The sequence below is a fragment of the Parashewanella curva genome, from assembly GCF_003675895.1.
Lineage (GTDB): Bacteria > Pseudomonadota > Gammaproteobacteria > Enterobacterales > Shewanellaceae > Parashewanella > Parashewanella curva.
In genome coordinates this window covers 1-40,509 of sequence record NZ_ML014789.1, presented here as the reverse complement: position 1 = coordinate 40,509, position 40,509 = coordinate 1, and the positions used below count along the sequence as shown (strand labels likewise).

Annotated in this window: 30 protein-coding genes and 1 pseudogene; 13 read left to right on the top strand and 18 right to left on the bottom strand. The window is 40.6% G+C overall.

Annotation, left to right across the window (positions count from 1 at the left end; all coding sequences use genetic code 11):
• Positions 1-575: 575 nt before the first annotated feature.
• Positions 576-2,948, bottom strand: a complete 2,373-nt coding sequence (locus D5018_RS13265; RefSeq protein WP_121839482.1) for a PilZ domain-containing protein — start codon at positions 2,946-2,948, stop codon at positions 576-578.
• Positions 2,949-3,169: 221 nt separating this feature from the next.
• On the opposite strand from D5018_RS13265, the gene radA reads away from it, so the two are divergent.
• Together radA and D5018_RS13255 are read left to right on the top strand one after the other, a co-directional pair.
• On the top strand, positions 3,170-4,534 hold the full coding sequence (radA, locus tag D5018_RS13260) for a DNA repair protein RadA (RefSeq protein WP_121839481.1): 1,365 nt from the start codon (positions 3,170-3,172) through the stop codon (positions 4,532-4,534).
• 88 nt (positions 4,535-4,622) lie between these two features.
• Positions 4,623-5,060 (top strand): hypothetical protein, encoded by a 438-nt coding sequence (locus D5018_RS13255; RefSeq protein WP_121839480.1) that lies wholly within the window; start codon positions 4,623-4,625, stop codon positions 5,058-5,060.
• Positions 5,061-5,332: 272 nt separating this feature from the next.
• Here D5018_RS13255 and D5018_RS13250 read toward each other — a convergent pair whose 3' ends face one another.
• Positions 5,333-6,211, bottom strand: coding sequence for an AraC family transcriptional regulator (locus tag D5018_RS13250; RefSeq protein WP_121839479.1), 879 nt, complete (start codon positions 6,209-6,211; stop codon positions 5,333-5,335).
• Between the two features lie 112 nt (positions 6,212-6,323).
• Here D5018_RS13250 and D5018_RS13245 point away from each other — a divergent pair, with 112 nt between their 5' ends.
• From D5018_RS13245 to cydC, 3 genes are all read left to right on the top strand, one after another.
• Positions 6,324-6,710: a hypothetical protein gene (locus tag D5018_RS13245; protein WP_121839478.1), complete on the top strand. Its 387-nt coding sequence runs from the start codon at positions 6,324-6,326 to the stop codon at positions 6,708-6,710.
• 174 nt (positions 6,711-6,884) lie between these two features.
• The gene (gene cydD / locus D5018_RS13240) at positions 6,885-8,675 is read left to right on the top strand and encodes a heme ABC transporter permease/ATP-binding protein CydD (RefSeq protein ID WP_121839477.1); all 1,791 of its coding nucleotides are present in this window, start codon (positions 6,885-6,887) and stop codon (positions 8,673-8,675) included.
• Positions 8,672-10,342 carry a thiol reductant ABC exporter subunit CydC gene (gene cydC, locus D5018_RS13235; RefSeq protein WP_121839476.1) on the top strand — a complete coding sequence of 557 codons (1,671 nt, stop codon included), beginning with the start codon at positions 8,672-8,674 and terminating at the stop codon, positions 10,340-10,342. The genes cydD and cydC overlap by 4 nt, the downstream gene beginning before the upstream one ends.
• Before the next feature lie 18 nt (positions 10,343-10,360).
• Here cydC and D5018_RS13230 read toward each other — a convergent pair whose 3' ends face one another.
• The 9 genes from D5018_RS13230 to arcA all read right to left on the bottom strand — a co-directional run bounded on the left by D5018_RS13230 (position 10,361) and on the right by arcA (position 20,106).
• Positions 10,361-11,893 (bottom strand): ankyrin repeat domain-containing protein, encoded by a 1,533-nt coding sequence (locus D5018_RS13230; RefSeq protein WP_121839475.1) that lies wholly within the window; start codon positions 11,891-11,893, stop codon positions 10,361-10,363.
• Positions 11,894-12,175: 282 nt separating this feature from the next.
• Positions 12,176-12,604, bottom strand: a complete 429-nt coding sequence (locus tag D5018_RS13225; protein WP_121839474.1) for a copper chaperone PCu(A)C — start codon at positions 12,602-12,604, stop codon at positions 12,176-12,178.
• A gap of 96 nt (positions 12,605-12,700) precedes the next feature.
• Entirely contained in the window at positions 12,701-14,593 is a 1,893-nt protein-coding gene (locus D5018_RS13220; protein WP_121839473.1) for a hypothetical protein, read from the bottom strand.
• A 415-nt stretch (positions 14,594-15,008) separates the two neighbouring features.
• Complete coding sequence (locus D5018_RS13215; RefSeq protein WP_121839472.1) at positions 15,009-15,266, bottom strand: hypothetical protein; 258 nt, start codon at positions 15,264-15,266, stop codon at positions 15,009-15,011.
• Between the two features lie 35 nt (positions 15,267-15,301).
• Positions 15,302-15,997 carry a hypothetical protein gene (locus D5018_RS13210; RefSeq protein ID WP_121839471.1) on the bottom strand — a complete coding sequence of 232 codons (696 nt, stop codon included), beginning with the start codon at positions 15,995-15,997 and terminating at the stop codon, positions 15,302-15,304.
• A gap of 325 nt (positions 15,998-16,322) precedes the next feature.
• Entirely contained in the window at positions 16,323-16,763 is a 441-nt protein-coding gene (locus D5018_RS13205; RefSeq protein ID WP_121839470.1) for a SufE family protein, read from the bottom strand.
• Positions 16,760-17,995 (bottom strand): aminotransferase class V-fold PLP-dependent enzyme, encoded by a 1,236-nt coding sequence (locus tag D5018_RS13200; RefSeq protein ID WP_121839469.1) that lies wholly within the window; start codon positions 17,993-17,995, stop codon positions 16,760-16,762. Before D5018_RS13200 ends, D5018_RS13205 begins: the two co-directional genes overlap by 4 nt.
• Before the next feature lie 140 nt (positions 17,996-18,135).
• Positions 18,136-19,185 (bottom strand): 3-deoxy-7-phosphoheptulonate synthase AroG, encoded by a 1,050-nt coding sequence (aroG, locus tag D5018_RS13195; protein ID WP_121839468.1) that lies wholly within the window; start codon positions 19,183-19,185, stop codon positions 18,136-18,138.
• A gap of 204 nt (positions 19,186-19,389) precedes the next feature.
• Entirely contained in the window at positions 19,390-20,106 is a 717-nt protein-coding gene (gene arcA / locus D5018_RS13190; RefSeq protein ID WP_121839467.1) for a two-component system response regulator ArcA, read from the bottom strand.
• A 717-nt stretch (positions 20,107-20,823) separates the two neighbouring features.
• On the opposite strand from arcA, the gene D5018_RS13185 reads away from it, so the two are divergent.
• Together D5018_RS13185 and lysC are read left to right on the top strand one after the other, a co-directional pair.
• A complete protein-coding gene (locus D5018_RS13185) occupies positions 20,824-21,270 on the top strand; it encodes a DUF3293 domain-containing protein (RefSeq protein WP_121839466.1) in 447 nt (148 codons plus the stop codon).
• On the top strand, positions 21,270-22,628 hold the full coding sequence (gene lysC / locus D5018_RS13180; RefSeq protein WP_121839465.1) for a lysine-sensitive aspartokinase 3: 1,359 nt from the start codon (positions 21,270-21,272) through the stop codon (positions 22,626-22,628). Before D5018_RS13185 ends, lysC begins: the two co-directional genes overlap by 1 nt.
• 66 nt (positions 22,629-22,694) lie before the next feature.
• On the opposite strand, the gene D5018_RS13175 is transcribed toward lysC, so the two are convergent.
• Complete coding sequence (locus D5018_RS13175) at positions 22,695-25,340, bottom strand: TonB-dependent receptor plug domain-containing protein (protein ID WP_121839464.1); 2,646 nt, start codon at positions 25,338-25,340, stop codon at positions 22,695-22,697.
• 321 nt (positions 25,341-25,661) lie between these two features.
• Between D5018_RS13175 and D5018_RS13170 the strand changes: the two genes are divergently transcribed.
• The gene (locus tag D5018_RS13170; protein ID WP_121839463.1) at positions 25,662-26,693 is read left to right on the top strand and encodes an FAD-dependent oxidoreductase; all 1,032 of its coding nucleotides are present in this window, start codon (positions 25,662-25,664) and stop codon (positions 26,691-26,693) included.
• Here the strand turns inward: D5018_RS13170 and D5018_RS13165 are convergent.
• The 6 genes from D5018_RS13165 to pepB all read right to left on the bottom strand — a co-directional run bounded on the left by D5018_RS13165 (position 26,674) and on the right by pepB (position 36,586).
• The gene (locus D5018_RS13165) at positions 26,674-27,582 is read right to left on the bottom strand and encodes a VirK/YbjX family protein (protein ID WP_121839462.1); all 909 of its coding nucleotides are present in this window, start codon (positions 27,580-27,582) and stop codon (positions 26,674-26,676) included. The two genes, D5018_RS13170 and D5018_RS13165, sit on opposite strands and share 20 nt — an antisense overlap.
• A 157-nt stretch (positions 27,583-27,739) precedes the next feature.
• A complete protein-coding gene (locus D5018_RS13160; protein WP_121839461.1) occupies positions 27,740-29,188 on the bottom strand; it encodes a beta-propeller fold lactonase family protein in 1,449 nt (482 codons plus the stop codon).
• A gap of 291 nt (positions 29,189-29,479) precedes the next feature.
• Complete coding sequence (gene mrcB, locus D5018_RS13155) at positions 29,480-31,789, bottom strand: penicillin-binding protein 1B (RefSeq protein WP_121839460.1); 2,310 nt, start codon at positions 31,787-31,789, stop codon at positions 29,480-29,482.
• A gap of 2 nt (positions 31,790-31,791) precedes the next feature.
• Positions 31,792-34,254, bottom strand: coding sequence for an ATP-dependent helicase HrpB (hrpB, locus tag D5018_RS13150; RefSeq protein WP_121839483.1), 2,463 nt, complete (start codon positions 34,252-34,254; stop codon positions 31,792-31,794).
• A 79-nt stretch (positions 34,255-34,333) separates the two neighbouring features.
• Positions 34,334-35,119: a hypothetical protein gene (locus D5018_RS13145; RefSeq protein ID WP_121839459.1), complete on the bottom strand. Its 786-nt coding sequence runs from the start codon at positions 35,117-35,119 to the stop codon at positions 34,334-34,336.
• A 174-nt stretch (positions 35,120-35,293) separates the two neighbouring features.
• A complete protein-coding gene (gene pepB / locus D5018_RS13140) occupies positions 35,294-36,586 on the bottom strand; it encodes an aminopeptidase PepB (protein WP_416351544.1) in 1,293 nt (430 codons plus the stop codon).
• A gap of 86 nt (positions 36,587-36,672) precedes the next feature.
• On the opposite strand from pepB, the gene sfsA reads away from it, so the two are divergent.
• The 5 genes and pseudogenes from sfsA to D5018_RS13115 all read left to right on the top strand — a co-directional run.
• Positions 36,673-37,380 (top strand): DNA/RNA nuclease SfsA, encoded by a 708-nt coding sequence (sfsA, locus tag D5018_RS13135; RefSeq protein WP_121839457.1) that lies wholly within the window; start codon positions 36,673-36,675, stop codon positions 37,378-37,380.
• A gap of 288 nt (positions 37,381-37,668) precedes the next feature.
• On the top strand, positions 37,669-38,112 hold the full coding sequence (gene dksA / locus D5018_RS13130; protein ID WP_121839456.1) for an RNA polymerase-binding protein DksA: 444 nt from the start codon (positions 37,669-37,671) through the stop codon (positions 38,110-38,112).
• Between the two features lie 69 nt (positions 38,113-38,181).
• Entirely contained in the window at positions 38,182-39,042 is an 861-nt protein-coding gene (gene gluQRS / locus D5018_RS13125) for a tRNA glutamyl-Q(34) synthetase GluQRS (RefSeq protein WP_121839455.1), read from the top strand.
• A 288-nt stretch (positions 39,043-39,330) separates the two neighbouring features.
• Positions 39,331-40,305, top strand: coding sequence for a hypothetical protein (locus D5018_RS13120; RefSeq protein WP_133309291.1), 975 nt, complete (start codon positions 39,331-39,333; stop codon positions 40,303-40,305).
• A 127-nt stretch (positions 40,306-40,432) separates the two neighbouring features.
• Positions 40,433-40,509 (top strand): annotated as a pseudogene (locus tag D5018_RS13115) (IS200/IS605 family transposase); the annotation flags it as partial.

The window sequence follows — 40,509 nt, the reverse complement described above, 5'->3', positions numbered from 1 at the left end:
TTCAAGTTATGAGCGCTGTTCACGTCGTTACAATTAGAGAACAAGGTTCAGCGATATCGGGTATTACTCCAGAAAAGAGAAAAATTTTAACCCTGTTTGGTAGTGAGGTGAGTCGTATTTACAACATAGCATAATGTTAAGGCAAGAAAAGTTTCGCTTCACGACAGAAGCCTTTTGGCATGCTTAAAATTTGGTAAACCGTATGAGAACACTACAAGATCTATGTTGTTTTTTTGTTAATGGTTGAAAATGTACGGATACTTAAATCACCATGCGAAATGTAGGTATACGATGAAAATATATTGTTGCTGTGAAATGTGATTATTTATAAATATCGGCAGAAATAAATCAAATGATAAGAGTGATTATGAGGGTATTTGCGGTTTCAATGATCCACATCACATTCTGTTGTGATGGTACTGGTCACTTCTATTTAAATTATCAATAGCTTGTGTGGGAATCTCGCTGTAAAAAAGCATAAAAGGTTAACGGGAACTAGAATCCCGTACACGCAGAGTTAGGTTGTGTATGTACGGGACACGGTCTAAGTCTTTTTCAATTTCTGGGTGATTACGTTAGCTTATATTAGTACCCAGATCACGATGCAATACTTCAGCTGTAATATCCATAATTTCACCTACTCCAATGGTGTACCAGAGCTTCTCTTCCAGTTGTTTGGCTTTATGTGCAGCGTGTTGTGATATGTACTTTCGTTCTTGCTGGATATATTTCAAGTCTGGTTTGCCAGTAACTCCTACAAACATTCTTAAAGCAACAAATCGCCCTACTTGCTGTCCTGTTTTAATAAAATCGATTTGTTCACTTTGACTGGTAAGGGAGTCTTTTGTGACACACTTTAAGCCGAAAGTCCCGCGTGAGCGGCGGATCAAGTGCAGATAAAAATCCACATGCATCATTTCTTGATGAGAACGGGTACGACGGATAAAGTCAATAATGTGCTTTTTAAAGAAGCCATTTTCGAATAGTGGGGTTAAATCATAAGTTAACGATTCTTTAGAATTAGCAGCAAAGAGTTCGGCAACAGGATCTCTTTCAGAACTTATTGCAATGGCTGAGATTTTTGCTGATTTTTGGGTTTTTTCGATAAAAAACGGCGTGGCTGGCAGCTTACGCATCACCAAATTTTTTAATCCATCAGATAATTCACTCGTGCGTTCGCCTGATTCAGATAATTGTTTCAATTTTTCTTCATTATGGATAATGAGGCGATTCATGAAAGTCACGCCAGTGTGAGCCTCTTTAGACTGAGCTGCCACTAAATGCAACTGTTGACCATTGTTGCGCTGCATGACCAGCTTGTAAGGCAAGTTGTGTAATTGAGTTTTGCCTGCCAGTGATTGCAATTTAGGAAATCCAAGCCAAACGAGTTTTTCACCATTAAAACTCGATGGTGATGGCATGATGACTTGGAAACCTTTGGTGGAAATATCTTGAGAATGACCGACGATAGATTGGCCATCTTGCTGAATACTTATTTCTGTTTTAAAACTGTATCTAGGTTCTTGGCGTCGCTCTGCAAATGCAAGTGTCGCAAATTTTATATGGCTGATGCTGGCTTTTTTTTGTGCGAACACTTTAAGTAAGTTTGGAGTAGCTTGGGATTGAACATTTTGATAGCGAACTCTACCTTCCTCTGTCGTGAGATCAGATAAATATATTACGTGCTCGTATAAGGCCAACTGTTGCTCAACCAAAGGAGAGTAATGACTGTCATCACCCGGTATTATGGCTGCTTTATAACCTCGTAATTTATCAATTACGATACTAGAGAGTTTAAATACTCTCCAGCTATTTTTCTTTGCTCCAAATTTAAAAAATAGGTTTTTCAAGCTGTGGTTATTGAGCTCATATAATGTGGCTGAATAAAAATAAGTCGTATGTTTAACTTGATGGGTGAAACAATAAAGTAAGTGATGTTGTGGAGCATTGGGCTCTGCCAGATGTCGCTCTAATCGAGCTTCAGTAAGAGTATGACTCAGTTGACAGACATCATTTTCATCAGTGAAGTAACTTTTTATGGCTTGGTTTTCTGGACTCAGTAGTGCATGAGTTAATTGATTATTGGTGCCATTTAAAAATAACGGTAAATGACGTAAATGTGGCAGCAAATGACTTTCATAACCCAACCCTAAGGTGTTGGAAAATACTTCGTTCACATCGACTTTATATCGATATTTATAATCTCTTATCAATTTAGCCAGCAACTTTGACAGAGGTTCACTGATGGTATTACGTTTCAGTCTAAGAATATGAGCATCGTTGTCTTCTTCTATATCGATAATTTGATATTCAATGCCTTGTTGTAAATCCTCATAATAGTATTCGTCACTCAGCTCAGTTAATTTGATAAGCAGCGGCTTACGTGTGTCTAATCCATGTTTTGCAGAAAGCCGAATGCGGGCGCCATTAACGGAAAGATCTAAGGTTGAGCCTTCAACATCAATTTTTCCTATTTGGGAAACCGTTATATGAACGCTGTAATTCATGCGTTCTTCACTACGGTTATAATAGGTTCCTAATACGATCCCTGGGATAATGAATTCATCTTTGACGCTTTCTTTAATACCTTCAACCTGGACGGTTTGTAAGCGGCGTTTGTGTTCGGCCATGACCTCTTCATAAGCACCTAAGGTATATAGGTTTTTATAACGGCTTACAGCGGCTTTAAAGCTGGCTATCGCAGGCTCGTCTAAAAAGTGAGTTTGCTTATCAAAGACAAATGTCGAGCAGGGAAGGTTCGATTTATCCCTTAGGTCAATCACACGATTACATTTTGTGCTTAAGCGATTCAATTCCATTTTTAATAAAAAGCGATCAGTGCTGTTTTCGTCAGCGGTTAACTGTTCAAACAGATCTTCAAAATCGTCTTCCATTAAAAATGGCTTTAATTGCTCAATTAGATGGGCTTTTACTTGGTCAAAACTCATTGTCGATTCTTTGTCGTGCTAATTTACTGCGAGCCTGTTAGGCTTACTCCTTGTGATCATTAGCAAATGATCCCTTTACGTCGAAAACGGTTGAAAGCTGATTTCAATATGAAAACGCTGACTGGTAACTTTAGCAAAAGCAGTGCCAGAGTTACTTTGACGGTGCTCAAGTTTACCTTGTTTCCGGTAAACTTGTTAATATTTTATGGTTTAAAAATTCAATGGCAAAGAATAAAACAGCATTTGTTTGTAATGAATGTGGGCAAGATTTTCCCCGTTGGCAGGGGCAATGTTCCGCGTGTAAAGAGTGGAACACTATTACTGAAGTTCGTTTAGGTTCAGTAAAAGCGGCTCGGAATTCTCAATTTAGTGGCTATGCAGGCGAGGGTGCAAGTGAAGTACAAACCTTAAATGAAATTGATTTGAATGAATTGCCACGCATTCCAAGCTCTTTTACAGAGTTTGATCGAGTGTTAGGCGGCGGAATTGTGCCGGGATCGGCAATTTTGATCGGTGGTCATCCAGGAGCTGGTAAAAGTACCTTGCTGCTGCAAACCTTATGTCAATTGGCTGAAAGTATGCCTGCCTTGTATGTTACAGGAGAAGAGTCATTACAACAGGTGGCGATGCGTGCTAACCGACTCGGTTTGCCAACCGATAAACTACGAATGCTATCGGAAACCAGTGTAGAGCGCATTTGTGATATTGCCGTAAAAGAAAAGCCAAAACTCATAGTAGTGGATTCGATTCAAGTGATGCACATGGCAGATGTGACCTCATCGCCCGGTAGTGTGTCTCAGGTGAGAGAATCAGCGTCTTACCTTACTCGTTTTGCCAAACAGCAGGGCATTGCAGTGATCATGGTCGGTCACGTCACTAAAGATGGCAGTTTGGCTGGGCCAAAAGTGTTAGAGCATTGTATTGACTGTTCTGTAATGTTCGAAGGTGACAGTGACAGTCGATATCGCACCTTACGTTCTCATAAAAACCGCTTTGGTGCTATTAATGAGCTTGGTGTGTTTGCGATGACGGAGCGTGGCTTAAAAGAAGTGGCAAATCCTTCCGCTATATTTTTGTCGCGCGGTGAGGGTGAAGCCTCAGGTTCACTAGTGATGGTGGTGTGGGAAGGAACGCGTCCTTTGCTGGTGGAGTTACAAGTGCTAGTGGATAATTCTTCTATGTCACACCCGAGACGAGTTGCTGTCGGTATGGACGCCAATCGTTTAGCCATGTTATTAGCGGTGATGCATCGACATGGTGGATTGCAAATGTCGGATCAAGATGTATTTGTTAACGTGGTGGGCGGTGTTAAGGTTACAGAAACCAGTGCCGATTTAACATTATTGATGGCGATGGTATCTAGCTTTAGAAGTAATGTTCTACCTAATGATCTTGTGGTGTTTGGTGAGGTGGGGTTATCGGGAGAAATTCGCCCGGTGCCTAATGGACAAGAGCGTCTAGTTGAGGCGGCTAAACACGGCTTTAAACGTGCGATTGTCCCCAAAGCGAATGCCCCTAAAAGGCCGCCTGAAGGGATGGAAGTGATTGGTGTTAATAAACTGAGTGAAGCGTTAGCTTCTTTATAAAGTTATGAAATTCAATGTGTAGAGGCCGTTACTAGTTAAAGACTTATATCTAATTGGGAACGGCCTCTAGTCACTATTGGTCGATTATATGTCTACTCTACAAATGCGTTTAGGGTCTAATTCAGGTTTGATAAACGCAGAATCAATATCGGTACTTGAATCTACTGAGATAGGTTTTATCCATTTTGATTCTAGAGTGTTTAAAATTTGGGTTACCAATGAGACAACAGTATCAGAAGCAATAGAGATTTTTGTCAAGCAACATCCAACACATTGCACTTTGAATGAAAAGACTGATGATAAAAAGCTGCTTCTTGCTTTTGAAGGTCAAAGAGGCTTGAGGGGGACGATTGCTGCGGACAGGTTCGACATTAAAAATCTAAAGGTTTTGTCTGTTATTCCTGATACGCATTCTATTTACAAACAAGAAGTAGAAAAAGCCTTTTACTTTACCTATGGCACCGATATTACTGATTCACTGCAGAGACAAGCTAAACTATCTAAAAGAGTATGCGTTATCGCATAATTGGTCTTATACCAATTACAGTAATTAATCTCTCACTCAGCAAGAGCTAAAGGTTTTCAGTACAAGGCGCATGTTCGAAGTACTAACGGGTTAATTCGAGAACATGCAACACAGTAATGGAAGCCTTTAGCCTTGCCCTTCGGGAGCTTGTATGCGCAAAAATTACGGCACAAAATTGTCTCAACGTAGAACAACTATGTTTTCACCAATTTCGTTTGTACTTTGAGCGCATACATAGCTCTGAGTTGAGCATTTAATTACTATAATTGGTATTAGCTCCCTCTCGGCTTTTCACGACTTCTTCCTGGTCCTACACCAAAGTGATTTTTGTAGGCTTTAGCAAATGAAGCATCGTTTTGATAACCAACGTTTAAGGCCACTTCCCATACAGATTTACCTTGTCTGAGCTGTTTTTGCGCCAGAGACATACGAAGTTGAATCACATAGTCCATCACGGAGCGATTGAAAAACTGTTTGAATTGTTTGGCTAAATTCGCACGAGAATAGCCACCGATAGAGGCTAGCTGTTCTAAGCTCCACGGTTTTGACAAATCACTTTCAATGGCCGTCATTACCTTATTCATTTTTGGATCGAGAGTGGCTTTGACATAGCCTAAATCCTGATTATTCAATAGCTCTTGGCGTAACAGGAGTAAGAAAAAGCTTTCCGACAGTTTTTCTACGATAAGTTTTTGTCCGGCTAATCCATGCTCAGCTTCAGTGATGAGAGATTGTAATAAGAACTTTAAACTCCCATTAGTATCCTGCTGTCGAATAAGTAGCATTGTTGGCAATTGCTGAATTAGTGGATGGCGAGCATCTTCAGCTAAATCAAAGTAACCACATACTAACCCAGTTCCATCCTGAGAACTCGTAATCGGGTGTTGAGAAAGAGGAGTCGTGTCAGGTGTGGTTGGGGAATCTTTTAATTGATGCTTTGCATCATGAGGAAAAATGACGATATCGCCTTCATTAAGGTGGATGCCTTCGTGTTCTTCCATCGCAACATAAGCCTGACCACTCGAAATAAAATGAAAACTGGCTTTTCCACTGCCAGAAGTATCGGTACTCCAATGATGACAAGCTTTCGCTAAATGAAATACGGTCGAATTTAAGTGAAATCCTTTTAATACCTGTTCAAGTAGTTGCATCAATAGTCCTTAGACGATACGACATAAAGTTAAGATGATAGAACATATCCTAAAAACAAAGAGTTACCTAGTATGTACATGTCTCAGTAACAATTGAATTTAAGGAAACATTATGTCTCGTTCATTAATAAATATTGCTCGCTCTATGCTCGTGATTTTAGCAGCTGTATTTTCTATTTCTGTAATGGCTGGTACGCCACAACAGAATAAAGATGGAGTAACAGTAATTTATTTAGATCAACATGGTGGTCACTTTACCGCTAAAGATACGTTAGCGGGTTTAAAAGAAGGTAAATACCAGTTTGTTATCACTAATAAAGCCGACAAATTAGTGGGCTTCCAGCTACAGCATCATAAGTCTCATCAGCTGTTAGATATGTTCCCACTTGAGCCGGGTGAAACTAAACGCAGTGACGTGGTTACCGTTACCGAAGCAGGTGTTCGCTTTCGTTGCCCAATCAACCCAACCCCTTGGTACGATCTTGATGTTATTAACTAACCTCAACTCTGTATAATGAAATTAATAACTTTTTGATTTATGCAGAGCTGAAGTTAACTAAGACAGATTAATTTAGATTTTTGTTTCATCCTTCCTCTCCGTTAGTGAATTTGCCTATGGTTCTCCATAGGCTTTTTTTCGAAAACTTTTGAACTTTGCATATTCTTTGAACGTATGTATAGTGTCTACAGCATTGTTTTTACTTTTATTTTTATGGTCGATAATACCGAGAAACAGCTTTTATCTTGGCTAAAAGCTCAAGCAAAATCGTCTACATTTCCCTTATCTATAACAGTGCTTTTAGGCGCTCTCCTAGGAGTTATTCTGATTGCTCAGGCGTACATTGTTGCCACCACGCTTGAACAAGTGATTATTAAGCAATCATCGGCTGACATAAATACAGCTCTCTATTGGTTGCTTGTTTTAACTTTGCTAAGAGCCATGATTAGTTACGGAAAAGAACTCTACAGTTATCAAATTGGGCAGAATGTTCGTCAACGATTACGACAAGGAATATTGCATAAGCTTCACCAATTAGGGCCTATGTACGCTCAAACTAAACCCGCGGGTGAATGGAGTAGTATGCTGGTGGAGCAAGTGGAGCAACTACAAGAATTTTATAGCCGCTATTTGCCGCAAATGGCAATGGTTGTGTGTATTCCATTAATGCTGTTGGTGGTGGTATTTCCCCAAAGTTGGGTAGCAGGATTAATTTTATTGCTTACCGCACCTTTAATTCCATTATTTATGATTTTAGTCGGTATGGGAGCAGCTAAAGCGAGTCAACAACATACCTTATCCTTACAACGATTAAGCGCCTATTTTGCTGACCGTATTTCTGGATTGGCGACCTTAAAATTATTTTATCGATATCAGTCTGAGCTTTCAGAAATTAAGAAGGTGTCTGAAGACTATCGAAGTCGCACTATGTCAGTGCTTAAGTTAGCTTTTTTAAGTTCAGCAGTACTAGAATTTTTTGCTGCGGTGTCGATTGCGTTGTTGGCGGTTTATCTGGGCTTTAGTTTTCTAGAGTATTTGGACATCGGCTTTTATGGAGTGAAAGTATCTTTATTCAGTGCGTTATTTATCTTGCTACTGGCTCCTGAGTTCTATCAACCGTTAAGAGAGCTAGGTGCTTATTACCATGCCAAATCGCAAGCCGTAGCCGCTAGCGAAGCGATAGTTGAACTAGTGAATAAACCAGAACCTGATTTTGAAATGATGAGCGAATTATCAGATGAGCAGCCTTTGAGCATTGAAGCTAAGGACTGGGTGGTGCGTGACCATCAAGGAAAAGCCTTAATTGGCCCATTAAACTTTCATTGGCAGCAAGGTAAAAAAGTGGCGATTGTTGGTAAAAGTGGCAGTGGTAAAACCGTGCTTCTTAATGGCTTGTTAGGATTCTATCCCTATCAAGGTAGCTTAACCGTCAATGGTATCGAATTATCGCAACTGAAAAACGCCTCTTGGTATCAACGCCTTGCTTGGTTACCACAACAACCTCGATTACCTTTTGGCACAATAAAAGAAAGCTTTGGGCTGTTGAAACCTGAAATCTCAAAGGCTGGAATTTGGCTGCAACTCGAAAAAGTCGGATTAGCAGACAGTGTGAAGCAATACCCGCTTCAGCTAGATCTAATGGTTACTGAAAAAAATACAGGTTTATCAGTAGGGCAAGGGCAAAGGTTAGCCATGGCTATCCTCTTGCTTCAGTCAAAACCTTTATTAATTGCCGATGAACCTACAGCTTCTTTGGATGAACTTAATCAAGATAAGATTTGGTCGGTGTTGTTAGAAAAATCCATTGACTCAGGTTGCATCATTAGCACTCATCAGTATTCGAAGCTTAATGATATGGATGAAGTTTGGGTGATGAAACAAGGGAAAATCGTTGAACAAGGAGCAGTTAGTGTTTTAGCAAAAGTTGGTTCTGAATTTATGAAGCTTGGGGCGAATCAAAAATGAAGCATTCTACCAAGTGGGTAAGTTATCATGCCATAAAACCTTACTTGACTTTATGGCGTCAACATTGGCAGGGAATGGGACTCGGTGTTCTGCTTGGTGTTATCACGTTAATCGCCAGTATCGGGTTACTGATTGTTTCTGGTTGGTTTTTAACGGCGACAGCGCTCGCTGGCTTTAGTGCCCTCATGATTAAAAACTTCAATTTTTATACTCCTGCGGCTTCGGTGCGATTTCTTGCCGTCGCTAGAACCGCTGGTCGCTATTTTGAGCGCATTGTAACCCATCAAGTGACCTTGACCATCTTAACTCAGATCCGAATTAAGATATGGCAAAGATTACAAGGTATTGCCACTTACCAATTACGAACGCTCAGAAAGGGCGATGTGCTCAATCGGTTATTGACTGATATCGATACTTTAGATCAGTTGTATTTAAGAGGGCTTACACCGGTTGCCCATTATTTGATTTTAAGTTGTATCGCCGTTTTAGTGTTGGCTTGGTGGTCTTGGACAATAGCGTTGGTTTTACTATTGGGGTTAGGGGCTGTTGGTATTAGCCTTCCATGGCTAGGTTATCAACTATTTTATTCATCAAGGAAGCTAGAGCAACAAGCCGTAGTCGCCTATCGTGAACAAGTATTTGAGTTGCTTTCTACTCAAACTGAATTGACAGTTGCTCAAGCTTGGAAGCGAAAGTATCAGCATTTAGCGGAGTTTGAAGCATCACTGTATCAAGCCCAAATTCGCATAGTGCAAAGGCAAGGTGTGTTACAAGCATTAATGATCGTGCTTCATGGTTTGGTGGTTATTGCTGCAATAACTGGATTGGCCAATTTTGTATTAACTGAACAGATTACAGGCCCAATATATGCCGCTATTGTCATCGGCAGTATGGCATTGATGGAGTGGTTATTGCCGTTAATGCAGTCAGGGGGGCACATTGCCGCTAGCGTGTTAGCAGCTAAAAGGATCAATGAACTGGAAGATAAAAGCCTAGCATTATCTTACCCTGATAATACGGCAGTGGTAAAAAAAGGCGAAATCGAGTTTTGTAACGTTGAGTTTGGCTATCACAAAGACGCTTGCTTGCTGGATGACTTTTGCTTGTTTATAGAGGCAAAAGGCAAATACTTGATACGAGGAGAGTCAGGCCGAGGCAAAACAACATTATTGAACCTGATTGCCAGAATATACGATGCTCATTCAGGGAAAGTGTTGCTAGATGGCCTTGATATCAAAGATTATTCTGAAGCAAGCCTTTGCCAAGCGATTACCTATATTGAACAGCAAGCACAGATTTTCTCTGCCAGCTTGAAAGACAACCTAACCTTAGCTTTGGCTGATGGTGGGCAAGTCGAAGATGAAATATTATGGCAAGCACTCAAACAAGTAGGATTAAGTTACTTAGCAGATGAAAATGGTTTGTCTTTGTGGATTGGAGAAGGAGGAAGAGCGCTCTCTGGAGGTGAAAAGCAAAGACTCAGTTTGGCTCGAGCCTTACTGCGAGATAGTCCTATTGTTTTGCTAGATGAACCCACGGAAAGTTTTGACTCCGAAACGGAACAACATATCTTGAATTTAATTGCCGAAATTTTTAGTGAAAAAACCGTTTTATTGGTGACTCATCGAGAGCTTGAATTATCTGATTACTCAGTGGTTAGAGTATAAATTTTCTAAATTTAAGCGTTAAGTTCGCCAATAAGGCTGAGGTGCTCTCTGACTTGGGGTCTGCCCCGCTGTATTTTTTATGCTGGAGTTGGCGCCCATGTTTTCAAGTACTTCAATGATATCTTGTCTACATACCGCATAAGCAAAATGTAATGGGGTTTCACCAGCTTTATCACGTTGGTTAACCATTAGTGTTAAACGTTCTTCCTGTGCCGATTTTTCTGCTTGATGGCCTATAAGCTTGATAAGCTTAATTTGCTGGTATTCAACCAGAGTATGAAGTGTATTTCGTTGAGATTCAGCGTCTATGGAGAGCGTTTCACAGAAAGGCATGCATGGAGTAAGCACTTCAGCAATCTGGAAGTTTTCCTGTGCTAGAGCAATATATAGTGGAGTGAAGCCTTGTTCATCTTTAACATCCCAGCTAATTACACCTGAATCTGATAAGTGTTTCGTGACCGATAACCACCCTAGGTCTACCTTAGAGGTGTCAACTTTTTTAGCTTTAACTCTTTTTGTGTTTTGTTTAGCTTCATCTTCGCTTGAGTCCGTATCACTTATATCATAATGTCTCGTGGAGGTCTCTGCATCGAGCCAGCCTTGCTCTATATTTTTTAAAAAGTTAATTGAAACTAAGCAGTTATCTTTTACAAGTTTATGCAATAAGGAGTTTTGAGGATCATTGCAAGCTAGGACTAATTTGTGTAGTGTCTCTACGTATCTTGGTTGGAATTCGTTTTTACGGGTAAGTGATTCTTTCCAGAAGTTCCTCGTCGAATGAGAAGAAGCTGTCATTGGGCTGTCAAATTGTTTCTCTTGTAAGTATTTTGCAATTAACTTTAATGTTGGCTCACCTCTTTTTCCTTTTTTTATTGCTGCTTCAAGTAGCTCACACAAAAATGCATCGTCTTCAAAAGCTTCATGATAACTAATTTTGTCACTTTGACTGGTATGAGAAACTTCTATGTCTGAAGCTAAGGAGTTCATCAGAAGCTTCTGGTAACTTGTCCATTGGTGAGTTGGGGAGGTATCGCTATGTTCCCCATTAACAGGCGTAATATCCTTATGAGATTCTATAGATGATTTTATCTGTTGAGCGAGAATGGCAATGTCTGTTTCTTCTAATTGGGATTTTAAATTATTAAATGTTTTATCTAGGAGCTGTATTTTAGTGTCAATTTCTAGTGGGAATTGACTTTTGTCAAACAGCTTTATTAGCAATTGTAAGGGAGCTAGCAATTCTGTTCTTATTGCCTTTTGAATAGGGCGATAATAATCATTTGGGGCTTCCATGCTGGCAACAAAGATAAGGTAAGTTAAGTTAGCTCGACAGGTTTCATGTTTGTCTGATACAAATGCTTTTTTTTCAACATCTGTTACAGGAACTTTGGGAGCAGTAGGAAGGATACCGATGAGCTGCTCACACGATTGCTTTATAGTTGCTAATGCTTTTTTGGGATCTTGTTGGGGGTCAGCTGTTACCTCCTCTGGGATGACAGAAGAATTGGGTAGTAAAGGAGGTGTTGATGTTGAAAAGTCGGCACTAGCCATAATTATTACCTGTATATTGTTAATGATATAAAGATAGCGTATCAATGGCTAATGCATTGTTTTCAAATGATTAAACTTGGTTAACCTCAGCTCTGCAAAAGCCAACCTCTACAGCACTGCTACTTATGCGTATTTCTGTGTTTGAACAGCCCGTAATGGGCAGGTTATTACGAACTGGTCTGCCTTGAACTACACAAAATGAGCTGCACTGTAGATACAATTTTAAGGTCTGCAATGTAAACCAGAGTGTTATTGATTTCGTTATTCAGAGTTGAGGTTAACTTAGATCTTTTGAACATGGGCAACAACGTTTTGAGTATCGCCATTTGTGAAAGTGAGCGTTAAAGGAATATCTTGGCCGAATTTAGGAACGCCAGAAGTAAAATTCATTAGCATGCCGTGGAAACCACCTGGAGCGAGTTTAGTTACACTTTTAGCTTTAATTAGGATTTGCTTTACAGGTAGCATTTTCATCATGCCATCATTCATTACCATTTTGTGCAGCTCTACTTTACCAGCACTGGTTGCTATGGCTTTTAACGCGATAGACTTATTTGCATTATTTTGCATCGTTAAGTAAATAGGGACGACCTTAGATGAGGAGGGCATGGCTCTTATCCATGCTTGTTTAACAACTATATCTCCAGCTATTGCCATTTGGCTTAAAAAAAGTGAGGCAATAAGGCATAAAATATTTGTAGTTTTTTTCATTGGGTCATTCCTGTTAGGTTAAACAATGAAGCCATCCTAACAAACGCTTCTTGAACCCTAGCTTATTGAGTTAGCATTAGTTTTATACCGTCCAAATCACTCTGTATTAGTTTTTCCAATATTGACTTCATCTAATAAGCGCTTTTCCTCAACTTGAGATATTGTTGTTTCCCAAGGAGGGAAAAATGGGGCTATCGGATCGGAAGGGCTTGGTTTAGGCTCTTCTATTACAGGTCGAACTTTTTGTTGTTCTGTAGATACATTAGCTGGAGTTATTGAAAATAGCATTAAATCCGTAATCGATGGCTTTAATGAAGTTGCATTAGCTAATTGTGACGTTGAAGTGGACACTTGCTGATTTTGAGGGGGCTTTGGCGCTAGGATTTCTTTAAGTAACTCAGCTGGGATTTGAAAGGGAATAGGCTCATTATGCTCATTGACAAAATTGATTGTTGGAGTGCCGTTACCTTTATATTTCAATAATTCAAACCTAGTTTTTAGCTCTTTAGTTATTTCGTTATCATCTGTATCAATTCGAACTGTTATTGCATCTGGAGTATCAGTAACCCTTGGTGTAGTTATCGAAGTGTCAGGTTGTAAAAAAGCTTCTACTTTTTGAACTGGGCCGGAATCAGCTTCTCTTGTGGCCGTGCCACTTGCTGGATAAGAATAAGACTGAGGTAATACGGGCTGTTCAGGTTCAGATGTTGGGCTACGGTCATCGCGCAATTGTTTTAATCTCTCTTCCAATTCATCTACTGTTAGCTCAGCTTGATTTGATTTAGGGCTAAACGCAGGGGGAGGAGAAACTGGTTGCTTTTTTGTTCGAATATTTGCTTGTTTAAGTTCTCTTAGCGTCAAGTCTCCCACCCTAGTGCTTTGTTTTATTTTGGCTTTAGAACTGATGGGGGCTGCGATTGGTATTGAACTGGGGATTGCTTCAAGAGCACTCAGCAGTTGCTGCACTTCTTGGTCTTCTTGTGCTTGCTGGCTTGCAATTTTTCGGTTAAATATATCGTTTTGATCTTTTAGCCAATCTAGTGTTTTTGACATGCAACACTCAGGCTCTTTTGGAACTGTTTTGTCTAGAAGATAGCCAATCCTAAGCTCCCTTTGTTCAAAGGGCTCGACGTCTGAAAACTTAAATTGCAATAATTCTTTTAGCAACGCTTTTTGTTTTGGGGAAAAAGGGCTCTCAGCCAGCATTTTTGATGATTTTGAAGTCATGCAAACAGTACCTGTTTTATCTATCTCCCTTAAGTATTGTGTATGAAAAATTAGTTGCTTATAGAGTTCAGTTAGTTCTTTCCTTTTAGTTGTAAGCTCTTGATATAAGCCTTGTGATTGTCGATTCAAGTAAGTCGTTAGAAGATTGGTATATTGCTGTCGTTTAGTGGATATTTGTAGCTGAATATTAATAAGGTCTAACATATGGCAATACAGCTGATGGTTTCTGATCGTAGTTTGTTTTGCAGCCAAAATGGCAGCAATAAAGACTTGCTTTACCTCTTCATTGATGCCCGAAGTGGTTTTAATTTTGGCAGTGATAGATTGGCTATTAATGGTTCCATTTTGTTGGCTACCACGGTCGCTTACAGAGTTAAAAATATAATCTGTAACTGTATCTATAAGCTCTTGAAAAAAAGTTGTGTTTTTAACTGATTGTTGTATATCTACCGTATAACTAGGTTGTCGCTGGGATGCGGTTCCGCTTGCTTGTGCTGTTGATTGAGTTTCGGGGCGCGAGGGTGGGCGCGTTTCGTTGTCTATGGGGAAGTATACTAATTGTTGATGCCCTTGCTCTGGAAGAGTCGTATAGGGAGGACTTATGGATTCTAATTCAGCTGGTGTATCAGTTTGCTGGACTTGCCAATAATTACCATGTGTTTCCCAATTTACATGGGGGTAGTATATCTCTGAATTTGTAGCTTCTGGTATCGGTTGTAGTGAGGTTTGGATTAAAGCCGTTGTTGGATCTGTTGTCGACATACCTATCTCAATCGAAGTATTTTCAATTGAGAATGAAATTAGCATACTTTAAAAACAAGCATTTTGAATTGGCATTATGATTTAATTAATGATTGTTCACAGATTGTTTCTTTTATGTTTTAAAAGGCTGTTGCATTTGCTGGGCAATTCGCATTAATACCAATTTGGGGGCAAATGTGATCAACTCAGAGTGATGCCAGTGGTTCAAGTACAATCATAGAAACGACACTAGTGTATGTCGGTAAACAAAATTTGTGCAGTCATAGGCACTCTGGGGCAAAGGAATTTTGACAGCTATGGAGGCCTTTAGCTACAGCTGAGCGATCACTATTGAATGCAAATTGGTATAAGAGGTGAAGGCTTATTTTTTGGGGTAAGCAAGCTCTCCTGCTGTTAAGCTTTTTGTTCGTAACCATCAACGTTTTTGTGTTCGCTGTCTCTTAAGTTGTTGACTGAATTTTTTGTTTTGTTCATCCAACCATTTAAGGGCTCCGGATTCGGACATATTAGGGTTTTCAGTGAAGACTTTATGAGTTATTGCCTTTATCCTATTTTGGCTGACTTGCTCTGGTTCACCCTTAGGGAAGGGATAGGTTAGAATAGCTTCAAGTAGTGCTTTTGGGGTTGAAGAAAAGGGACTTTGCGCAATTAATTCCTTAGTTTTTGTTACCATACTTGCAGTGCCTGATTGGATACCTCTTTTAGCATTTACGTCATAATAAGTAACTGCTCATATTGACTTTCAATCTCTGTCCATTGCTGCATAAGCAGTTTATGAACCTTTTGAGCATTGGATTGTTGATAAATCCTATAGGTAATATTGTAATTTTGTATCAATTGTTGCAGTGTAAACTGCGCCCTAAATAAACCTGATAACAAAACATTCGTATTATGGCTTTTTTGGGAGCTCATATAGGCTGATAGAATGGCCTCCTTCGATAGGGCTTTTAAGTTTTCATCTAGGCTACTAGCTAATATTTTACGAACAATGAGCCGATATTTTTCAGCTGGAATTCTTTGACTAGGTTGGCTGACGGTGTCTGAAATATATTCAGTGACGGCATCTTGCAACTCTTTAATGTTCATAAAGGCTGCTGAATCAGTCCTAGCTTGAGTGATTTGTCCAGTCATTTGTTGCTGATGACTGTAAAAGTGAGCTGATTGATCCACCAGAGCTAGTCCAAAGGGAGAGTACCAATTACTTAGCTCGCCATTAGCGGGCTGAGGGGTATAGTCAGGACAGGCCGAAGAAATTGAGTTAAATAAAGCTGGAGCTGGAGCTGTTGACCAGTATAACCCATTGACTTCCAAGCCTACTTGAGAGGGGCTACTTGGTTCTTGTTGAGGCTTGAATTCTTGCTGTAGGACTTGCTGATAACCTATAGATGGTTTTGATGCAGCCATAACTCTCTCTATTAAAAACGACTTTAACTGAGATTGAAATTAACATATTTTACAAAACGGCACGTTGAATTAACGTTATGATTTCATTGGCTTTTATTCGCTGTCTATTTCTGTTTTGCTACAGGGAGTGGGTAATTTAACCTGAGCTCTGTATAAAGAAATCTGTGTCGTTTTTTTTATGATTGAAATATAAGTTCAATCTACAGTATTGCTAATTGTGTGTAGTTCAAGGCAAAACAGTTCGTAATAGCTGGTCTATTTCGGGCTGTTCTAACGCAGAAATACGTATAAATAGCTGTACTGTAGAGGTTGACTTATACAGAGCTCAGGTTAATTTAACAAATTTATGCTGCATTTGTTGAGTAATATGCTGTAAGCCATTGGTTCTTGATGGACTAAGTTGTTGGCTCAACCCTATGTTGTGAAATACCATTTCAATAGCCTGCTCTGGCAATTCATCTGTATTTTTTCCATGAAAATAGGCCATTAAAATTGCGATTAAGCCTTTAACGATTCGGGTGTCTGAATCGGCAATAAAATAATGCTTACCATTGATTTGTTGATGGTAAAGCCAAGCGGCACTTTCACAGCCGTCAACCTGTGCGGCTTCGACTCTATACTCTTTAGCCAATGTTGGAATTTGCTTCCCCAGTAACATCAAGTGGCGGTATTTCTCTTGCCAACTTCTCGTATTAGAAAATAGTGTTACTAGTTCATCGAAATCAGGGGCTTGGTACTGAAATTGGCTGTTGTCGGGAAGTCTCATTCGGCAAATAGCTCCTGTACGGCTTTTAGAGCAGTAATAAATTGATCAATATCGGCTTTGGTCGAGTATATCCCAAGGGAGACACGGCAGCATCCTTTTAAGTTTAAATGCTGCATTAAAGGCATAGCGCAATGGTGACCACATCGAATAGCGATATTTTGTTGATCAAGCAAGATTCCGATATCTTGATGGTGCTCGCCGAGCAAGTTAAATGCGACTACGGCAATGTTAGATTCATGAGCGCCATAGAGCTCGATGCCATTTAGTTGCTTAAGTTGAGCTTGTAAGTATTGTAATAACGCTTGTTCTTCTGCTTGGTGCTCAGCTGTTAGGTTATTTTGGATAAATTCAATAGCTTTTCCAAGCCCTATCACTTCAGCGATGGGAGGTGTTCCTGCTTCTAGGCGGTTTGGTAAGGCGCCAAATGTCGTTTCCTCAAAACTGACGGTTTTTATCATTTCACCACCCGTCATTAAAGGTTGTAGGGCTTCCAGTTGGCTAGTTTTTCCATATAAAATTCCTACACCCGTTGGGCCATACATTTTGTGGCCTGAGAATACATAAAAATCACAATCGAGCTCGCTTACGTTTAATGGCATATGTGCCACAGCTTGAGCGCCGTCGATTAAAGTGATGGCATTAACTTGTTTGGCTAACTCGACAATGGTTTCGACAGGGTTTACCGTCCCTAAGGCATTGGTGATATGAGGTACGGCAACGACTTTTGGGTTTAGTGTTAAGAGCTGGCGGTAAGATTCGAGATCAAAGCGAGAATCGGTGGTTAATCCTATGGCTTTTACTTCTGCACCAGTGCGTTTGGCCAATTGTTGCCAAGGTACGATATTCGCGTGATGAGAGGCTGTGTCTACTAAGATTATATCACCTTGTGTTATTTGAGGTTCAATCCCCCATGCCACCATATTAATGGCTTCAGTAGTTCCATGAGTAAAGATAATTTGTTGGCTCTGTTGAGCATAAATAAAGTTTTTTACTTGTTCTCTGACTTGCTCATACTTCTGTGTTGCTTGTGCTGAAAGTTGATAAGCGCCACGGTGGACGTTGGAGTTTTCATTAAGGTAATAATCCTGCATTCGCTCGATAACCGATAACGGTTTTTGGCTGGTGGCCGCGGTATCTAGGTAACACAAAGGTTGGACTTTTTCTGTTGACTCTAGAGTCGGGAATAAAGGGCGAATAGCTATCGCTAACGGAGTGGCGCAAGATTGAGTCATAACATTCATTAATGAACAAGCAAACCGAGATTTTTAAAGATTTTTTACTAGATTGCAAGAATTGAGAAAATATCAAGTTAATTTGTCAGTAAAAAAAGGGCAATTAGCTATTAATAGCCCTACGAGTGCGGTATGAAGTGTTATTGATTTCTGGCTTTTACATCGTCAGCAAGTTTTCTAAGTAAAGCCTCTGTGTCTTCCCAACCTAAACAAGCATCTGTAATACTTTGGCCATAAGTTAACGGCTGCTCTAATGATAATTCTTGGCGGCCCTCTACAAGGTGGCTTTCTATCATTACGCCAAAGATACCCTTGTTACCATTTCGAATTTGCTGACCCACGTCATTCGCCACCTCAATTTGGCGTTTAAACTGTTTACTACTGTTGGCGTGACTAAAATCGATCATCACCTTTTCACGTACACCAGCACTGGCTAATGCTGATAGCACTTGATCAACGTCTTGTTTGCTGTAATTTGGTTGTTTTCCACCACGTAAAATGACGTGGCAATATTCATTGCCTTCCGTTTCTACAATGGCTGAATGTCCGTATTTAGTGACAGAAAGAAAGTGATGGGATTGGCTAGCAGAACCAATGGCATCAGTAGCGATTTTGATGTTGCCATCGGTGCCATTTTTAAACCCGACTGGACATGAAAGCCCTGACGATAGCTCTCGATGGACTTGTGACTCTGTTGTGCGTGCACCAATGGCTCCCCAACTGATGAGATCGGCTAAGTACTGAGGGGTGATCATATCTAAAAATTCAACGGCGGTTGGTATGCCCATGTTAGTTAGGTCTAACAATAACTTGCGTCCCATTCTGAGTCCGTCATTTAAGCGAAAGCTTTCGTCGAGGTATGGGTCATTGATCAGCCCTTTCCAACCAACAGTGGTTCTGGGCTTTTCAAAGTAAACACGCATGACGATTTCGAGGTCGTCTGCAAGCTCATCCCTTAGCACTTTGAGTTTTTCCGCGTACTCAATAGCCGCTTTAGGATCATGAATAGAACAAGGGCCAACAATAGCGAGTAATCGTTGATCTTTGCCATCTAATATATTTTCAATGGCTTTTCTAGATTGGTATACCGTTTCACTGGCCTGCGGTGTTGTTCGGTGCCGCTCTAGGACTGCCACTGGTGGCAGTAACTCTTTAACTTGTTTGATCCGAATGTCATCGGTTTTGAACATTTCTCTTTCCTATCTCATAAAATACGCGACTAAACTTAAACCTGATGCCACATTCGGACATTTTGGATGAAGGATCTAAATTAATGAGTTACGAAATATTGTCAATATATAAATTACTAAGAATAATGAATTTATATTCAAATGTGGAAACAAAAAAACCAGAGTCGAGACTCTGGTTTTTAAAATGAAGATTAAGAGTTTAATTTATTCGCTTAAATCAGCGCAAAAACGATAACCTTCGCCATGAATTGTCGCGATGATTTCTGGAGTATCTGGAGTACTTTCGAAATGTTTACGGATTCGACGAATCGTGACATCAACGGTACGGTCGTGTGGTTTAAGTTCACGACCTGTCATCTTAAGAAGCAAGTCTGCACGAGTTAAAATTTTGCCCGGATTCTCAACAAAATGAAGCATGGCTCTAAACTCACTGCGAGGAAGCTTGTAAGAATCACCTTGAGGGCTGACTAATGAGCGACTGTTAATTTCAAGGGTCCAGCCGTTGAAACGATATGCATCAACACTGCTCTTTTCTTCAATTTCAGTACCAACATTGCTCACACGAGTTAATAGATTACGTGCTCGAATGGTCAGTTCGCGTGGATTGAATGGTTTAGTGATGTAGTCATCAGCACCAATTTCTAACCCTAAGATTTTATCGACTTCGTTGTCGCGGCCAGTAAGGAAAATCAAGCCAATATTGTTGATCTCACGTAGTTCACGAGCCAACAGAAGACCGTTTTTACCAGGTAGGTTGATGTCCATAACAACAAGGTTGACCTTATTGTCTTGCATTGCCTTATGCATTTCGGCGCCGTCATTGGCTTCGCTTACTTCATAACCCTCAGCCTCAAAGATACTTCTCAAGGTGTTACGGGTAACAGCTTCATCTTCAACGATTAGAATGTGCGGATTTTGCATATTTATTACCTAAGTTTTATCAAATCTGTGCCAATATCAATCAGCATTGAAGTATTGATTTTCACACTTCAATGCCCACTGCTAGAGGTAGCTTCACCAAACATATTCAACGGCTTAGTTGAACAAAAAGTCCCTAAAAGCGTCTTTATTGGGCAAATGTAAACGCCATATTAAAGACTCGCAAAGCATGTTTTTGATTCATCACAATAATGGATCAAAACGCGAACTGTACTGACTTCGATTAAAACAGCAGGTCTAAGTTCCATGGCCGGAGTGTTTCTTTGAAGTTTCGATGTTAAAACAAATTAGATCAGTTATGTACAGGCGTTGTTAACCTGCTTAATCCTTTTGTCAAAATGTATCGAACTGTTTCCTACTTGACGATATAAGACAACGCTAACGCTAAACATTGTACTCGCAATAGGCATTTGTTAACAAATAAAATGTTAATAAATCAGACAGGGGGGATATTTATGGTGCAAAAGTAGGCTTTTGTCATTGTTTTTTAACGATTTGTTTCTAAGGTTGTTTGTGAGTTTTTATGCTTTTATGAACGATAATTAATCTATTTTATTTTTACCGTATTTGCTAAACTGTCGAAGATTTAGATTTTGTAAGCAAATTAACAGAATTTAAATTGTATTAGGGCACGCCCTAAACGGAATGGGCTAAATGGCTAAATGGACTGTTAAGTTTAGGGACTCAAGAGTTTAAAAAATGAACCAGTCAATTGAAGAGCTGTTGAAAAACTACAGTTGTACTCAGTTTTTATTGACCCAACGCATTGCGAAACATTTATCGTTTGCCATTATTACGGCTTGTAACCCAAGAGGTGAGGTACTCGCTCAAAGCCAAAACCGCCACTTGGATAAGTTGTTACTCAATGAAATAGAACAGTTACATTGTCCTTACCGTGCTATCATTGGTGCGGCTAATGACATGTCCCATTTTGAAAAAAGTTGGGCCGTTTTTACAGATAAATCACAAGCCGTTATTCTTGGTGAGCGGTACGTGCAAAATGCAATTTTTTATGTGGAACAAGGGGAGCTTAGTTTGATTCCTATTTTACTGAAAGCCAATGAAGTCAGCCTTGGTAGCTTTCAGAAAAGAATCAATTTAATTAGCGACTTCCCTCCAGATGTAAGCAATGGAGAAAAGGAATAATGCCCTTAGTGGTTGCAAAGTTTGGTGGCACTTCGGTTGCCAATTTTTCAGCAATGCAAAATTGCGCCAAAATAGTTGTAAATAATCCTGATATTCGAGTGGTAGTAGTAAGTGCGGCCAGCGGTGTCACAAACCGTTTAGTTGAGCTGACTCAACCAAGAGTAACAGATGAAGACAGAAGCCGTATTCGCAGTGAAATTACTCAAATCCATCATGAGATCCTCTCTCATATTGATGCCCCTGCTTTAGTAATTGAAACCCTTGAGAATAATCATCAGCGTATTGAGTTTTTAAGCGAAGCGTTGGTGCTCGATCGTAGTAAGATCATTATTGATGAATTACTTTCTCTAGGTGAACAGTGTTCATCATTGCTATTTACTGAAGTGATGAAGCTTCATACCCAGCAAGCCACGCTTTTTGATGTTCGCAATGTAATGGTTACTGATAGCCAGTTTGGTAAGGCTAATCCTGATATTGAAGCTATCGCTGAACAAGTCACAACACTTATGGCGCCGAAAATTAACGAATGTGTGTTTGTGACTCAAGGTTTTATTGGCCGTGATCTTGATGGGAGAACGACAACATTAGGTCGTGGTGGTAGTGATTTTTCTGCGGCACTGCTGGCTGAAGCATTGGACTCTCATAGCCTTGAAATTTGGACTGATGTGGCAGGGATATATACCACAGACCCTCGCCTTGTAGAAACGGCTCGCCCCATTTCTGAAATCAGTTTCGATGAAGCGGCTGAAATGGCGACCTTTGGAGCCAAAGTGCTTCATCCTGCGACCATTTTACCGGCTGTACGACAAGACATTCAGGTTTTTGTCGGTTCGAGTAAAGCGCCAGAAGCTGGTGGCACATGGATCCGTAAAAATGCAGAATCCCGCCCTCTGTATCGCGCTGTGGCTATGCGACGAGAGCAAACTTTACTTAATTTATTTAGTTTGAACATGTTACATGCTCAGGGCTTTCTTGCAGAGATTTTTGCGATTCTAGCTAAGCATAAAATCAGTGTTGATTTGATCACGACATCTGAAGTTAATGTGTCATTAACGCTAGATAAGCTTGGTTCCGACTCTGATGAAAAAGAGCTTCTTTCCTCAGCCCTAATGGATGATTTAGCTAAGAATTGTACAGTTGAAGTTGAAAAGGATTTAGCATTAATTGCTGTGATTGGTAACGACATTCCAAACCAGTCAGGAGTGATGCACAGTGTATTTGAAGCTCTAACTGATTTTAATGTCAGAATGACCAGCCAAGGTGCAAGTAAACATAACTTGTGTATTTTGGTTGATAGAAAAGATGCTGATCAGGTCGTTCAAGTATTACATCAGCAGTTGTTCGATAATGTTGCTTAACCTCTGAATTTTGAACAAATAAAAATGCCCTGAAAGTTCAGGGCATTTTTGTATCTAAGTTAAACTTTAGAACTTGTAAGTACCTTTAACGTACCAATAACCACCGTTAAAGCCAAATGGTGACGTTTCATAAAACTTACCACCCCAATTGTTATTTGGGATACCAGTCTTACCTTGGAAATCCAAACGCTCAGCATCTTGATCTAGTAGGTTTTGTGCACCAACAGCTAGAGCGAAAGATTCATTGAAGTTGTAATTTACCTCAACATCAATGGTTACTGCTGCAGAGCCTGTTTTAACTGTTTTATCAAAGTCGACGTGAACACCTTGGTATTCGCCAAAGTAGTTAGCACGAGTGAACATGCTTACGTCTTCCCAGCTTTGTGACCAAGTAAATGTGGCTCTGTGGTTTGGTAAATCTTTTTCAAGACGAGCAACTTTGAATTCACCAGTAATTTCAGAGTACTTATCTACTTTGGTTTCGTTCCAGTTATAAGCAAACGCAAAGGTAGAATCACCATTAAACAGCTGAGCTGAATAGTTAGCGACTAAATCAATACCTTGAGTTGTGGTGTCAAAGTCATTGGTAAAGAAGCTGACCTTAGTTAGACCATCAACATTTGGTACACCTGCAGCCTTAAGCTTCGCTTTTTGTTCTGGCTTAAGCTCAATTTTGTTTGATTGCCCGATACGATCTTCAACCTTAATGTTGTAGTAATCGACAGTGACAAACAAATCACCATAGGTGAATACACCACCAAAGGTGTAGCTGAATGATTCTTCTGGAGACAGGGCTTTACCACCAAGCTCTTGAGAAATTGGGTTGGTTGGTGGCAACAGTGCAGAGTCAACCAATACGCCACCCGAAAGTTCAGTTTGAACGTTAGTGAAGTTTTGCTGACCTACTGTTGGTGCACGGAAGCCGGTATTAACTGAACCACGAACCGCAAATTCATCCGTTAAATGATAACTACCAGCCACTTTGTAGTTTAAGGTTGAACCGAAAGAGTCGAAATCTTCATAACGTAATGCAGCATCAACCAGCAAGTTCTCAGACATTGGCAAGCTTGTTTGAACATAAACGGCCTTGTTGTTTGAGCTGTAATCGCCAGCAGCCGAAGGCTTATAACCAGGGAAACCGTTAGAGCCAATACTAAAACCTTGGTCAAATAATGGCCCTACTTTGAAAGAGGCTTCATCACCGGCAATAACTTGGTAGTTTTCTTTATGCCACTCAGCACCAAATGCGAGTGCCACTTCATCTGTTAGTCCCCAATCTAAGAACTTCACAAAATCTGCATTGAAAGTAAGCTCAGAGTTGATGGCTTGACCTGGGTTAAAGTCACGCGGGGTATCAGGGCCTAAAGACGCATTAACGGTATTGTATAGGAAATACTTAGAATCGTTACGGCCATATGAACCGCTGAAATCGTAAGTAATGCCTTTTAACCAATCAATTTGGAATTCACCTTTAGTTCCAGCTGTGATCGAGGTATCAATGATTTCACCACCAAAGTTAGGCGTAAAGCCACCGGGTAGTATCATATTAAACGCAAAACAATTGGCTGCTTTAAGTGAGCCTAATGCAGCTTGGTCTGGAATGCCATTAACAATAGGGACTAATGGGCAGTCTAGCTGTTTGGATTTTCCGTCTAATGAACCAACTAAAACGGTTGCAGGTGCTTTATCCCAAAGTTCTTGCAATGCTTTTTGATCATCTCCTGGACGATACATTTTTTGGCCGTTAACTTCACGAACGATACCACCATAAACGCCAGGGCGATTGTTTGGGTTACGGTAGTAAAAACCACCTTTTGCTTCACGGGTAGAGTAGTTACCAAATAAGTAAGCACTTGAATGTTCATCTAACTCTAAACCTAAATTAGCAAAGACAGTCAGATCATCTTTAATTTTTGGCGAACCCCAAACCTGTGCTGGGTTGTCTACCTTTATCCCTTTACTTGCAAAACCGGCTGCATCAGGACGTTGAACACTTCGACTCGTTGCATCAGCATTTTTATACTGAAAACTGACATTAGCAAAACCGTTTTCAGAAAGCGGCATGCCTATGTTACCTGAAATTTGAGTACTGGTTCCGTCTCCTTCATAATATTCGCCGTGTTTAACTTCTAGGCTGCCACCGTCATTACTGTCTTTAAGTTGGAAGTTAACAACACCAGCAATAGCATCAGAACCATATTGTGCAGCGGCACCATCACGAAGGACTTCAACTTGCTTTAAAGCGATACTCGGGATAACTGAAATGTCAGGGCCTTGGGCACCGTCGTTAATACCGCCTCCTAACAAAGTGATTACCGATGAACGGTGACGACGCTTACCGTTAAGCAAAATAAGTGTACTGTCAGCCGACAAACCACGAAGGTTCATTGGACGAACTAGAGTTGCAGCATCACTGATCGGGTTAGTATGTACGTTGAGTGATGGCACTGTGCCTTTTAGGATTTCGAGCATATCTGTATTGCCCGCTTTTTCCAGTTCATCGCCACCGATAATATCCACCGGAACTGGTGAGTCACCAACTGAACGAGGGGCTGAACGAGTACCTACTACGGCAATTTTTTCAATACTTTCTGCATCGGCAGTTTCAGTCTCATCAGCTAAAGCTACATTGGTGTAGGTTAGTCCTGATAATGCAAAGCCGATGGCTATACCCAGAGAACTAAGATTAAAGGTTTGGTTTTGTTTTCTCATCATTCCAGCCTTGTACTTTGTTGTATAAAAGTTGGTCCAAGACACAACTGTGTTTATTGTTATAAGTATCTGTCTGCAATAGGGGCTTCTACAGGTGCATCAATCTCTACATTGTGAGTGGAGTGCTGCTGATGAAATCCTGAAAACTAGAAACGAATCCTTCCGCTTACGGCATCCATTAAACATAATTATCCAATTATTGTAAATAAATTGTTAACCTACGTTGGGCGGTTGTTTAAATTTTGGCTAGTGTAACCATATGAAAGCTTTGATTAAGCTACTCTTAAGTAGAATTTTGCAAAATAATTATTGGGAGTATTTATGCGTAGCTACTCGTGGTGTGTTGTAGGATCTGGGCCTGCTGGGATTGCAGCCGTAGGAAATTTAATTGACTCAGGAGTCCCTGCTGATGACATTGCATGGGTAGATCCACACTTTTCTGTGGGGGATATTGGTGATAAGTGGTTTCGAGTTCAAGGTAACTCAAAAGTAAAAGGCTTTATGGCCTTCTTTAATGAATGTGCCAGTTTTCGATTTCACCAAGCACCTCTGTTTAAAATTCATAGTATTGATCCAGAACGCAGTTGCCGTTTATGCCACCTATTGCCGCCGTTGGAATGGATAACTGAGCAACTATTATCTCAAGTTACTTCTTTTAAAATGAAAGTTAATAAAATATCTCGCACTCATGGTAAATGGTGTTTAACTGGAAATGAGTTAGATATTCAAGCGAGTAAAGTAGTGCTGGCTACAGGCTCTGAACCTAAAACACTGCCATTAACTATCCCTACGATCCCCTTGAATGAGGCGCTGAATGACAAAATTATTCGAAGCAAAAACTTGGTAGATGAAACTATAGCCGTGTTTGGATCTTCCCATTCCGCTATGGTTGCTCTTGAAAACTTGATGAATACGCAGGTTAAAAAGGTGATTAACTTTTATCGAAGTCCAACCAAATATGCTGTGTATATGGATGATTATGTTTTGTTTGATAATACGGGATTAAAAGAGCACGCTGCGTTATGGGCGAAAACCAATATTGACGGCACTTTGCCAGATCGCTTAGAAAGGGTTTATTGTGAAGGTGATCATTGGAATGAGAAAATAGATCAATGTACTAAAGCCGTATTCTGCATTGGCTTTGAAGCGCGAACAGATATACAAATTTCTGATATCCAGCAGCCGCTTAGCTACAACCCTTATAATGGGATAATTGCTCATGGCTTGTTTGGCGTCGGTGTTGGTTTTCCTAATTTAGTAACTGATCCTTTTGGGTATCAAGAGTGGAATGTGGGAATAGGTAAGTTCATGGACTACATAAAGCAAGTACTGCCTATTTGGTTGAAATACTGATTTGGTTGCTGAGTTGCTCTAACCACTGATAGCGTTTCCTGTATAGGCTACGTTTACTCGTTGAGAGAGTCTCTAAGCGTTTTCTAGTTAGAGTGGATGGCAATTGAAATAAGTATTCATTCAGCTCTGTGGCTTTATACTCTTGCCAAAGCTGATCATAGTTAAAATTACAGCTGTGCTTTTTTGAGCCTGTATATCGAATGGCCTGATAGATGTGCCCTCTATTCGATACCGCTGTTATTTGCTCTATCCCCCAATGTCTTGCAAGCATGATTAATACTTCTACAATAAGCGCCTTAGGCCTTAAACCAAAACAAGTGCGAGTTAGCTCAACAATGACCTTTGAGCGATCAACCACACTGCTATTCGCACCTTGCACATTTCCGATATGAAGCCTTGGTTTGTCATTCCCAAAAACAGTAAATGACAACGAATAGATGCTTTGATTGAGATGATTGGTGAGTATCAGACCCGTGCTGCCTTCTCGAGCTTCCCCTTGATAGAGCTTGATGGTATAGCTTTGTCCATTCCTATCTTTAAAAGCAAATAACACTAACCCTTGAGGTGAATACACCTGATGCAGTTTGTTGCCTAATTGAGCTTGTACAAAATCAAAGTGATCTAGTAAATAAGCCAAACGTTGCTGTATAGACCAAGTAACCAAACCATAGGGTTTTAGTGGCTTTTCGATGAACAAGGGATGAGATTCAATTAACCAAAGCAGGTTTAATTGTTCAAGGTGGTTTAAATAAGTGTTGAGAGTTGTTCGATAGATGAGACTCCACGCCAATAATCTTATGCGTTTGAGGGGCTTTCTTTGATAATAGTCTGCATTCGATAATAGATTTACTTTGTTAGAGACTTCACTTCCAAAAAATAGTACAGCCATAAACCACCGAGATGATAAAGCAATTTTTCGCTACAGATCCTATCAATGGTAATTAGCTGACTACTAATGAATTATTTTTCATTTTGTTGAGACAAGCTTACCTATGACATCTAAACGGTAAGCTTGTCGTTTTAAGAGCTATTTAAAATTCAAATGGCTATTTTTTTATATCGAATCCAACTAGTCCCAAGAAATTGTGAGCTCCTGTGTTTTTCTGGCTTTTTTCCGTTTGCTCAAAAGTGTATTGATTCGCGTACTTCAGTCCCCTATCAGTGACATCAAATCGATTCATAGTGAATGATTGAAAAGCACCGATAACATAAAGATATTTATTGTCTGGTGTGACATACATATCTTTGGTGTCCCCAGCAGGGGCTACGTTGGGTGCGGTATTAGAGCGAACGGCAAAATCTTGTTTTTGATTTACTGTTCCATCATCTTTCAAGGTAAATGGTGTAATTGAGTTTGCACCAAAGCTTGAAACGTAGAGCTTTTTATTGTCAGGGCTGATCAGTGTCCAGCAAGCTTCGTCCTGTCCTTCTGGACCTGTTTTGAAGTTTTGTATTTTTGTAACTGCTGTTCCATTATCACTAAGTACTGTCAAACCATAGTCAGGTAATGTTGAAGACAAATTAAAGTTACTGGCGTGAATAATGGTATTACTGTTCGGTGCCCAATTGATACCAATAGTTCCTGCTAACCCTGTTTGTTCATAATGCCTAGGAGAGCTAATTGCGCCAGAGGTTGTGTTAAAATTATAAACATATACTCGGCTTGGTCTTTGCTCACCAGCAGGAGTTTGTGGCGTACTGGTAAATAAACGTGCAACCCCCCAAGTCGCTACAGCGAGTTTACTTCCATTTGGTGAAAACACTACATCAGTCGGGCCACCGTTTTGTCTAGGGTAGGTGGTGAGTGGAACTCCTCCTGCTTTAGTTAAGGCGCCATTACTAGAATCAAAGCTAAATAAGGTTATGTTTCTTTCAGGATCAGAGCTAGGGTCTTCAGTCGATAAGTCCTTGTTAGTATCCCCATCTCTAAAAAATCCGTCATTTGGGTAGCGCTCAATAGGGGCATTGCTAGCGTTTCCCGCACCTTTTTGTATATTAGGATTATTCCACTGGTTGCCTACAACCACCCAATATTCGTTATCGCTATTGGCTTTCTTGGTATAGGCAATGCTTACTGGGCGTACACCACCTGAGTCAACATTCGCCATTTGACTCAAGTCACCAGTGGTTCTGTTTAACTTGAATACTGTAATGTCATTACTGCCCGAGTTTACAGTAAGTAAATAGTTTCCAATGATTTGAATGGCGCCTTGAGAGTCATAATCCCCTCTAGCATCGCCACCAGCGGTTGGATTCGCGCCACCAAGTCCTGTGGTTGCTGTTGCGACCTCGTTGCCAACAGAGCCATCGGCATATCGAGATAGCCGTAATACCATATTGTTACCGACACCATTTGTGGTGGTATACATAAAGCCCATTAACTCTGGCTTTTTATCATGGTGACTTGAACCTCCACAAGCGGCTAAGAAAGCCAACGGGAGAGCAACCGTTAATGCTTTTACTCCATTAAAAACATATTTCTTTGAAAGTCTCATAATGCTTTTTCCTTTGAAAAGTACAGAAATATGGATGGAATTTAAATCAGTGTTGTTTTGTTGAGCGAAACCAATTTTTTCACTTTATTAGAAAAAATATTGTGAGCTAGATCGTATGTCTGCTAGGGGGCGTTGTGCTGCTGGTCACTCTCTGCAAGGGAGCGATTAGTGTTTTGCTAAGAGTTGTGAAAGTTGCTTGATATATACTCGTGGTACCTGAAATCCTGCATCTTCAGTGATCACGAGTATATAATTCAAACGTTTATGATTAACCAACTTTCATTTATTAGGTTACAAAATTTTCTGCCACCACGAGAGCGGTTTACCGCAATTAGCGGCAGGTTGATAGCTTTTACTATCGCTAGGAAGCTGAATCACATTCTCACAATCGGCTTCCATTGGAAGACCTGTTTGAGTATCAAAATATCCTTGAACAATCCCTGATGGTGGCGCCAACCTAAGCGCTATTGGTTTTCGATAGTTCAAAAACTGCTGATAAACGGTTAACGCACCACTGCTGCCATATAAGCCCGTTTTGCTATTATCGTCTTTTCCTACCCAAACCACAGCGACATTTCTTTCATCGAAGCCTGCAAACCATGAGTCACGGTTATCGTTACTGGTGCCGGTTTTGCCTGCTAAACGAGTGTTAGGAAATTGTTTATGTAAACGAGTTGCAGTGCCTGACTGTACTACCTTGGTCATGGCATATTGAGTTAAGTAATCGGCTTGGGGACTTATCGCTTGTTTGGCTGAAGCATGGTGAGTATCTATGAGGTTATCGTTATTATCTAACACATAGGTAATGGCACTTAAAGGACGCATGCGTCCCGAGTCTGCAATGGTTTGATACACCTGTGCTACCATCATTGGGGAGCCATTTAAAGCACCTAATAGCATGGATGGATAAGGGGAAATGGTTTCACTCCAACCTGCATCAACCAGTGTATCCATAACATTGGCTACCCCTAAAGCCATGCCTAGATTAACGGTAGGGACATTGCGTGAACGTTTAAATGCAGTTAGAAGCGAAACGTTATTTAGGAATTGTTTGTCGACGTTTTGAGGTGACCACGTTTTACCTTTACCGTTCGTCAAGGTAATTGGCTTGTCGTCTAAAGGTGACGCTAAGTTGTACGTCGTAGGTTTTGCTAATGCCGTTGCATAAACAAATGGCTTGATTAAAGAACCAATCGGGCGACGTATGGTCATGGCACGATTATACCCGTGATAGGTAGGTCTACGATCGCCTACCATCGCTGCTACACCAGCATTGAGTTTATCCGTCACTACCATGCCGACTTGAAGGTCTTGGTTACCTGCTTGTTTGCGTAGACGCTTCATGGTTGAGGTAACGGCTTTTTCTGCTGCGCGCTGGGCAAGAGGATCTAGAGTGGTATAGATCTTGATTCCTGACATTTTTAGTAGTTCAGGTCCATAACGCTCAGCAAGCTCTTGTTTTACTAAATCAAAAAAAGCAGGCAGTTTTTGATGAACTTCTCGACTGCTCTTACGAATACCCAAAGGTGCGTTTACAGAGAGTCTGTATTGACTCGTGCTTAAGTCGCCTGAATCCATCAGCAGTCGAAGCACTAAATCACGACGCTCCATTGCACGTTCTGGGTTACGCCAAGGGTTGTAATAAGAAGGCCCTTTAATCACCGCAACTAAAAAGGCTTGTTGATCAATAGACAGTTCGCTAATTGGGCGACCAAAATAAAATTGCGAAGCTAAGCCTAAGCCATGAACTGAACGCGCACGATCCTGCCCCATGTAAACTTCATTGAGATAAGCCTCTAAAATTTCATCTTTGCTGTAACGGTAGTCGATCACCAATGCCATTAAGGCTTCACGAGCTTTACGGATTAAGGAACGCTCTGGAGTCAAAAAGAAATTTTTTGCCAATTGCTGAGTTAAGGTTGAGCCACCTTGAACCGTTCGACCCGCAGATATATTGATGAATAACGCACGTAAAATAGCGAGCGGGTTAATACCGTGATGATGATAAAACTCTCTATCTTCAGTTTGTAATAAGGCTTTTACTATCAAAGGTGGAATTTTGTCAGCCGGAACAAATAATCGGTCTTGGCCATCGCTGGTAATAATGCGATCTAATAAAATCGGTTCAAGATAAAAAATAGCGAGCTGTCGTTGATCTGGGCGCAAAACACTTTGAACACCTTGCTGATTAAAAGTCACCATCACTCTTTGCTGATGTTGATTTCCCTCTGGGTGATGGAATGAACGACGCCAGATATCCACTTTAGTTGAAGAAGCAGAAAATTCTCCGACTTGGCGAGGGTGAGTGACTTTTCGATAACCCAGCAATTTTAATTCATTAATAAGTTGTTGATGGCTAATCGCCGCTCCCGGATACAGAGCCATGGAACGACCATAAATTTGAGCGGGTAAATGCCATTTTTGACCTTCGAATTTTCGAGCAATAATTTGATCTAAATAGATGGTATAGCAAGTGAGCAATACCATTGTAATTACTCCAAGCTTCCAAAAGATTGACCATGCCTTTTTAAGGAGTGAACTTTGTGAACGTTTGGGCTTAGAAGTCTTTTTACGACTGCTGGTGGTTTTTTTTGTCGTCATTATTATCCGTTTAATTTCTTTTTCGTCAACTTGGTCGCTTGGGTATTTTGTGGATCATCTGGCCAAAGGTGTTTGGGATATTTCCCACGCATTTCTTTCTTTACTTCATTATATGGCCCTTGCCAAAAGCTGGCTAAATCAGCGGTTACTGCAATCGGTCTTCGAGCTGGGGATAACAACTCCATAGTAACCGTCAATTGATGATTCGCCAGCTTAGGACTTTCAGCTAACCCCAGTGCTTCTTGTAAGCGAACGCTCATTAATACTCTTCCCTCGTTGGTGTACGTTAAAGGGGCTTTTGTTCCCGTAACTAACGGCCAACGAGTTGGAAGGTGTTGATCAAGCGCTGTTTGTTGTTCCCAGTTTAATAAACTCCACAAAATTTGATAAGTGTCTATTTGTGATAATTGTTTAAGGTTTGTGATATTAGACAAATAAGGAGTAAGCCACAGTGATAAATGATGGCTTAACCACTCTGAGCTGATATCAGGCCACTCAAGTTGAGGCAGATATTGCTCCGCTAACAACAGCCGTTGTTGTAACTGAATAGTGTTATCATTCCAGCTAAGAACGGTCAGCCCTTGTTGATGTACATAGCTTACAATGGCATCACTTTGTTGTTTGGATGTCAGTTGGTTAAGCTTTTGTTTGGCAACGACTATTCGGCCAATTCGTTGTTGTTGTTCAGCAATAAAGCGCCCCGATGATTTATCCCAGTCGCTATGGGTATGAGTTTGCAGTAAGTAATTAAGCTCATGTTCAAATAAATCTGGGCAACATTGGGCAGCTAAAAAGCCCCTTGCATCACTTTTGCCGTCCATTTCTTGTAAATCAGCGATAACCACATAAGTGTGCTGAGCTAATGGATCTTGCTCATCAATGATTACACCACTACCGTTCGCCATTAAAAATCGACCAGCAGAACGAGATTTTGCAATGCGATCAGGGAAAGCATAAGCCAACAGCAAGCCTATGGTTTGCCAGTCAGCATTGTGGATTAAGTCAGTAATAGGCAGGGTGATATTAAATCGTTTCAACCAGCTTTTGGCTTGTTGCCCAACCGATCCTTTGAGGCACAAGTTTAGGTAATGTTGAATATCACAACTTTTTCTTGGTAACCCTCGCGCTTCTAATACTGCTGTCAGCAGGCAGGCTAATCCCAGCTGTTGAGGGTTCGATTCTACTTTTAATAGCATATGCGCAAGGCGAGGCTCAGTACCAAGTTCAAAAGCGCGCTTGCCTAATGTGGTGATTTTATGCGAGTCATCAACAAATTCGAGAGACTGCAATAACTCCCATGCCTTTTGTTGATGAACGGCTGGTGGTTGAGTCAATAACGGGAGTTCATCAAACTGCCTGCTTCCCCAATAACTGCAATGGTGCGCCATCGAAAGTAAATCACTGTCGGCAATTTCTGGTGTATCTGTTGAGACTCGACGTTGGTGATCTTCTTGTCGCCATAAGCGAATGCAATGCCCCTCAGCGGTTCGACCAGCACGACCACTGCGTTGTGTTGCTGACGATTGGCTGATGGGTTTTAGGCTTAATCGCGTTACTCCTGTTTTCGGATTATAACTGGCGTGACGTTTTAAACCTGAGTCGATAACCCATTTTATGCCGTCGATAGTTAAACTCGACTCGGCAATATTGGTGGATAAAATCACTTTACGTTGATTGAGATTGGGTTTAAGGACCGCGTCTTGAGCTTGATGACCTAGTTCTCCATAGAGGGTTAATACGCAAACATCTTTGATGTTATATGCATTAAGCTCTTGTTCTAATTTGAGTATTTCACCTTTTCCAGGGAGAAACACAAGGATGTCGCCTTGACTATTATTGGTGATAAGAGAGCGGATGGTTCTTTCTGTGTGGGATAACCAAGCTTTTGGATCTTTTGACGGCGAGTATTCGATGCTAACTGGAAAGCTCCGTCCCTCTGACTCCAAATAATCCGCAGTTGGTAATAGTGCTTTGAGATCATCGAAGCACAAGGTTGCAGACATTAAAACCAGTTTTAAATCATCTCTAAGGCTTTGTTGCACTTCAAGCGCGAGCGCTAAGCCTAAATCTGTGGTGAGATGACGTTCATGCACCTCATCAAAGATGATCATGCCAATCCCTGTTAATTCAGGATCGTTTTGGATCATGCGGCTCAATATTCCCTCTGTGACAATTTCTAAGCGAGTATTGACCGATACTTTTTTATCCCCTCTGACACGATAACCGACTTCATCGCCCAGTTCAGTCCCTCGTTGTTGAGCAATAAACTTAGCAATACTTCGAGTTGCTACTCGTCTTGGCTCAAGCATCAAGATTTTGCCGTTAACTTGAGGCCAATCCATCATAGCAAGCGGTAAGGCAGTGGATTTACCAGAGCCTGTCGGGCTTTGGATTACTAATTGGTTATTGCGTGTGAGAGAGCTTTGGAGTTGAGGAAAAAGACTGTGAATAGGAAGTGTGTTCAAAAGCAATGGTTCATCAATATTTCTTAGTTAAGAATGCTAACATGTAATTGCATTCTGTGTCACAGATGAAGCTGTTGATCTATGGGATAACTTTTAATGGAAAATGGGTAAAATCAATTTGGCTAAAAAAAGCGTTTATTGGTCTATTTTTTTCTTTGTCGTCTATTAAAAGGCAATTATTTCCTGCAAGTAGTTTTTCATCAATGAATTTAGGCTTCTTCAAACCATGCATGTCAGTGCGATTGAAATAGGTATCTCTTGAAAGCTCTACACCATATGAAGCAAAAAGCTTAGCCGTATCTTCAAACACATATCTTCCTTTCGTTACAATGGCTACTTTGTGTCCTCGTTGTTGAAATTGAGCAACGGCTTTTAATGCTTGTGCATCAACAGCGATGAAGAGCGCTATGGTGTCACCTTTATAGAAACAAGAAATGCAATCTTCATCTTTAAACCTTGTGTTAGTAGTTAAAAATGCTCTTAATTGGTAGTGAAATTCGAAAGCGACAAATGAGCTGGAATCAAGATCAAGTAATAAAGTTAATTCAGGGTTTTCAGAAGATACGGGCATATGAGCCTTTTGTAACCATTGTTGTGCAGTTTTAGGGTAGTCATTACCTAATGGGCAGAATGTCGATTTGTTGGTTGGTTGGAGTAAGGTAAATTTGTTTTTCGATTTAGATGCTTGGGATACTTCGGAATTCTGCTGTTGATGCCAAGATTCAATTATCTGCGATTTTTGTGGTTTGCACTCGATTACATATGTTGGATCGTCCTCAGTCCAATAACCTTCATCCTCAGGTATCTTTGGCTGTGGTTGCATATTATGAACAAGTGCAGTTTCAACTTTGCTCGCTATTGTCATAAAACATGAATTTAGACGGACATGTATTAATTGTGGTTTTTAAATATAAAATTAGCCACTTAAGCTTTGTTAATCTAGTGGAAATATAAAAAGTAATAGGGGATTGCTCGTGATACCTGAAGCTATCTTCAGATATCACAAGTACTAGAGGGTGTATCTGGTGTGGAAAATAGATTACTTGATCAACTCAGCAATCGTTAATACACCATGTGCGGTTCCACCCGCCGCCCAAAGTGGGCTGTTGTTGTCAGAGAATGCGCCAGCTAAGTCAAAGTGTAACCATTTTGCGTCATCACGCACAAAGCGCCATAAGAACGCTGCTGCATTGGAAGCACCGCCAGCACCGCCACCTTTAACTGGGCGACTGTTTGCTGTATCAGCATAAGGAGATGGGCACATATCTTTATGCCAAGGATCCATTGGTAAAGGCCAAACACGCTCAGCCACAGCAGTTGCTTTTTCTCTGGCTAAATCTAACATCTCTGTTTGTGGAGAAAAAATGGCATTATAGTTAGTACCAACGGCGTTATAGGCGGCTCCGGTTAAGGTCGCGGCATTGATGATCAGCGGAGCGCCAGTTTCTGAGGCGGCTTGTAAACCATCTGCTAATACCAAACGACCTTCAGCATCGGTATTTACAACTTCAACTGTTGTACCATTTTTGTATGTCAGTACGTCACCCAGTTTGTAGGCGTGACCGCTAATCAGGTTCTCTGCGCAACATAAGAATAATTTAATGCGTTTATTAAGGCCGTTTTTAATCGCTAACCCTAATGCACCAGTAACAGTTGCAGCACCGCCCATATCGGCTTTCATGCCCAACATTCCCTCTGAGCTCTTAATGCTATAACCGCCTGAGTCAAAAGTGATGCCTTTACCCACAAGCGCCACTTCTACAGGGGTGTCTGATTTGCCACTTGGATTAAAGTCAAGTTCAAGCAAGGCTGGTGGGCGTTCACTACCACGACCAACACCATGAATACCGACCCATTGATGCTCAAGTAACGCTTCTCCCTTGATGATCGTAGAGGTAATTTTATTAGGCGCTAAGGATTGTAACCATTCTGCAGCGGCTTCAGCTAAGGCAACAGGTGATAACTCTTCAGGCGTAGCATTGACTAGTTGGCGAGCAAAGCTGGCTGATTCTCTTCGGTGCTCTAATGATTTCTGAATTTTATCGTCACCATACCACTCGACAGTAAAGCCCGACTTGGCGGTAGCAAAGCCTTGATAGAAAGCCCATTGATTATTGATGTCCCAAGAGTCGCCTTGCAAAGATACCGCGTTGATCCCTTGAGAGCGTATCTTTCTTGCTGCCATTTGGATCTGTCTTAAATTGTCTTGCCCATTAAGATGAATCTTGGCAGAGTCAGAATGAAAACTGATATCAGAATTTCCCCAATGGGATTCAGGTTGTTGTAGTGTCAGGTGAATGTTAATCGAAGAAGTCATATTTTTTGCCTTGATGGAAAAATGGCAGTCAGTGTAACTGATCCTCGCTTTGAGAAACAATTTGCGCCACAATTTACATTTTCATTGTTCAGTGAGTGTTTATGGAATTTTACCCTGCTTTGGAGTGTGCAACATTAATTAAGCGTTACAAACGCTTTTTAGCCGATGTAACGTTAGCTAGTGGAGCCGAAGCAACTATGCATGTCTCTAACACGGGAGCGATGACGGGGTCTGCAGAGGTTGGCGATAAAGTGTGGTACAGCACTTCTGATAACCCTAAGCGGAAATATCAACATAGTTGGGAGTGCACCCAAACTCAAGCTGGGCATTTCATTTGCGTCAATACCATTCGTGCTAATCTCCTTGTAGAAGAAGCAATCAATCAAAAGATCATCGAAGAGTTGAAAGGATATTCAAGTTTACAGCGTGAAGTAAAATACGGTGACGAGAACAGTAAAATAGACTTTTTGCTAACAGATGATGATAAACCAGATACCTATGTTGAAGTAAAAAGCGTCACTTTGTTGGATAATGGGCAAGGCTATTTCCCTGATGCTGTTACAACTCGTGGGCAAAAGCACCTAAGAGAATTGATGCAAATGGTCCAATCAGGCAAACGAGCCGTATTATTATTTGCCGTGTTACATACGGGGATTAATAGCGTAAAGCCAGCGAGCCATATTGACAATAAGTACGCAGAATTACTCGCATTGGCGATTGAGGCTGGAGTCGAAGTAATTGCTTATAAAGCTGAGATTAATCCCTCAAAAATGCAGTTATCTGAAAAGCTCAATTTTGCTCTGACATAGATAATTGGAATTTTAAGCTGATTTTTTAAGCAAATGTAACATTGTTGATTTATAAATACGCAACTGAAAATTAAATTTGTTGCAATGTTTGATGTATTTCTAAGAAGCGTACTATACTTTTTTGCTAATTTTCAGAAGTTAGTCAGAAATGTTTCTTGTACCTAAAAGATTAAGGCCATAGTAAAATTTTTTGCAGCAAAAAATTTGCCTAGGTGCAAAACTTCTGATATAGATAGCGGCCGTTCTTAAAAACGCCCTTAAAACGCAAATGAAGACAGGAGATGCGTTATGCCTGAAGGCAATAAAAAACTTGGCGTACTCGCTATCGCTGGTGTAGAACCATACCAGGAAAAGCCGGGTGAGGAGTACATGAACGCCGAGCAGTCGAGTCACTTTAAGTTGATCCTCGAAGCTTGGAGAAATCAATTGCGTGAAGAAGTTGATAGAACGCTCAATCACATGCAGGACGAAGCCGCCAACTTCCCAGATCCTGTAGATCGTGCCGCGCAAGAAGAAGAGTTCAGTTTAGAGTTGCGTGCTCGTGATAGAGAGCGCAAGCTTATCAAGAAAATTGAAAAGACATTGCAAAAAATCGAAGAAGAAGATTTTGGTTTTTGCGACTCTTGCGGTATCGAAATCGGTATTCGTCGCCTAGAGGCTCGTCCAACAGCGGATTTATGTATTGATTGTAAAACGCTTGCGGAAATCAAAGAAAAGCAAATGGCTGGCTAATTTTAAGGCCATTTTTAAAGTGAGAAAGCCACTATCTTTCTCACTTTATTGACCTTTTTAGAAGTTGTTATGTCACCCTACATAGGCCGTTTTGCGCCATCTCCCTCCGGTTCACTTCATTTTGGTTCCCTTGTGGCTGCTCTAGGCAGTTATCTTCGAGCTCGCTCATTGAAAGGCCAATGGCTATTGCGTATGGAAGATATTGACCCACCACGAGAAGTCAAAGGTGCGGCTGACGATATTCTAAGAACACTCGAAGCCTTTGGTTTACATTGGGATGGCTCTGTTTTATATCAAAGCCAGCGGGTTGATGCGTATCAGCAAGCGCTAAATGAATTACTGCAACACCAACAAGCGTATTACTGCCAATGTACTCGAAAAATGGTTCGAGAAATGGGCGGTATTTATAATGGACGTTGTCGGCAGCATATGATTTCGCATGGAGCAATAAGGTTACACAATACTCAGGGGGTTGCTCTGTTCAGTGATGAACTTAAAGGTGAAGTCAAAGTTGACGCTGACTTTGCTGAAGAGGATTTCATTATTAAGCGCAGTGATGGCTTATATGCTTATCAACTCGCAGTAGTGCTTGATGACGCTCATCAAGGGATCACTGAAGTGGTTCGAGGCAGTGACTTACTTGAAGCAACCTGCAGACAATTGAGTTTGTATCAGACTTTAGATTTAACAGCTCCTAAATGGTTACATTTACCCTTAGCTTGCACTCAACCTAACTTTAAGCTTTCTAAGCAAAATGCGGCTACCGCCGTTGATGTTAACCCGCCGCAAAAAAGCCTATCACAAGCTTTAGCATTTTTAGGGCAACCTAAAGTTGATTTATCTGGTGATATTGAAATCATGCTGGCTCAGGCTGTCGAGCAGTTCCGGTTGGATGCTATAACAAAGGAAAATGAGATTTTGATCGGTTGATTTGTCTTTAAAGAAAGCTGAAAAGCGCATTTATAATGATCCTGTTACCCCCGAAGGTGGTTATTGTTCATTTATAGCTTTTTCTTGAAGTGTACAGCGTTAGTTTAGTATTTGAATCATAAACTCTAATTGATAATGTTCACGAAGAGTTTAAATGTTTTGATATCTCCCCACCCAACCTGCTCGTTGACTCAACCAATCAGGTTAGCTCTGTCAATATCTGCTAATGAAAAACAGAGTGATTACACACTCTGGTCAGGTATTACGATCCCGCAATACTATGTGAAAATGATGGTTAAATGTGCTGTCTCAACATGTGTTGCTACATTCTTCGGTGGGCCTGTAGCAGGAACCGCTACGTTAATATCGCATGCAGGACAAGTACTTACGGATAAAGTGATCAGTGAAGGCGCAGAAGAACTCATAAATAGAGCTAAGGACTATCCAAAAGTTCAACAAGTGTCTAGGTTTTTATACCCTACAATATCTCGCTTCACTTTTTCCCTCTTAATCTCAGGCGTTAACATTGCTATCATAGAACAAATCCCTATAGCCTTAATCGCTAACTACCTCCAAGATTCAGTTGAAAATATCACAGAAATTCTTTTACTAAATACGCGCTTAAGAACAAAAGAAAATATCAGATTCATTTTGGTGAAGTTAACAGGTGTTGCCATGCAAAGCGCAGTACACTCTTCGTATAACCAACATAGAGATTCAGTCATTAAGATAATTCATACCTCTTATAAGCTTACCAAACTCACTTATCTAGAAGAAAAAAAAGTAAAGGAGTCTAAATTAAAAGCAGGGATTTTTCATCAAACAGCGAGTGGGATTCAATGCTTTGATGAAGAATCTGCAGATAGTGTTTACACTTTTTGTAGACGTAAAACGAAAAAGTTTATAGCTGACGCTGAAAAGTTTATAGAGCATGTAGATGAAGGAAGGTTAAAGCTAAGTATCGGTTGTGTTCCTAGGCTATCCTCAGACGAAATATCCCAGTTAAATTTTTTAGATGAAGTTTCTGCGCCTCGGATTTATAAAGTTGAAAGTAGGACTGGGGATACTCGTCAATACACAAGAGATAACTGTACGTATTTGTATATTAATTCGGAAAATAAAGCGAACAAAAAATACCATACCTTTGAAGTGTATTCTGAGCAAAAATTTCATATTTGTGAGTTGCCAATACAGCAGATGCTCCAAGTAGGAACTAAGGAAAGTCATCTAGACCTTCCAACTCCTTGGAAGCAAAGAAAATGAGCCTAATATCAGTTTGCTACGGCTAAGATTGAACCTTTGAAACGACTTCTTTATTAGGGCGTGTTGATCTTTCAGGATTAAATCTCTGAGGGTTTTATTCCCCGCAGCTTGCTGCGAAAATAGGTGAATGAGTGAGTTTATACACAAGAGTCATAACGTAACTGTTTTGTTATATCACCTAGTTTTCCCAGCAAAATACAGAAG

Coding starts and splice junctions, on each gene's coding strand:
- D5018_RS13265 (WP_121839482.1), bottom strand. CDS start 2,948: ATGAGTTTTGACCAAGTAAAAGCCCATCTAATTGAGCAATTAAAGCCA.
- radA (WP_121839481.1), top strand. CDS start 3,170: ATGGCAAAGAATAAAACAGCATTTGTTTGTAATGAATGTGGGCAAGAT.
- D5018_RS13255 (WP_121839480.1), top strand. CDS start 4,623: ATGTCTACTCTACAAATGCGTTTAGGGTCTAATTCAGGTTTGATAAAC.
- D5018_RS13250 (WP_121839479.1), bottom strand. CDS start 6,211: ATGCAACTACTTGAACAGGTATTAAAAGGATTTCACTTAAATTCGACC.
- D5018_RS13245 (WP_121839478.1), top strand. CDS start 6,324: ATGTCTCGTTCATTAATAAATATTGCTCGCTCTATGCTCGTGATTTTA.
- cydD (WP_121839477.1), top strand. CDS start 6,885: ATGTATAGTGTCTACAGCATTGTTTTTACTTTTATTTTTATGGTCGAT.
- cydC (WP_121839476.1), top strand. CDS start 8,672: ATGAAGCATTCTACCAAGTGGGTAAGTTATCATGCCATAAAACCTTAC.
- D5018_RS13230 (WP_121839475.1), bottom strand. CDS start 11,893: ATGGCTAGTGCCGACTTTTCAACATCAACACCTCCTTTACTACCCAAT.
- D5018_RS13225 (WP_121839474.1), bottom strand. CDS start 12,604: ATGAAAAAAACTACAAATATTTTATGCCTTATTGCCTCACTTTTTTTA.
- D5018_RS13220 (WP_121839473.1), bottom strand. CDS start 14,593: ATGTCGACAACAGATCCAACAACGGCTTTAATCCAAACCTCACTACAA.
- D5018_RS13215 (WP_121839472.1), bottom strand. CDS start 15,266: ATGGTAACAAAAACTAAGGAATTAATTGCGCAAAGTCCCTTTTCTTCA.
- D5018_RS13210 (WP_121839471.1), bottom strand. CDS start 15,997: ATGGCTGCATCAAAACCATCTATAGGTTATCAGCAAGTCCTACAGCAA.
- D5018_RS13205 (WP_121839470.1), bottom strand. CDS start 16,763: ATGAGACTTCCCGACAACAGCCAATTTCAGTACCAAGCCCCTGATTTC.
- D5018_RS13200 (WP_121839469.1), bottom strand. CDS start 17,995: ATGACTCAATCTTGCGCCACTCCGTTAGCGATAGCTATTCGCCCTTTA.
- aroG (WP_121839468.1), bottom strand. CDS start 19,185: ATGTTCAAAACCGATGACATTCGGATCAAACAAGTTAAAGAGTTACTG.
- arcA (WP_121839467.1), bottom strand. CDS start 20,106: ATGCAAAATCCGCACATTCTAATCGTTGAAGATGAAGCTGTTACCCGT.
- D5018_RS13185 (WP_121839466.1), top strand. CDS start 20,824: ATGAACCAGTCAATTGAAGAGCTGTTGAAAAACTACAGTTGTACTCAG.
- lysC (WP_121839465.1), top strand. CDS start 21,270: ATGCCCTTAGTGGTTGCAAAGTTTGGTGGCACTTCGGTTGCCAATTTT.
- D5018_RS13175 (WP_121839464.1), bottom strand. CDS start 25,340: ATGAGAAAACAAAACCAAACCTTTAATCTTAGTTCTCTGGGTATAGCC.
- D5018_RS13170 (WP_121839463.1), top strand. CDS start 25,662: ATGCGTAGCTACTCGTGGTGTGTTGTAGGATCTGGGCCTGCTGGGATT.
- D5018_RS13165 (WP_121839462.1), bottom strand. CDS start 27,582: ATGGCTGTACTATTTTTTGGAAGTGAAGTCTCTAACAAAGTAAATCTA.
- D5018_RS13160 (WP_121839461.1), bottom strand. CDS start 29,188: ATGAGACTTTCAAAGAAATATGTTTTTAATGGAGTAAAAGCATTAACG.
- mrcB (WP_121839460.1), bottom strand. CDS start 31,789: ATGACGACAAAAAAAACCACCAGCAGTCGTAAAAAGACTTCTAAGCCC.
- D5018_RS13145 (WP_121839459.1), bottom strand. CDS start 35,119: ATGACAATAGCGAGCAAAGTTGAAACTGCACTTGTTCATAATATGCAA.
- sfsA (WP_121839457.1), top strand. CDS start 36,673: ATGGAATTTTACCCTGCTTTGGAGTGTGCAACATTAATTAAGCGTTAC.
- dksA (WP_121839456.1), top strand. CDS start 37,669: ATGCCTGAAGGCAATAAAAAACTTGGCGTACTCGCTATCGCTGGTGTA.
- gluQRS (WP_121839455.1), top strand. CDS start 38,182: ATGTCACCCTACATAGGCCGTTTTGCGCCATCTCCCTCCGGTTCACTT.
- D5018_RS13120 (WP_133309291.1), top strand. CDS start 39,331: ATGATGGTTAAATGTGCTGTCTCAACATGTGTTGCTACATTCTTCGGT.